At 67.4% G+C, this 55,679-nt stretch carries 51 protein-coding genes and 1 pseudogene; 23 read left to right on the top strand and 29 right to left on the bottom strand.

Going from position 1 to position 55,679, the window contains the following annotated elements:
- Window positions 1-46: 46 nt before the first annotated feature.
- Window positions 47-967: a LysR family transcriptional regulator gene (locus GQ56_RS0123415; RefSeq protein ID WP_031400955.1), complete on the top strand. Its 921-nt coding sequence runs from the start codon at window positions 47-49 to the stop codon at window positions 965-967.
- Window positions 968-1,111: 144 nt separating this feature from the next.
- Here the strand turns inward: GQ56_RS0123415 and GQ56_RS0123410 are convergent, their stop codons facing one another.
- Window positions 1,112-3,280, bottom strand: a complete 2,169-nt coding sequence (locus GQ56_RS0123410) for a M1 family metallopeptidase (protein ID WP_031400954.1) — start codon at window positions 3,278-3,280, stop codon at window positions 1,112-1,114.
- 645 nt (window positions 3,281-3,925) lie between these two features.
- On the opposite strand from GQ56_RS0123410, the gene GQ56_RS0123405 reads away from it, so the two are divergent.
- The 3 genes from GQ56_RS0123405 (at window position 3,926) to GQ56_RS0123395 (ending at window position 6,652) form a co-directional block, all read left to right on the top strand.
- Window positions 3,926-4,420, top strand: coding sequence for an LEA type 2 family protein (locus GQ56_RS0123405; RefSeq protein ID WP_031400953.1), 495 nt, complete (start codon window positions 3,926-3,928; stop codon window positions 4,418-4,420).
- Between the two features lie 118 nt (window positions 4,421-4,538).
- Entirely contained in the window at window positions 4,539-5,672 is a 1,134-nt protein-coding gene (locus GQ56_RS0123400; RefSeq protein ID WP_031400952.1) for a methyltransferase, read from the top strand.
- An 89-nt stretch (window positions 5,673-5,761) separates the two neighbouring features.
- Entirely contained in the window at window positions 5,762-6,652 is an 891-nt protein-coding gene (locus GQ56_RS0123395; RefSeq protein ID WP_031400951.1) for a class I SAM-dependent methyltransferase, read from the top strand.
- A gap of 52 nt (window positions 6,653-6,704) precedes the next feature.
- On the opposite strand, the gene GQ56_RS0123390 is transcribed toward GQ56_RS0123395, so the two are convergent.
- Both GQ56_RS0123390 and GQ56_RS0123385 read right to left on the bottom strand, forming a co-directional pair.
- Window positions 6,705-7,277 carry a DUF1415 domain-containing protein gene (locus tag GQ56_RS0123390; RefSeq protein WP_031400950.1) on the bottom strand — a complete coding sequence of 191 codons (573 nt, stop codon included), beginning with the start codon at window positions 7,275-7,277 and terminating at the stop codon, window positions 6,705-6,707.
- Between the two features lie 75 nt (window positions 7,278-7,352).
- The gene (locus GQ56_RS0123385; RefSeq protein WP_031400949.1) at window positions 7,353-7,973 is read right to left on the bottom strand and encodes a TetR/AcrR family transcriptional regulator; all 621 of its coding nucleotides are present in this window, start codon (window positions 7,971-7,973) and stop codon (window positions 7,353-7,355) included.
- Window positions 7,974-8,195: 222 nt separating this feature from the next.
- On the opposite strand from GQ56_RS0123385, the gene GQ56_RS0123380 reads away from it, so the two are divergent.
- The 3 genes from GQ56_RS0123380 to GQ56_RS0123370 all read left to right on the top strand — a co-directional run bounded on the left by GQ56_RS0123380 (window position 8,196) and on the right by GQ56_RS0123370 (window position 11,682).
- On the top strand, window positions 8,196-9,479 hold the full coding sequence (locus GQ56_RS0123380; RefSeq protein ID WP_031400948.1) for an MFS transporter: 1,284 nt from the start codon (window positions 8,196-8,198) through the stop codon (window positions 9,477-9,479).
- A gap of 158 nt (window positions 9,480-9,637) precedes the next feature.
- Window positions 9,638-10,243 carry a nitroreductase family protein gene (locus GQ56_RS0123375; protein WP_031400947.1) on the top strand — a complete coding sequence of 202 codons (606 nt, stop codon included), beginning with the start codon at window positions 9,638-9,640 and terminating at the stop codon, window positions 10,241-10,243.
- 188 nt (window positions 10,244-10,431) lie between these two features.
- Entirely contained in the window at window positions 10,432-11,682 is a 1,251-nt protein-coding gene (locus GQ56_RS0123370) for an Hsp70 family protein (RefSeq protein ID WP_031400946.1), read from the top strand.
- 100 nt (window positions 11,683-11,782) lie between these two features.
- Here the strand turns inward: GQ56_RS0123370 and GQ56_RS0123365 are convergent, their stop codons facing one another.
- The gene (locus GQ56_RS0123365) at window positions 11,783-11,986 is read right to left on the bottom strand and encodes a cold-shock protein (protein WP_006477070.1); all 204 of its coding nucleotides are present in this window, start codon (window positions 11,984-11,986) and stop codon (window positions 11,783-11,785) included.
- A 420-nt stretch (window positions 11,987-12,406) separates the two neighbouring features.
- Here GQ56_RS0123365 and GQ56_RS0123360 point away from each other — a divergent pair, with 420 nt between their 5' ends.
- Entirely contained in the window at window positions 12,407-14,005 is a 1,599-nt protein-coding gene (locus tag GQ56_RS0123360; RefSeq protein ID WP_031400945.1) for an APC family permease, read from the top strand.
- A gap of 119 nt (window positions 14,006-14,124) precedes the next feature.
- Here the strand turns inward: GQ56_RS0123360 and GQ56_RS0123355 are convergent, their stop codons facing one another.
- The 7 genes from GQ56_RS0123355 to GQ56_RS0123325 all read right to left on the bottom strand — a co-directional run bounded on the left by GQ56_RS0123355 (window position 14,125) and on the right by GQ56_RS0123325 (window position 20,211).
- A complete protein-coding gene (locus GQ56_RS0123355) occupies window positions 14,125-14,916 on the bottom strand; it encodes a DODA-type extradiol aromatic ring-opening family dioxygenase (RefSeq protein ID WP_031400944.1) in 792 nt (263 codons plus the stop codon).
- A gap of 207 nt (window positions 14,917-15,123) precedes the next feature.
- Window positions 15,124-15,720 carry a UbiX family flavin prenyltransferase gene (locus GQ56_RS0123350; protein ID WP_031400943.1) on the bottom strand — a complete coding sequence of 199 codons (597 nt, stop codon included), beginning with the start codon at window positions 15,718-15,720 and terminating at the stop codon, window positions 15,124-15,126.
- A gap of 10 nt (window positions 15,721-15,730) precedes the next feature.
- The gene (gene grxD, locus GQ56_RS0123345) at window positions 15,731-16,042 is read right to left on the bottom strand and encodes a Grx4 family monothiol glutaredoxin (protein WP_006753626.1); all 312 of its coding nucleotides are present in this window, start codon (window positions 16,040-16,042) and stop codon (window positions 15,731-15,733) included.
- Between the two features lie 67 nt (window positions 16,043-16,109).
- Window positions 16,110-16,952, bottom strand: a complete 843-nt coding sequence (gene prmC / locus GQ56_RS0123340) for a peptide chain release factor N(5)-glutamine methyltransferase (protein ID WP_031400942.1) — start codon at window positions 16,950-16,952, stop codon at window positions 16,110-16,112.
- Window positions 16,953-16,959: 7 nt separating this feature from the next.
- Complete coding sequence (prfA, locus tag GQ56_RS0123335; RefSeq protein ID WP_031400941.1) at window positions 16,960-18,042, bottom strand: peptide chain release factor 1; 1,083 nt, start codon at window positions 18,040-18,042, stop codon at window positions 16,960-16,962.
- Window positions 18,043-18,124: 82 nt separating this feature from the next.
- On the bottom strand, window positions 18,125-19,423 hold the full coding sequence (gene hemA, locus GQ56_RS0123330) for a glutamyl-tRNA reductase (protein WP_031400940.1): 1,299 nt from the start codon (window positions 19,421-19,423) through the stop codon (window positions 18,125-18,127).
- A gap of 26 nt (window positions 19,424-19,449) precedes the next feature.
- A complete protein-coding gene (locus GQ56_RS0123325) occupies window positions 19,450-20,211 on the bottom strand; it encodes a response regulator transcription factor (RefSeq protein ID WP_031400939.1) in 762 nt (253 codons plus the stop codon).
- Between the two features lie 171 nt (window positions 20,212-20,382).
- Between GQ56_RS0123325 and GQ56_RS0123320 the strand changes: the two genes are divergently transcribed.
- From GQ56_RS0123320 to GQ56_RS0123305, 4 genes are read left to right on the top strand one after another with little or no spacing between them, the layout of a single operon-like run.
- On the top strand, window positions 20,383-20,637 hold the full coding sequence (locus GQ56_RS0123320; RefSeq protein ID WP_031400938.1) for a hypothetical protein: 255 nt from the start codon (window positions 20,383-20,385) through the stop codon (window positions 20,635-20,637).
- 18 nt (window positions 20,638-20,655) lie between these two features.
- Window positions 20,656-22,470, top strand: coding sequence for an aminopeptidase P family protein (locus tag GQ56_RS0123315; RefSeq protein ID WP_031400937.1), 1,815 nt, complete (start codon window positions 20,656-20,658; stop codon window positions 22,468-22,470).
- Window positions 22,471-22,525: 55 nt separating this feature from the next.
- A complete protein-coding gene (locus GQ56_RS0123310) occupies window positions 22,526-23,077 on the top strand; it encodes a cysteine hydrolase family protein (RefSeq protein ID WP_031400936.1) in 552 nt (183 codons plus the stop codon).
- Entirely contained in the window at window positions 23,074-23,697 is a 624-nt protein-coding gene (locus GQ56_RS0123305; protein WP_031400935.1) for an HAD family hydrolase, read from the top strand. Before GQ56_RS0123310 ends, GQ56_RS0123305 begins: the two co-directional genes overlap by 4 nt.
- A gap of 128 nt (window positions 23,698-23,825) precedes the next feature.
- On the opposite strand, the gene ettA is transcribed toward GQ56_RS0123305, so the two are convergent.
- The 3 genes from ettA to gcvA all read right to left on the bottom strand — a co-directional run bounded on the left by ettA (window position 23,826) and on the right by gcvA (window position 26,992).
- Window positions 23,826-25,493, bottom strand: coding sequence for an energy-dependent translational throttle protein EttA (ettA, locus tag GQ56_RS0123300; protein ID WP_031400934.1), 1,668 nt, complete (start codon window positions 25,491-25,493; stop codon window positions 23,826-23,828).
- Between the two features lie 187 nt (window positions 25,494-25,680).
- Window positions 25,681-25,989, bottom strand: a complete 309-nt coding sequence (locus GQ56_RS0123295; RefSeq protein ID WP_031400933.1) for a DUF3761 domain-containing protein — start codon at window positions 25,987-25,989, stop codon at window positions 25,681-25,683.
- Window positions 25,990-26,074: 85 nt separating this feature from the next.
- A complete protein-coding gene (gene gcvA, locus GQ56_RS0123290) occupies window positions 26,075-26,992 on the bottom strand; it encodes a transcriptional regulator GcvA (RefSeq protein WP_031400932.1) in 918 nt (305 codons plus the stop codon).
- 194 nt (window positions 26,993-27,186) lie between these two features.
- Here gcvA and GQ56_RS0123285 point away from each other — a divergent pair, with 194 nt between their 5' ends.
- From GQ56_RS0123285 to gabP, 3 genes are all read left to right on the top strand, one after another.
- The gene (locus tag GQ56_RS0123285) at window positions 27,187-28,503 is read left to right on the top strand and encodes an MFS transporter (protein WP_031400931.1); all 1,317 of its coding nucleotides are present in this window, start codon (window positions 27,187-27,189) and stop codon (window positions 28,501-28,503) included.
- Window positions 28,504-28,585: 82 nt separating this feature from the next.
- On the top strand, window positions 28,586-28,930 hold the full coding sequence (locus tag GQ56_RS0123280) for an MmcQ/YjbR family DNA-binding protein (RefSeq protein ID WP_031400930.1): 345 nt from the start codon (window positions 28,586-28,588) through the stop codon (window positions 28,928-28,930).
- 415 nt (window positions 28,931-29,345) lie between these two features.
- Window positions 29,346-30,737, top strand: coding sequence for a GABA permease (gene gabP / locus GQ56_RS0123275; protein WP_031400929.1), 1,392 nt, complete (start codon window positions 29,346-29,348; stop codon window positions 30,735-30,737).
- Between the two features lie 147 nt (window positions 30,738-30,884).
- On the opposite strand, the gene GQ56_RS0123270 is transcribed toward gabP, so the two are convergent.
- Window positions 30,885-32,117, bottom strand: a complete 1,233-nt coding sequence (locus GQ56_RS0123270) for an MFS transporter (RefSeq protein ID WP_043301607.1) — start codon at window positions 32,115-32,117, stop codon at window positions 30,885-30,887.
- 119 nt (window positions 32,118-32,236) lie between these two features.
- Here GQ56_RS0123270 and GQ56_RS0123265 point away from each other — a divergent pair, with 119 nt between their 5' ends.
- A complete protein-coding gene (locus GQ56_RS0123265) occupies window positions 32,237-33,130 on the top strand; it encodes a LysR family transcriptional regulator (RefSeq protein ID WP_031400927.1) in 894 nt (297 codons plus the stop codon).
- A gap of 302 nt (window positions 33,131-33,432) precedes the next feature.
- Here the strand turns inward: GQ56_RS0123265 and ychF are convergent, their stop codons facing one another.
- Window positions 33,433-34,527, bottom strand: a complete 1,095-nt coding sequence (gene ychF / locus GQ56_RS0123260) for a redox-regulated ATPase YchF (RefSeq protein ID WP_031400926.1) — start codon at window positions 34,525-34,527, stop codon at window positions 33,433-33,435.
- A 246-nt stretch (window positions 34,528-34,773) separates the two neighbouring features.
- Here ychF and GQ56_RS0123255 point away from each other — a divergent pair, with 246 nt between their 5' ends.
- The 4 genes from GQ56_RS0123255 (at window position 34,774) to GQ56_RS0123240 (ending at window position 39,418) form a co-directional block, all read left to right on the top strand.
- On the top strand, window positions 34,774-35,952 hold the full coding sequence (locus GQ56_RS0123255) for a UbiH/UbiF family hydroxylase (protein ID WP_031400925.1): 1,179 nt from the start codon (window positions 34,774-34,776) through the stop codon (window positions 35,950-35,952).
- 90 nt (window positions 35,953-36,042) lie between these two features.
- Entirely contained in the window at window positions 36,043-36,771 is a 729-nt protein-coding gene (locus GQ56_RS0123250) for a DsbC family protein (protein WP_031400924.1), read from the top strand.
- Window positions 36,772-36,874: 103 nt separating this feature from the next.
- A complete protein-coding gene (locus GQ56_RS0123245; protein WP_031400923.1) occupies window positions 36,875-38,674 on the top strand; it encodes a M61 family metallopeptidase in 1,800 nt (599 codons plus the stop codon).
- A 147-nt stretch (window positions 38,675-38,821) separates the two neighbouring features.
- Window positions 38,822-39,418, top strand: a complete 597-nt coding sequence (locus GQ56_RS0123240; protein WP_031400922.1) for an FMN-dependent NADH-azoreductase — start codon at window positions 38,822-38,824, stop codon at window positions 39,416-39,418.
- 113 nt (window positions 39,419-39,531) lie between these two features.
- On the opposite strand, the gene GQ56_RS0123235 is transcribed toward GQ56_RS0123240, so the two are convergent.
- From GQ56_RS0123235 to rpe, 8 genes are all read right to left on the bottom strand, one after another.
- A complete protein-coding gene (locus tag GQ56_RS0123235; protein ID WP_031400921.1) occupies window positions 39,532-40,431 on the bottom strand; it encodes a uracil-DNA glycosylase in 900 nt (299 codons plus the stop codon).
- Between the two features lie 17 nt (window positions 40,432-40,448).
- Entirely contained in the window at window positions 40,449-41,075 is a 627-nt protein-coding gene (locus GQ56_RS0123230; RefSeq protein WP_031400920.1) for a CYTH domain-containing protein, read from the bottom strand.
- Window positions 41,075-41,860 (bottom strand): indole-3-glycerol phosphate synthase TrpC, encoded by a 786-nt coding sequence (trpC, locus tag GQ56_RS0123225; RefSeq protein ID WP_031400919.1) that lies wholly within the window; start codon window positions 41,858-41,860, stop codon window positions 41,075-41,077. The genes GQ56_RS0123230 and trpC overlap by 1 nt, the downstream gene beginning before the upstream one ends.
- A gap of 36 nt (window positions 41,861-41,896) precedes the next feature.
- The gene (trpD, locus tag GQ56_RS0123220) at window positions 41,897-42,928 is read right to left on the bottom strand and encodes an anthranilate phosphoribosyltransferase (protein ID WP_031400918.1); all 1,032 of its coding nucleotides are present in this window, start codon (window positions 42,926-42,928) and stop codon (window positions 41,897-41,899) included.
- Between the two features lie 13 nt (window positions 42,929-42,941).
- Window positions 42,942-43,532: an aminodeoxychorismate/anthranilate synthase component II gene (locus GQ56_RS0123215; protein WP_031400917.1), complete on the bottom strand. Its 591-nt coding sequence runs from the start codon at window positions 43,530-43,532 to the stop codon at window positions 42,942-42,944.
- Window positions 43,533-43,545: 13 nt separating this feature from the next.
- Window positions 43,546-45,039: an anthranilate synthase component I gene (gene trpE / locus GQ56_RS0123210; protein ID WP_031400916.1), complete on the bottom strand. Its 1,494-nt coding sequence runs from the start codon at window positions 45,037-45,039 to the stop codon at window positions 43,546-43,548.
- Between the two features lie 357 nt (window positions 45,040-45,396).
- A complete protein-coding gene (locus tag GQ56_RS0123205; protein ID WP_031400915.1) occupies window positions 45,397-46,161 on the bottom strand; it encodes a phosphoglycolate phosphatase in 765 nt (254 codons plus the stop codon).
- A gap of 4 nt (window positions 46,162-46,165) precedes the next feature.
- Window positions 46,166-46,852, bottom strand: a complete 687-nt coding sequence (gene rpe, locus GQ56_RS0123200) for a ribulose-phosphate 3-epimerase (protein ID WP_031400914.1) — start codon at window positions 46,850-46,852, stop codon at window positions 46,166-46,168.
- 177 nt (window positions 46,853-47,029) lie between these two features.
- On the opposite strand from rpe, the gene apaG reads away from it, so the two are divergent.
- Entirely contained in the window at window positions 47,030-47,404 is a 375-nt protein-coding gene (gene apaG, locus GQ56_RS0123195) for a Co2+/Mg2+ efflux protein ApaG (RefSeq protein ID WP_031400913.1), read from the top strand.
- Between the two features lie 78 nt (window positions 47,405-47,482).
- Entirely contained in the window at window positions 47,483-48,715 is a 1,233-nt protein-coding gene (mltA, locus tag GQ56_RS0123185; RefSeq protein WP_043301613.1) for a murein transglycosylase A, read from the top strand.
- A 245-nt stretch (window positions 48,716-48,960) separates the two neighbouring features.
- Here the strand turns inward: mltA and paaK are convergent, their stop codons facing one another.
- From paaK to paaN, 5 genes and pseudogenes are all read right to left on the bottom strand, one after another.
- Window positions 48,961-50,259, bottom strand: coding sequence for a phenylacetate--CoA ligase PaaK (paaK, locus tag GQ56_RS0123180; RefSeq protein WP_031400910.1), 1,299 nt, complete (start codon window positions 50,257-50,259; stop codon window positions 48,961-48,963).
- Window positions 50,260-50,296: 37 nt separating this feature from the next.
- Entirely contained in the window at window positions 50,297-50,749 is a 453-nt protein-coding gene (gene paaI / locus GQ56_RS0123175) for a hydroxyphenylacetyl-CoA thioesterase PaaI (protein WP_031400909.1), read from the bottom strand.
- Window position 50,750: 1 nt separating this feature from the next.
- Entirely contained in the window at window positions 50,751-51,542 is a 792-nt protein-coding gene (paaG, locus tag GQ56_RS0123170; RefSeq protein ID WP_031400908.1) for a 2-(1,2-epoxy-1,2-dihydrophenyl)acetyl-CoA isomerase PaaG, read from the bottom strand.
- A 45-nt stretch (window positions 51,543-51,587) separates the two neighbouring features.
- Window positions 51,588-52,789, bottom strand: a pseudogene (gene pcaF / locus GQ56_RS39495) (3-oxoadipyl-CoA thiolase).
- Between the two features lie 87 nt (window positions 52,790-52,876).
- The gene (gene paaN / locus GQ56_RS0123160) at window positions 52,877-54,583 is read right to left on the bottom strand and encodes a phenylacetic acid degradation protein PaaN (protein WP_031400907.1); all 1,707 of its coding nucleotides are present in this window, start codon (window positions 54,581-54,583) and stop codon (window positions 52,877-52,879) included.
- Between the two features lie 129 nt (window positions 54,584-54,712).
- Here paaN and GQ56_RS0123155 point away from each other — a divergent pair, with 129 nt between their 5' ends.
- A complete protein-coding gene (locus tag GQ56_RS0123155; protein ID WP_031400906.1) occupies window positions 54,713-55,489 on the top strand; it encodes an enoyl-CoA hydratase in 777 nt (258 codons plus the stop codon).
- The last annotated feature ends 190 nt before the right edge of the window (window positions 55,490-55,679 follow it).

The raw sequence follows: 55,679 nt of genomic DNA, 5'->3' as shown, positions 1-55,679 counted from the left end.
GATGATTGTTTTGCGAATAACGCACAGCCAAATCCGAGAGCCCGGCATGGACGACTTCCTTTCCCCGCATCTGGCGCTGTTCGTCGACGTGGTCGACCAGCAGAGCTTTTCGGCGGCCGCGCGCCGGCTGGGCGTCGCCGCGTCGTCGGTCACGCGACGCATCGACCGGCTCGAGACGCAGCTCGGCATCCGCCTTCTGCATCGCACCACGCATGCGCTGCGGCCGACCGAGGCCGGGCAGTTGCTGTACGGGCGGGCAACGCGGATGCTGGCCGAGCTGCGCGGCCTGCAGGAAGACCTGCACAGCCAGCACGACGAGCCGAGCGGGTTGCTGCGCGTCGACTGTCCGGCGCCGTTCGGCCGGCGGCACCTGATGGCCGCGCTCGCCGCGTTCATGCAGCGTCATCCGGCCCTGCAGGTCGATCTGCTGCTGACTGACAGCATGGTGGACCTGCAGGGCGCACGCCTCGGCGCCGACGTCGATCTCGCGGTGCGGATCGGTCCGCTCGAGGACACGCGCTTCGTCGCGACCGTGCTGGCGCCGCAGCGGCGCGTGCTGTGCGCGAGCGCGGCCTACCTCGCGCGGCGCGGCGAGCCCGAATCGCCCGACGCGCTCGCCGGACACGATTGCCTGGCCTGGCACGGCGCGCCGCCGCCGGGTGCGTGGCGCTTCGGCGAGCGCCGCCATGTGCCCGTGCAGCCGCGGTTTCGCAGCAATCATTCGGAGGCGTTGCTCGAAGCCGCGATCGGCGGGCTCGGTCTCGCGCACCTGCCGACCTGGCTCGCGGGCGACGCGTTGCGCGACGGACGGTTGCGCTCGGTGCTGCCGCAGTACGCGGCAGCGCCCGAGCCGGCGACGATTCACGTGTTGCGCCAGCAGGCGCGCGGCAGTGCACGCGCGTCGCGGCTCGTCGCGTTCCTGGCGACGTGGTTCGAGCAGCCGGCGTGGGATGCCGCGTGGGCGTGATGGTGGCGGTGGCAGGCGGCGGTGGCAGGCGGCGGGGCGCGCCGCCAGTAAAAAAGGCCTCGCTCGCGAGGCCCTTCAAAGGTCGGAGAAGCCGGTGCGCCGGCCGGCAGCCGCGGGCTGCACGGCGCCGGCCGGGGCGCGCCGTTACTGCGTCACTACCTTGCGCGGCTTGAAGATGCCCTGGTATTGCAGTGCCGGGCGTTCCTTCGTCGTCTGCGCGATGCCGTCGAAGGTCGGCGTCTGCCGCAGCTTCAGCGCGGCCGGCGAAGCGACCGAACCGATCGACGTCGAACGCGAAGCCGGCGCGAGGTTGTTCGCGACGAGCAGGGCGGCCTCGCTCTGCAGGTTCGACAGCAGCACCGGGTCGGTCGAGCGGTTCACCTGCGTGAGCAAGCCGCTCCAGGCCGCGTCGCTGTAGTTCACGACGTAGTAGTCGAGCCCGCTCGGGTCCGCCACCACGCCCGTGCAGCCGTCGATCCGCGTTTGCGTCTGCGTATCCTTCAGCGCGAGCGTCGTGCGTTTCGCGAGACCTTGCCCGTACGCGAGCGTGATCGGCACCGTCCACTGCAGGCCCGGATACGCGTTCTTGTTCGGGAACGGCTGCTGCTTCAGCGTGACGATCGTCTGGTTCTTCGTCAGGTCGCACTGCGTGTCGAGCGAGATCAGCGGCACGCCGGTCTGGCGCACGTAGCTGTCGCCGATCGGGCCGATCGCCTGGCCGCTTTCCTTCGACAGCGCATCCCACAGGCGCTTCGGCGTGCCGTTGCCGAACGAGTAGTCGACCAGGTATTGCTGCAGGCCACGGCGCAGCGTCTGTTCGCCGAGATAGTTCTCGAGCGTCTTCAGCACGTGGCCGCCCTTGTCGTACGTGAACGCGCTGGCGCTCAGCACGAAGTCGTTCGACGCCCAGCCGTTGAAGTTCGGCGCGACCGGGAAGGCGTTCGGGCCGATATCGCGATTGATCACGCGGTACTTGTTCTTGACCTGGTCGAGCCAGCTGAACTCGTTCGGGAAGAACTGGATCGTCGTCTTGGTCTCGAAGAACGTCGCGAACGACTCGTTGAGCCACACGTTGTCCCACCAGTCGGTCGTGACGAGATCGCCGAACCACTGGTGCGCGACTTCGTGCGTCAGCACCTCGTTGCCGTAGTGCGACATCGGCTGGCCCGGCTGCGGCAGGATGTCGTCGGCGAACTCGAGGATCGACCCCCAGTTCTCCATCCCGCCGAAGTTCAGGTCCTTCTGCGCCTTGAACGCGTCGTTCGCGGCCACCGTGTCGAACTTCGTGAGCGGCAGCGGGATGCCCGTGTAGCGGTAGTAGAAGTCGAGGGCCTGCTTGGTGCGATCCATTGCCGGCTTCGCCCAGTCGCTCATGCCCGGCGGCGTGAACACGCGCAGGTGCAGGCCGCCCTTGCCGCCTGCCAGCGGGCTCGTGAAGTCGTCCTCGTAGGTGTCGAACAGGCCGCCGCCGAAGAACAGCAGGTACGACGGCATCGGCGGGGGCTTCTCGAACTGCACGAGCTTGTAGCCGCCGCCGATGCCGGTCGACGGCTTCTCGGCCGCGTTCGATACCACGCGCCAGTTTTGCGGCACTTCGGCCGTCACTTCATAGGTCGGGCGGAACGCCGGCTCGTCCCAGCCGGGGAACCACTGGCGCGACAGGTTGGTTTCGCCCTGCGTGAGGATCGCGCCGCTCGTCTTGCCGTCGGTGCCCTTCAGGTCGACGCGGAAGATGCCTTCGGCGGCCGAGCAGCCCGGATACGGATCGTTGCCGCAACTGCCGCCCGTCTTCGCGACCGGATCGTCGTACGACTTGAAGTTGATGATGCCCGACCACTCCATGTGCAGCGAATAGTTGCCCGGCGAGATCGAGCCGCTCACGGGGCGCAGCTGGTAATAGTCGCCCTTGTCCTGCGGCGTCGCGATCAGCTGGATGTTGCCCGGCTGCAGCGTGATGCGGCCGTTGGTGAACTTGATCCGGTGGCCGGCGATCACGATGTTGTTGACCGGCTTCAGTACCTTGATCTCGACGTCGGCGCGGCCGTCGAACGCGTTCAGCGCGTCGTTCGGGCGGAACCACAGCCGGTAGTTCACGGGTACCACGGTGTCCGGCAGCTCGACAGGCGATACGCTCTTGTCGACGTTGGAGGCGCTCGGCGGCGTGGTGACGGCGGGCGCCGAGCCTGGTTGCGGCGCGCCGGCCGAGCTGAGCGCGGACGCCGAGCCCACGCCGCCGTCGTCGCCGCCGCAGCCGGCGAGCGCGAGTGCGGCGACGAGCGGCAGATAACGCATCTTGCGAATGTTGATCGACATGACTGAAACCTCGATTGTTGAAAGAATCGTTCAGTGCTGCGAAAACGCCGGCAAAAGCAATCCCCTCGCCGTTAATCGACGGCGATGAAAATGCCAATGACGGATTATTCGAAAAGACGGCGGCCGACTACGTGAAGGTAATCATGGTTTACTGCCCCCTCTGAATTTCCGGATATCGGTTGACTTGCCGGTTCAAAATGGCCGGCGCGTGTTGTACTGAATTGATTTCGCGCGCGCGACACGGGGCGGCACGCCCGGCGGGGGCGCGCAATCCCTTTGAAACGACGACCTATGGAGCCGGCCGGGCCAGGCGCAGGGCGGCAGGAAGGCGTGTCGCCGTTCCGTAAAATCGCCGTCATGCAACATCAAGCTTTGTCGGCTTGCTCGAAGGATGCGTAAATATACTTGATGGGTTTGGGTAAAGGAAACGAAAAATTAAGAAAGTGCATCTATTGAATTCGTTGCGCTTCATTGAATGATGCAAAGCGTTAATCGCCATTCCATCTGGTTTGTGATTTCGTAGTTTTAATCTATTAACGATCTCGAATGGCCGGGAAAACTACGAAACTCGGTGTACGGGGTGCGCTCGGTACAATGCGGCGAGGACCCGTTCACCGTTTATCGATTGCCAGAGGAGGCCTGCCGATGCCACGCGCCCTGTTTCGTTCCGCACCGCTGCGTGCGGTACTGCTGCTGTGTGTCGCCGCGCTCCTGCTCGGCGGGTGTGCCGGGCTGACACGCGATCCCGTGCGCGTGTCGGTGGCCGGGCTCGACCCGCTGGTCGGGCAGGGCCTCGAGATGCGCTTCAGCCTGAAGCTGCGTGTGCAGAACCCGAACGACGCGCCGATCGAATACGACGGCATCTCGGTCGCGCTCGACCTGAACGGCACGCCGTTCGCGAGCGGCGTCAGCGATCGCTCGGGCACGGTGCCGCGCTTCGGCGAGGCCGTGCTCGAGGTGCCGGTTTCCGTGTCGGCCTTTGCCGCCGCGCGGCAGGTGTGGAACCTGCCCGGCGCGGCCGCGAACGGCGAGCTGCCGTACGCGCTACGCGGCCGGCTCGCGGGCGGCGCGCTCGGCACCGTGCACTTCCGCGACGCGGGTACGCTGCGCCTGCCCGCGATGCCGGGGTGGGGCGGCTGAGCGCCACACCCGCGGCGCGGCGGGCCCCCGCGCTTTGCCGCGCGGGCAAAGCGCGGTAAGGTGTGAGCCGCGCGGCGCGATGGCGCCGCCCGTTGAAGCCAACCGTAACCGAGTTCGCGTGACCGATTTCCCCGTTTTCCACTGGACCGGCGCCGAGGGCGCCGATCATGCCGTGCGCTGGCGTTCCGAAGCCGGTGTGCCACCGCCGAAGCGCGCGGTGCCCGCCGACGATCGCCTCACCGCCGACGCGGCCTACCGCCTCGCGTGCGAGGGCACCGCGCTCGTCTGGCAGGGCGACTTCCAGAATGCGCGCCAGCTCGTGCAGGCGATGGCGCGCCGCGTCGAGCGCAAGCCGAAGAAGGCGAAAGCCGCGGCCGGCGCCGACGCGTTCAACCTGCACCGTCTCGCGCAGTCGCAGCGCGCCCGCACGCTCGGGATGCTGCTGATCCCGCTCGACGCCGATTACACGATCCCGCTGCGCCGCGCGCCCGACGTGCGCGCGGCGTGCGAGGAGGTGTACGGGCCCGGCGGCGAGCCGTCGGTCGTGTCGCTGCGCGAACTGCTCGGCCTCGTCGGCGCGCACGAATGGCGCAAGAAGGGCGTGCCGATCCCGGCGCTCGGTGGCGCGCCGATCCATCCGCACTATGGCGTGTTCTCGCCGGTGCGCGGCGAATATGTCGATCTCGTCGCCCGCGCGCCGCTGCCCGCGACGTCGCTCGCGTTCGATATCGGCACCGGCACCGGCGTGCTGGCGGCCGTGCTCGCGTCGCGCGGCGTCGAGCGCATCGTCGCGACCGACCAGGACGCGCGCGCACTGGCCTGCGCGCGAGAGAACGTCGAACGGCTCGGCCACGCGGCTCGCGTCGAGATCGTCGAGGCCGACCTGTTTCCGGCCGGCCGCGCGCCGCTCGTGGTCTGCAACCCGCCCTGGGTGCCGGCCCGGCCGAGCGCGCCGATCGAATATGCGGTCTACGATCCCGACAGCCGCATGCTGCGCGGTTTCCTCGCGGGGCTCGCCGCGCACCTCGAGCCGGGCGGCGAGGGCTGGCTGATCCTGTCCGATTTCGCCGAGCATCTCGGCCTGCGGCCGCGCGACACGCTGCTGCAATGGATCGACGAAGCGGGCCTCGTCGTGCTCGGCCGCGACGACATCCGTCCTGCACACCCGAAGTCGGCCGACGCCGACGATCCGCTGCACGCGGCGCGCCGCGCCGAACTGACGTCGCTCTGGCGGCTCGGCGCGCGAGCCTGACCGCGTATTTTCGGTAAACTGTCGCCATTCCTCACGAATTCCCGCCGCCCGGCCGTGGTCGACCGACCGTGGCCCGGCGCCGCATCACGATGTCGAACAAGACCCACGAAATCCGCCCCGAGCAGTCCGTCGAGCTGCTGAAGGAACTGCACATCCTTACCCGCGACGGCAAGCTGAACCAGGACAGCCGCCGCAAGCTGAAGCAGGTCTATCACCTGTTCCAGTTCATCGAGCCGCTGCTCGCCGGCGTGCAGGCCGACCGGGGCAGCGTGACGCTCGTCGATCACGGCGCCGGCAAGTCGTATCTCGGCTTCATCCTGTACGACCTGTTCTTCAAGCAGCAGCCGGGGCACGGTACGCCGGCGTTCACGTCGCACGTGTACGGCATCGAGACGCGCGAGGAACTCGTCACGCGTTCGGCCGCGCTCGCCGCGCGGCTGGGGTTCGGCGGCATGTCGTTCCTGAACCTGTCGGTCGCCGATTCGATCACGTCGCCGGCGCTGCCTCAAACGGTCGACGTCGTCACCGCGCTGCACGCGTGCGACACGGCCACCGACGACGCGATCCGCTTCGCGCTCGCGAAGCGCGCGCAGCACATCGTGCTGGTGCCGTGCTGCCAGGCGGAAGTCGCGGGCGTGCTGCGCAGGAACAAGGGCAAGTCGCTCGCGAGCGCGTTGACCGAAGTGTGGCGGCATCCGCTGCATACGCGCGAATTCGGCAGCCAGATCACCAACGTGCTGCGCTGCCTGCAGCTCGAGGCGCACGGCTACCAGGTCAGCGTGACCGAGCTGGTGGGCTGGGAGCATTCGATGAAGAACGAGCTGATCGTCGCGCAGTACAAGAACCTGCCGCGCCGGCGGCCCGGCGAGCGACTCAACGAGATCCTCGGCATGTTCGGGCTTGCCGAACTGAACGAGCGCTTCTTCGTGCCGCAAGCCGCGACCGAGGGCGGTGACGCCGTCGAGCCGGCCGCCGGCTGACGTGCGGGCGCGCCGCGCCGCACCGCGCCGTGTTGCGCCGCCGTGCGGAGTGTCAGACGTCGTCGCCCGGCCTGCGCATCCATTCGCGCCAGCCGTCGTGGCCGAGACGGCGCAGCGTTTCCTGATTCCTTTCGTAGATCGCGGATGCGTCCGGGAACGCGTCGACCGCGCGCGCGATGCTGTCCTCGCGCAGCAGGTGCAGGATCGGATACGGCGCGCGGTTCGTGTAGTTCTCGATATCGTCGGGTTCGCTGCCTTCGAACCGGTAGTGCGGATGGAAGCTCGCGATCTGCAGCACGCCGTCGAGCCGCAGTTGCCGCACCAGCCGGTCGGCAAAGAACAGCGCGTCGTTGTAGTCGACGAAATCGGCGAACGCGTGCGGGAAGATCAGCAGCGTCGTGTCGACCTGCTGCGGGTCCGCCGCCTCGAGCGCGCGCAGCTCGGTTTCGAGTTCGGCGAGCGCGTCTTCCAGGGTCGTCGCTTCGCTGATCGCGTAGCGCACCTGGTCCTTCACATACACGCTTTTCGCGAACGGGCACAGATTGAGCCCGATCACCGCGCGCGCGAGCCAGTGCCGCGTGGCGGCGAGAATGTCGTCGTGCGATTCGGGGCGGGAGTCGGTCATCGGGGAAACCCGTCGGGCGGGAGAGCGGCGAGGGCCGCATTGTAGCGGGCGCGCCGGGTCAGGGCGTGCGCGCCGTCAAGCGCACGCGGCTTCGATCAGCTGCGTGACGAGCGCGGGCGCGGTGCCGATCGGCGTGGCGCCGTGCCGATAGGTCTGGCTGGCCGCGTAGATGCCTTCGATCACCAGCGCGAGCGAGTCGGCGAGCGCCTGCGGCTGCCGCGCGCCGGCGTCTTCGCCCAGCGCGACGAGCCGCTTCATCAACTGTTCCTTGTTTTGCGCGACGCGCTCGCGCGCCGGGTGCGACGCATCCGGGAATTCGGCGGCGACGTTGACGAACGGGCAGCCGCGATAGTCCTTCTGCGTCGCACGTTCGGCCAGGTCGACGAAATACTGGATCAACTGCGCCTTCGGCTGGCCCGGATGCTTGGCGACGCTCGTGTCGAAGCGCTCGAAGAAGCACGCGTCCATGCGCTCCAGATACGCGAGGATCAGCTCGTCCTTCGACGAGAACTGCCGATACAGGCTCATCTTGTTGACGCCCGCGCGCTCCACGACCGCCTCGACGCCGACCGTGCGCACGCCCTCCCGGTAAAACAGCTCCTCGGCGGCGCGCAGCAGGTGCTCCTGCGCGGTGGCGCCGTCGATCGGCCGGCGCGTGCGGCGCGCCTGCGGCTTGGCGATCTCGATGCCCGACATGATGCCCCTCGGCTGCGTGATGGAATGGCTTGACATGTTACCGACTGGTCACTACGATCGCAACACAGTTGTGACCGACCGGTAACAATGCCGGCGGATCGACAGACGAATGCCACGCATCGGCCCGGGTCAGCCGATGCAGCGTGCGGCGGAGGTGGCCTGGCTGGGTGTAGGGCGGAGCGGGTGCGACAGCGCCGGCGCCGCCGACTGGAGAACGCGAAGATGAACTGGGCGGTGACACGAATCGGCGGGCGCTTCCACTACGGATGGCTCGCGGCGGCGGTGGTATTCCTGATCCTGCTGGCGGCAGCCGGCACGCGCGCGACGCCGAGCGTGCTGATGGTGCCGCTCGAACGCGAGCTCGGCTGGAGCCGCGCGGCGATTTCACTGGCGATCTCGGTGAACATCGCGCTGTACGGGCTGACGGGCCCGTTCGCGGCCGCCGCGATGCAGCGCTTCGGGTTGCGCCCGACGATCCTGGTCGCGCTCGTGACGATGAGCGCGGGTGTCGCGCTGTCGTCGATGATGACGCAGAGCTGGCAGATGGTGGCGATCTGGGGCCTGATGGTCGGCTGCTCGACGGGCGTCGTCGCGCTGACGCTGTCCGCGACTTTCGTCACGCGCTGGTTCCATGCGCGGCGCGGCCTCGTGATGGGGATCCTGACCGCGAGCACGGCCACCGGCCAGCTCGTCTTCCTGCCGATGCTCGCGGCGATCGCGCAGCGCCACGGCTGGCGGCCGGTCGTGCTGGTGGTCGCGGTGGCGGCCGCGATCGTGATCCCGCTCGTCGCGTTCCTGCTGCCCGAGCGTCCGGCCGACGTCCGGTTGCGCCCGTACGGCGAGCCGGCCGATGCACCGCCCGCGCCTGCCGCGACGAAGGAGAACCCGCTCGCGGTCGCGTTCCGCACGCTGCTGACGGCGAGCCGTTCGCGCGATTTCTGGTTGCTGTTCTTCAGTTTCTTCATCTGCGGCGCGAGCACCAACGGCTACGTCGGCACGCACCTGATCGCGATGTGCAGCGATTACGGGATGAGCGAAGTGCAGGGCGCGTCGCTGCTCGCGGCGATGGGCGTGTTCGACCTGTTCGGCACGACGCTGTCGGGCTGGCTGTCCGACCGCTACGACAACCGCGTGCTGCTGTTCTGGTACTACGGGTTGCGCGGGCTGTCGCTGATCTACCTGCCGCACGCGTTCGGGATCGATTTCTTCGGGCTGCCGCTGTTCGCGATGTTCTACGGGCTCGACTGGATCGCGACCGTGCCGCCGACCGTGCGGCTCGCGACCGACGTGTTCGGCAAGGCCGCGGCGCCGGTCGTGTTCGGCTGGATCGTGGCCGGCCACCAGCTCGGCGCGGCGTTCGCGGCGCTCGGCGCAGGGTTGTTGCGCGCGAGCCTCGGCACCTACACGATCGCGTCGATGATCTCGGGCGGGCTGTGCATCGTCGGCGCGCTGATCGTGCTGCGGATCAACCGCGGCCCGTCGCGCGCGGCGGCGCAGCCGGCCTGAACGCGGCGCGTCGCAGCCCGTGACGTGCGCGAGCAGGCCCTAATGCAGCCGGGGAGATTTGCATAGCGCGGGACGATCGGGCGTGCATCCGCTCAAGCGAGTATGCTTGCGGTTCGCCGGGCGTTCGCGCCCCTTCATCGATGTCAGCGAGGAACCGCATGTCCGTCAAACCTGCACCCACCACTGTTTCGATTCACGACCTGATCGCGGGCCGCTGGAGCCCGCGCGCGTATTCGGACGAGCCCGTCAGCACCGGCGATCTGCATGCGGTGCTCGAGGCCGCGCGCTGGGCGCCGTCGGCCTACAACGCGCAGCCGTGGCGCTTCATCGTATTCGACCGCACCCAGGACGACGACGCATTCAAGCGCGCGTTTGCAACGCTGGTGCCGTTCAACCAGGGCTGGAATGCGCCGGCGCCCGTGCTGATCGCGGTGACCGCGCACACGCTCACGGCGAAGGGCGAACCGGCGCCGACCGCGCTGTACGACGCGGGCGCCGCTGCGATGTCGCTGGTGCTGCAGGCGCACGCGCTGGGCCTTGCCGCTCACCAGATGAGCGGTTTCGATGCGAAGGCGTTCCGCGACGCGTTCGAGATTCCGGCCGACGTCGCGATTCCGGCCCTCATTTCGCTCGGCCACTATGGCAACGTCGACAAGCTGGATCCGGTGCTGCGCGATCGCGAGAAAGCGCCGCGCACGCGTCATGCGATCGGCGAGGTCGTGTACGCCGGCGCGTGGAAGAAGGGTTTCGACACGGCAGCCTGACCTGCCGGGCGGGCGGGTTGCGTCGCGCATTCCGCCCGCGCTTGCCCCCGGCGCGCCAGGCTGCGCGCCGGCGCCACCGCGATCCGCGGCCCGGCACCGATGGCCGGCCCCGGTTGTGATCCCGCGGGCTTCATGTTAAAAAGCCCGTCCTTTCCGTTTTCGCGCCGGCCCTGCTGCGGCAAATTCCCATGACTTACTGCGCGATCGATTTCGGCACGTCCAATTCCGCCGTGGCGCTGCCCGACGGCGACGGCATGCGCCTCGCGCCCGTCGAGGGCGACCACCTGACGCTGCCCACCGCGATCTTCTTCAACAACGACGAAGAGACGGTCGAATACGGCCGAGCGGCGCTGGCTTCCTACATCGACGGTTTCGATGGCCGGTTGATGCGCTCGATGAAGAGCATCCTCGGCTCGCCGCTCGCGGAAACGACGACCGATCTCGGCGACGGCAGCGCGATCGCGTACACCGACATCATCGCGCGCTTCCTGACGCACCTGAAGCGCAAGGCCGAGGCCCGCGCGGGCGCGCCGATCGGCCGTGCGGTGCTCGGCCGGCCGGTGTTCTTCGTCGACGACGATCCGCGCGCCGACCGCCTCGCGCAGGATCAGCTCGAAGCGGCCGCGCGGTCGGTCGGTTTCGCGGACGTGCAATTCCAGTACGAACCGATCGCCGCCGCGTTCGACTACGAATCGCGCCAGCAGGCCGAGCGTCTCGTGCTCGTCGCCGACATCGGCGGCGGTACGTCCGACTTCTCGCTGGTGCGCGTCGGGCCCGAGCGGATGGCGCGGCTCGAGCGCAAGGACGACGTGCTGGCCCACCACGGCGTGCACGTCGCCGGCACCGATTACGACCGGCGCGTCGAGCTGGCGGCGATCCTGCCCGCCTTCGGCTACCGCGCGCTCGACCCCGAAGGGCGCGAGCTGCCGAACCGGATCTATTTCGATCTTGCGACCTGGCACCTGATCAACACGGTCTACACGCCGAAGCGGCTCGGCGAGCTGAAGCTGATGAAGCACCTGTACCAGGACGGCCGCCAGTACGACCGGCTCACCAGCGTGGTCGAGCTGCGGCTCGGGCATGCGCTGATGGCGCGCGCGGAAGAAGCGAAGATCGGCGTCGCGGCGGGCGGGGAAACGATGATCGACCTGAACGACGTCGAAGAGGATCTGCAGATCGCGTTCGACGCCGATCGCCTGGTCGACGCGAGTCGCGACGACACCGCGCGCATCGTCGACGCCGCGCGCGAGACGGTGCGGCTCGCGGGCGTCGCGCCGCGCGACGTCGGCGCACTGTATTTCACCGGCGGCTCGACGGGGCTCGCGTTCCTGTCGGGGGCGCTGGCCGGTGCGTTCCCGGATGCGCAACCTGTGTTCGGCGACCGCCTCGCGAGTGTCGCGACGGGGCTCGGCATTCACGCGCAGCGGTTGTTCGGTTGAACGAAGGGCGGCCGATCGGCTGCCATGACGGGCGTCCGGCGCCGAAAAACAAAAAGCCCCGCCGAAGCGGGGCTTTTTTACACGAATTATCGCGCCAAGCTTAGACCGGACGGATGTTCGCAGCTTGCAGACCCTTCGGGCCCGTCTTCACTTCGAATTCAACCTTCTGGTTTTCTTGCAGCGTCTTGAAGCCTTCGACGCGGATTTCCGAGAAGTGCGCGAACAGATCGTCGCCGCCGCCTTCCGGGGTGATGAAGCCGAAGCCCTTTGCGTCATTGAACCACTTGACGGTACCGGTTGCCATGTTACTTGTTCCTAAAAAGATAAAACGGGGCCGAAGCCCATGGGGTGCGGAAAATCAAGGAAGGGGTAATAGGACCAACCGGAGTACCGTTGATGGGCGAACTACGAAAGAACCAATTCACTCGCCGCTTGAAATCCTGCGAAGTCCTTTATACGGCTTATCGGGCGTATGGTCAACCGTATTTCCGTGCTCTCAGGGTTATTGCGTATATCAGGTTTACAAAGCTTGCAAACGAAGCGAATTTTTTGTAGGGGCCGAACAATTTTGGCGCCACGTTTCAGGTGCAACCGTTAAACTACGCGCCGCGCGGACGGGTTGCCCTGATCGGGTGGCCCATCCCCCCAAAATTGCATGCGCGATGCAGTCCGAGCCGATCCCGGATCGCAGGCCGACCATGCTTTTTGAGACACAGGAGAGGATGTGAAGAGTTCTATTCAACGGAACATCGGTCCGTTTGCATTGATGCTGACGGGGCTGGGTTCGATTATCGGCTCGGGCTGGCTGTTCGGCGCCTGGAAGGCCGCGAAGATTGCCGGTCCGGCGGCGATCTGCGCATGGATCATCGGCGCCGTCGTGATTCTCGCGATTGCCCTGACTTACGCGGAACTGGGGGCGATGTTCCCGGAGTCGGGCGGCATGGTGCGCTACGCGCGTTACTCGCACGGTTCGCTGGTCGGCTTCATCAGCGCCTGGGCAAACTGGATCGCGATCGTATCCGTGATTCCGATCGAGGCCGAAGCGTCGATCCAGTACATGAGCACGTGGCCCTATCCATGGGCGCATGCGCTGTTCGTGAACGGCGAGCTGACGACGCCCGGCCTGCTGCTGTCCGCCGTGCTGGTCGTCATCTACTTCTTGCTGAACTACTGGGGCGTGAAGGCATTCGCACGGGCGAACACGACGATCACGATCTTCAAGTTCCTGATTCCCGGCCTGACGATCCTCGGCCTGATGCTGACGAGCTACCATCCGGAAAACCTCGGCACGACGTCGAACGCAACCTTTGCGCCGTACGGCTGGTCGGCAGTGCTGACCGCGGTTGCGACGAGCGGCATCGTGTTCGCGTTCAACGGCTTCCAGAGCCCGGTGAACCTCGCGGGTGAGGCGCGCAATCCGTCGCGCAGCGTTCCGTTCGCGGTGATCACGTCGATCCTGATCGCGCTCGTGATCTACGTGCTGCTGCAGATGGCGTATATCGGCTCGGTGAATCCGGCCGACGTCGCACAGGGCTGGTCGCACTTCAACTTCAAGTCGCCGTTCGCCGAACTGGCGATCGCGCTGAACCTGAACTGGCTCGCGATCCTGCTGTACGTCGACGCGTTCGTCAGCCCGAGCGGCACCGGCACGACCTACATGGCGACGACCACCCGCATGATCTACGCGATGGAGCGCAACAACACGATGCCGAAGATGTTCGGCAACGTGCACCCGCTCTACGGCGTGCCGCGTCAGGCGATGTGGTTCAACCTGCTGGTCTCGTTCGTCTTCCTGTTCTTCTTCCGCGGCTGGAGTTCGCTCGCGGCGGTGATCTCGGTCGCGACGGTGATCTCGTACCTGACGGGCCCGATCAGCCTGATGGCGCTGCGTCGCGCCGCGACCGACATCGAGCGTCCGCTGTCGATTCCGCTGATGAAGCTGATCGCTCCGTTCGCGTTCGTCTGCGCGTCGCTGATCCTGTACTGGGCGAAGTGGCCGCTGACGGGCGAGATCATCCTGCTGATGATCGTCGCGCTGCCGGTGTACTTCTACTTCCAGGCCAAGTCGGGCTGGACGGGCTGGGGCGCCGACCTGAAGGCCGCCTGGTGGCTGGTCGCGTATCTCCCGACGATGGCCGTGCTGTCGCTGATCGGCAGCAAGGAGTTCGGCGGTCACGGCGTGCTGCCGTACGGCTGGGACATGCTGGTCGTCGCGGGGATCGCGCTGGTGTTCTACTTCTGGGGCGTGAATACCGGCTACCGGACCAAGTATCTCGACGAGCGTGAATCGCACGACGAGATCCTCGAAGGGATCGGCGCCTGACGCGTGACCTGTCGCCGGATTCGGCGGTGGCAGCAAGCAGTGAAAAAAGCCCGCCCGAGCATCGCTCGGGCGGGCTTTTTGCTGGCTTCTCGCCGGCGCCGGCGGTTGTCGCGCGACGCTCAGGCGGCCGCGCTTGCGAACACGTAGTTCGTCATCGCGAGCACGCGCTGGTAGGTGCCGAGCGACTGGATGCCGAGCTGGTAGTCGTCGTCCGCCGCGCCGAGCGCCGCGAACACCGGCAGCAGGTGCTCGTCGGTCGGATGCATCAGCGCCGCGTGCGGCGCCTGTCGGCGGTAGTCGAGCAGCGCGTCGACGTCGCGCGCGGCCAGCTTCGCCTCGAACCAGTCGGTGAAGGCCGCGACGCGCGGGTCCGCATCCTCCGGCGCCGCGCCGAAATCGGCGGCGCGCAGGTTGTGCGTGATCTGGCCCGAGCCGATCACCATCACGCCGTCGTCGCGCAACGGGCGCAGCGCACGGCCGAGCGCGAAGTGATGGGCTGCGTCGGCGCGCGGCTGGATCGACAACTGCGCGACGGGCACGTCGGCTTCCGGGAACATCAGCAGCATCGGCACCCACGCACCGTGGTCGAGGCCGTGCTCGGTCGTGGCGGTCGCGATGCCGGCCGCGTTCAGCAATCCGGCCGCGCGCTCGGCGACGTCGGGCGCGCCGGGCGCCGGATAGCGAATGTCGTACAGCGCCTGCGGAAAGCCGTAGAAATCGTGGATCGTTTCCGGATGCGCGGCGATGCTGGCGACGGGCCGCTGCGTGCCCCAGTGGGCGGACAGCATCAGCACCGCGCGCGGGCGTGGCAGTTCGGCGCCGAGATGGGTGAAAGCGCCGGACGGCAGCGACGGGTCGATCGGCAGCGTCGGCGCGCCGTGGGACAGGTAGAGCGAAGGCAAGCGGTTCATGGTCGTGGCCTGCGAAAGGGATTTGCCTGTGACTATAGGCGTGCACCGTTCATTGATAAATTGGCGTTATGGAATTTGATTGACGCCTGTTTATTGATAATGAAGGCGGCGCTGCGCATCCCGCTGAAAATGGGGGGCGTATGATCGAAATCGAGTGGATCTGCGCGAAATCGGCGACGATGCGCGAAGAAGGGGGCGGCGTGGCGCTTATTGCGCGTGCCGGATACCGGCCCACGGCGTCGTGAGCGGCGCGCTGAGCGTGAACAGGTCGAGTACGCGCGTGACGGTCTGGTCGACGAGTTCCTCGATCGTCTTCGGCATCGCATAGAACGCGGGCAGCGGCGGGAAGACGATGCCGCCCATCTCGGTGACGGCCGTCATGTTGCGCAGATGCGCAAGGTTGAACGGCGTTTCGCGCACCATCAGCACGAGGCGGCGGCGTTCCTTCAGCGTGACGTCGGCCGCGCGCGTGATCAGGTTGTCGGACAGCCCGTGTGCGACGCTGGCGAGCGTCTTCATCGAGCAGGGCGCGATCACCATCCCGTCGGTCGCGAACGACCCGGATGCGATCGTCGCGCCGACGTCGCGCACCGAATGCACGACGTCCGCACGGCTTTCGACCTCGGCCTTCGGCAGCTTCAGCTCATGCTGGATGTTGAGCCAGCCGGCGTTCGAGATCAGCAGGTGCGTCTCGACGCCGCCCGCGGCGCGCAGCAGATCGAGCAGCCGTACGCCGTAGATCGCGCCGGTGGCGCCGGTGATCGCGACGATCAGCCGGCGTGGCGGCGCGCTGGGAAATGCCATTGGAGCTGCGTTACGCCGCGGCGAACAGTTGCTGCAGTTCGCCCGACTGGTACATCTCCATCATGATGTCCGAGCCGCCGACGAATTCGCCCTTCACGTAGAGCTGCGGGATGGTCGGCCAGTTCGAGAATTCCTTGATGCCCTGGCGAATCTCGTCGTCTTCGAGCACGTTGACCGTCTTGAACTGGTCGACGCCGCAGGCTTTCAGCACCTGCACGGCGCGGCCCGAGAAGCCGCACATCGGGAATTGCGCGTTGCCCTTCATGAAGAGCACGACCTGGTTTTCGTCGACGATTTGCTTGATACGTTGTTGGGTGTCCATGACTGACCTTGCGTTAGCGGGGCGTTAGATCGAAATGATAGCGGATTTCAACCGGGCGGGCCGGGCGTCAGCCCGGCAGGCGGCCGCCGGTGGTGCGTTCGATCGCGGCCAGGTCGGCCAGCGATTCGATCGCGACGAAGCCGTGCGATGCGAGCTCCGCGCGCACGGCTTCGGCCTGGTCGTAGCCATGCTCGATCCAGAGCGTGCCGCCCGGTTTCAGCCGGGCGCCGGCGCCGGCGACGATCGTGCGGATCGCGCTGAGGCCGTCGGCATCGTCGGTGAGCGCGCCGCGCGGCTCGAAACGCAGGTCGCCCTGCGCGAGGTGCGGATCGTGCTGCGCGATGTACGGCGGGTTGCTGACGATCGCGTCGAATGCGAGCGCCGGATCGAGCGCCGCGTACCAGTCGCTCTGCAGCCAGTGCAGCGGGCCGCCGGGGCGCTGCGCGTCGAGCAGCTTGTCCGCGTTGCGCTGCGCGATCGCGAGTGCGGCCGGCGAACGGTCGAGCGCCCACACGCGGGCATCGGGCCGCTCGGCGGCGATCGATACGGCGATCGCGCCGCTGCCGGTGCCGAGATCGAGCACGGCCGGATGCGGCAGTCCGTCGATCGCGTCGAGTGCGGCTTCGACGAGCAGTTCGGTTTCGGGGCGGGGGATCAACACGTCGGGCGTCACGTCGAACGGCCGGCCGAAGAATTCGCGCATCCCGACGAGCTGCGCGACGGGCTCGCCGGCCAGGCGGCGCGCTTCGAGCGCGCGATAGCGTTCGACCGCGGCGGCGTCGAGCGGCGCATCGCCGCGCGTGATCAGCTGGGTGCGGGTCCAGCCGAGGGCGTGCGCGAGCAGCACGCGCGCATCCACCGCGTCGAGCGGCGACGCGCGCAGCAGTGCGTCGGCGGTCAGGTCGGTCATCGCGGCCTCAGTCGGCGTCGCCGAGCGACGCGAGCAGTTCGGCCTGGTGCTCGCTGACGAGCACGCCGATCAGTTCGTCGAGGTCGCCGTCCATGATCGCCTCGAGCCGGTACAGCGTCAGGTTGATCCGGTGGTCGGTCATCCGGCCCTGCGGGAAGTTGTACGTGCGGATCCGTTCCGAGCGGTCGCCGGAGCCGATCAGGCTCTTGCGCGTCGCGGCTTCCTTCGCGTGCTGTTCGTGATACTGCTTGTCCTTGATGCGCGCGGCGAGCACCTTCAGCGCCCGATCCTTGTTCTTGTGCTGCGAACGGTCGTCCTGGCATTCGACGACGATCCCGGTCGGGATGTGCGTGACGCGTACCGCCGAATCGGTCTTGTTGATGTGCTGGCCGCCCGCGCCGGACGCGCGGAACGTGTCGATCCGCAGGTCGGCCGGATTGATCTCGACCTCGCCGATCTCGTCGGCTTCCGGCATCACCGCGACCGTGCATGCGGACGTATGAATGCGCCCCTGCGTCTCGGTCGCCGGCACACGCTGCACGCGATGGCCGCCCGATTCGAACTTCAGGCGCGAATACGCACCCTGGCCCGCGATTCGTACGATCACTTCCTTGTAGCCGCCGAGATCCGACGCGCTCTCCGACATCATTTCGACCTGCCAGCGCTGGCGTTCCGCGAAGCGCAGGTACATGCGCAGCAGGTCGCCCGCGAAGAGCGCCGATTCGTCCCCGCCGGTGCCCGCGCGGATTTCGAGGAAGATGTTGCGGTCGTCGTTCGGGTCCTTCGGCAGCAGCATCTTCTGCAGCTCGGTCTCGAGGCGGGCCATGCTCTCGCGGGCGCTGCGGATTTCGTCTTCCGCGAAGTCGCGCATCGTCAGGTCGCCGAGCAGTTCCTGCGCGGCCGTCTCGTCGCTGCGGGACTGGCACCACAGTGCGTACTGTTCGACCACCGGGCCGAGTTCCGCGTGCTCACGCGTCAGCTTGCGATACTGGTCGAGGTCGGCCGTGACGTTCTCGCGGCTCAACAGGTCGTTCAGTTCGGCCAGCCGTGTGGACAGCTGGTCGAGCTTGCGTTGCATGCTCGTCTTCATGGTGTGGAGCGGCGCTCCCGGGCAAGGGGTATTCGGAAAGGATAGGCCGGCGCGCGGCCGGCGGCAGGGCGACCGGCCGGCGCTAGTGGCCGGACTGGTCGTTGGAGCGCGGTGCGTGCTGGTAGAAGCCGCGCATCAGGTCGATCAGCGAATCGCGATCGGCGCCGTTCACGCGGTTGAGCGCGCTCGTCGGGCCGTGGATCAGCTTGTTGGTCAGTGCCTGCGACAGCGCTTCGAGCACGGCTGCCGGATCCTCGCCGCGCGCGAGCAGCTTGTGCGCCTTGTCGACCTCGGCCCGGCGCAGCGCATCGGCCTGCGTATGCATGTGACGGATCACCGGCACGACGCTGCGCGTGTCGAGCCATTGCATGAAGTTCTGCACGCGCGTCTCGATGATCGCCTCGGCCTGCGCGACCGCGGCCTGGCGCGATGCGTTGCCTTCGCGCACGATCGCGCCGAGATCGTCGACGGTGTAGAGGAACACGTCCTTCAGCTTGCCGACTTCGGGCTCGATGTCGCGCGGCACCGCGAGGTCGACCATGAAGATCGGCCGGTGGCGGCGCGCCTTCACCGCGCGCTCGACCGCGCCGAGGCCGATGATCGGCAGCGTCGACGCCGTGCACGACACGATGATGTCGAATTCGTGCATGCGCGTGGGCAGATCCGCGAGCGGCATCGCGCGGCCGTTGAAGCGCTCGGCGAGCCGCTGGCCGCGTTCGGCGGTGCGGTTCGCCACGACGAGCTCGCGCGGGCCTTGCGCGGCGAAGTGCGTCGCGCACAGCTCGATCATCTCGCCGGCGCCGATGAACAGCACGCGCTGGTCGGCCACTTTTTCGAAGATACGCTGGGCGAGGCGAACCGCGGCGGCGGCCATCGACACCGATTGCGTACCGATTTCGGTCGTACCGCGCACTTCCTTCGCGACCGCGAACGTGCGCTGGAACAACTGGTTCAGGTAGGTGCCGAGCGCGCCGGCTTCCGTCGCGGTGCGGACGGCATCCTTCATCTGGCCCAGAATCTGCGTTTCACCGAGCACCATCGAATCGAGGCCGGAGGCGACGCGAAATGCGTGCCGGACCGCTTCCGACTGCGGCAGCGCATAGACGTGCGGCGCGAGCTCGTCGACCGGAATCCGGTGATACTCCGACAGCCAGCGGACCGCGCCTTCGCGCGCCGCGCGATCGTCAGTCGCGCAATACAGTTCGGTGCGGTTGCAGGTGGAGAGGATCGCCGCTTCGGGCGTATTGGGCGCCTGGGGGCCGAGAAACACGTTCTTGAACGTAACGAGAGCCGGCTTGATTTGCTCGAGCGGAAACGCCACGCGTTCGCGCAGGGCGACAGGCGCAGTGTGGTGATTGATTCCGATCGTGAGGAGTTGCATATCGAGGGCTATCGTTTAGCCCCATATTATAGCGTTTCAGCGATTTCCTCACTCGCCGCATACCGGGCATCAGCGTCGCGAGGCCGGGAATTTGGGGGCTCGATCGGCACGCGATCGAGCTGATAGCCGTAGCCGTAGAGCGGCAGCAGCCGGTAGCCGCGCCGTGGAAGCAACTGCAGCTTGCTGCGCAGCCGGGACGCGTGGGTATCGAGCGTGCGCGACTTCATGTCGCGGCGGCGCGCCCACACCGTTTCGAGGATATGGGCGCGCGACACCGGCCGCGACAGGTTCGCGAACAGCAATTGCGCGAAGCGGAACTCCTTCGGCGTGAGCGAGACGATGGCGTCGCCGAAGCGCACGAGGCCATGCGTGGCATCGAACGCGTATTCGCCATACATTTCGCGCGAGCGGGCCGGCGGCCGGCGCACGCCGGCGCGCCGGCTCAGCGCGTTGACGCGGGCGAGCAACTCGGGCCCGCTCACGGGGCGCACGAGGCAATCGTCCGCACCCGCGTGCAGGCACGAGACGATTTCGCTTTCCCGCGGCAATTGCATCACGGCGATGGCCGGCAGCCCGGGCAGGATCGTTTGGGCGCGCGGAATGACTTCCTCGGCCGGCTGGTCGCCGGCCCAGTTGCCGGTGATCAGCATGTCGCAGGTATCGGTGGCGAGCCATTCGAAGAACGCCGTGCTGGACGCAAACGCGTGGCACACATGGCCGCCCGCGAAGAGCAGGCGGTTCAGGAGTGCGGCATGACGCGCCTCCGGATCGATCAGAGCGATTCGCATGAGAATTTCTTCAATACGGGAGCCGGTGCGCGCTTGCCATAACGTCGAGTCGGCCCCTACACTCGAACGTTCGCGGCACCCGGCTGGTCTCGGGTTCGATGGATGAATCGATGCTAGCCGCTGGCAACGTTCACGCCTATGGGACGAATCTGAATTTATAGAGGGCGTCGAATGAACTGGTTTGGAATCCTTGTCCTGGGAGCGGCCGTCGGGCTGCTCGGCCGGTGGCTGCATCCGATGCGGCGCACGGGCAGGCCGGCGTGGTGGGTCGCGGTGCTCGTCGGCATCGCAGGCGCGGCCGCCGCCCGCGTGGCCGGCAATCTCTCGGGACTGTTTTACGATGGCGAGACGCTCGAATGGCCGGTCTGCACCGGCGTCGCGTTGGTCGCCGTAGCCGTGACGGTCGCGCTGTCGGCCCGTCGCTGAATGCCCTCAGGTGAAATCATGAATGCCCGTCTCCCCGAAGTCTCGTCGGTGCCCGCCCGCCTTGCGCTGCTGCGCGGCGCCATGGCCCGCGAGGGTCTGGCCGCCTACCTCGTGCCGTCCGCCGATCCCCATTTGTCCGAGTACCTGCCCGAGCGCTGGCAGGCCCGCCGCTGGCTGTCCGGCTTCACGGGTTCGGTCGGCACGCTGGTCGTGACCGCGGATTTCGCGGGGCTGTGGGTCGACAGCCGCTACTGGGTGCAGGCCGACGCCGAGCTGGCCGGCACGGGCGTGCAACTGATGAAGATGACGGGCGGGCAGCAGAGCGCACCGCATGTCGACTGGCTCGCGCAGAACGTGGCGGCGGGCGCGACGGTCGGCGTCGACGGCGCCGTGCTCGGCGTCGCGGCCGCACGCGGGCTGACGGCCGCGCTGCGCGCGCGCGGCATCGCGCTGCGCACCGATCTCGACCTGCTCGACGCGATCTGGCCCGAACGGCCCGGGTTGCCGGCCGACGCCGTGTTCGAGCACGCGGGGCCGCAGGCCGACACGTCGCGCGCGAGCAAGCTGGCCGAGGTGCGCCGCGCGATGCACGCGCAGGGCGCGCAATGGCATTTCGTATCGACGCTGGACGACCTCGCATGGCTGTTCAACCTGCGCGGCGCCGACGTCAACTTCAACCCCGTATTCGTTGCGCACGCAATGATCGGCGCCGATCGCGCGACGCTGTTCATCGCCGACGGCAAGGTGTCGCCGGCGCTGGCCGCGTCGCTCGCGCAGGACGGTGTCGACGTCCGTGCGTACGACGCCGCGCGCGCGTCGCTCGCGGCGCTGCCCGACGGCGCGACGCTGCTGGTCGACCCGCGCCGCGTGACGTTCGGCACGCTCGAAGCCGTGCCGGCCGGCGTGAAGCTTGTCGAGGCCGTGAATCCGTCGACGTTCGCGAAGTCGCGCAAGACGTCCGCCGAGATCGAGCATGTGCGCGTGACGATGGAGCACGATGGCGCCGCGCTCGCGGAATTCTTCGCGTGGTTCGAGCAGGCCGTGAACCGCGAGACGATCACCGAGCTGACGATCGAGGCGCGCCTCACGGCCGCGCGCGCACGTCGCCCCGGCTACGTGTCGCCGAGCTTCGCGACGATCGCCGGCTTCAACGCGAACGGCGCGATGCCGCACTACCACGCGACGCCCGCGTCGCACGCGACAATCGCCGGCGACGGCCTGCTGCTGATCGATTCGGGGGGCCAATACGTCGGCGGTACGACCGACATCACGCGCGTCGTGCCGGTCGGCACCGTCAGCGATCTGCAGCGGCGCGATTTCACGATCGTGCTGAAAGCCATGATGGCGCTGTCGCGCGCACGCTTTCCGCGCGGCATCCGCTCGCCGATGCTCGATGCGATCGCGCGCGCGCCGATGTGGGCAGCCGGGCTCGACTACGGCCACGGCACGGGGCATGGCGTCGGCTACTTCCTGAACGTGCACGAAGGCCCGCAGGTGATCTCGCATTACGCGCCGGCCGAGCCGTACACGGCGATGGAAGAGGGCATGATCACGTCGATCGAGCCGGGCGTGTACCGCCCCGGCCAGTGGGGCGTGCGGATCGAGAACCTGGTCGTGAACCGCGCGGCCGGGCAGACCGAGTTCGGCGATTTCCTCGCGTTCGAGACGCTGACGCTGTGCCCGATCGACACCCGCTGCGTGCTGATCGAAATGTTGCACGACGACGAGCGCGCGTGGCTGAACACCTATCATGCGACGGTGCGCGAGCGCGTCGGCCGGCATCTGGACGGCGACGCCAAAGCGTGGCTCGACGCGCGCACGCAGCCGATCTGAAGCAGCACCTGGAAGCGGCCGGGCGCCGGCCGGACAACAACAGCGAGGGCAACCGATGGCGGACACAGCAGTGATCGTGATCGACATGCAGCGCGGGCTGGTGGAGCGGGCGCAGCCCGCTTACCGCCTCGACGCGGTCGTGTCGGGTATCAACCGGCTGACGGCGGCGGCGCGCGCGGCGAGCGCGCCCGTGTGCTTCGTGCAGCACGACGGCGATGCGGACGACAACATCGTACCCGGCACGCCGGGCTGGGAACTGCAGGCGGGGCTCGTCGTCGGGAACGACGACTGGCGCGTGCGCAAGCAGGTGAGCGACTCGTTTCACGACACGCCGCTCGCGGCGCAGCTCGACCGCCACGGCATCCGTTCGGTGTTGATCTGCGGCTATGCGACCGAGTTCTGCGTCGATTCGGCCGCACGCCGCGCGGCGCTGCTCGGCTACCGGACGACCGTCGTGTCCGACCTGCACACGACGAACGAGCGCACCCACCTGTCGGCCGCGCAGATCGTCGCGCACCACCATTTCATCTGGCAGAACAACTCGCTGTCGGGCAACCCGGTGACGCCGCGCGCGCTCGCGGAAGTCCTTGCGACGGAGTTCGCATGACGATCAAGGCCGTGGTGTTCGATTTCGGCGGCGTGCTGATCGACTGGAGTCCCGAGTACCTTTACCGGGAATTGATCCCCGACGACACCGAACGTCGCTGGTTTCTCACGCACGTCTGCGCGATGGACTGGGTGATTCGCCAGGACGGCGGGCAGACGATCGAGGAAGGCACGGCCGAACTCGTCGCGAAGTATCCCGGGCACGAGGCGTTGATTCGCGCGTTCTATGCCCGCTGGCAGGAGATGATCGGCGGGGTGCTCGACGAAGGCGCGGCGCTGGTCGATCGGCTCGATGCGCAAGGGATGCCGCTGTTCGGGCTGACGAACTGGTCCGCGCAAACCTTTCCGTATGCATGGGACAACTTCCCGGTGCTGCGGCGGTTCAGGGACATCGTCGTGTCGGGGCGCGTGAAGCTCGTGAAGCCCGATCCGGCGATCTACCGCGAGATGCACGCGCGGATCGATCCGCACTTGCCGGGCATTGCGCCTCACGAACTCGTGTTCATCGACGACAACGCGAAGAACGCCGCGGCCGCGACGGCGCTCGGCTGGCACGGCATTCATCACACGAGCGCGGCGGCGACCGAGGCGCGGCTGCGCGAACTGGGCGCGCTCGCCTAGGCGTGCAGGCGGCGCCTGAATGAAAAAAGCGGGCCGAGGCCCGCTTTTTTGTCGTGCCGCTTCCTGACCGAAGCGGCATGTCCCGGCGTCCGGCCCCGCGTGGCGGCGGCGCCGGGTGCCTGCGCCGCTCAGCGGCTGATCGGCTTGTAGCGCAGCCGCTTCGGCTTCGCGGCTTCTTCGCCGAGGCGCGCGCGCTTGTCGGCTTCGTACTCCTGGTAGTTGCCGTCGAAGAACGTGACCTGCGAATCGCCTTCGAACGCGAGGATGTGCGTCGCGATCCGGTCGAGGAACCAGCGATCGTGCGAAATCACCATCACCGAGCCCGCGAATTCGAGCAGCGCGTCTTCCAGCGCGCGCAGCGTTTCGACGTCGAGGTCGTTCGACGGTTCGTCGAGCAGCAGCACGTTGCCGCCGGAGATCAGCGTTTTCGCGAGGTGCAGGCGGCCGCGTTCACCGCCCGACAGGTTGCCGACGATCTTCTGCTGGTCGCCGCCCTTGAAGTTGAAGCGGCCGATGTACGCGCGCGACGGCGTTTCGTACTTGCCCACCGTCAGCACGTCGGCGCCACCCGAGATCTCCTCGAACACTGTCTTCGCGCCGTCGAGCGCATCGCGGCTCTGGTCGACGTATGCGAGCTTCACGGTCGGCCCCATCACGACTTCGCCCGAATCCGGCTGCTCCTTGCCCGTCAGCATGCGGAACAGCGTCGACTTGCCGGCGCCGTTCGGGCCGATGATGCCGACGATCGCGCCGGCCGGAATCTTCAGGTTCAGGTTGTCGATCAGCAGGCGATCGCCGAATGCCTTGCTGACGTTCTTGAACTCGATCACTTCATTGCCGAGGCGGTCGCCGACCGGAATGAAGATTTCCTGCGTCTCGTTGCGCTTCTGGTATTCCTGGCTGTTCAGCTCCTCGAAGCGGGCGATACGCGCCTTCGACTTCGCCTGGCGGCCCTTCGGGTTCTGGCGCACCCACTCCAGTTCCTTCTTGATCGCCTTCTGGCGTGCCGATTCCGACGCCTCTTCCTGCTTCAGGCGCTCTTCCTTCTGGTCGAGCCAGCTGCTGTAGTTGCCCTTCCACGGAATGCCGTGGCCGCGGTCGAGTTCGAGAATCCATTCGGCCGCGTTGTCGAGGAAGTAGCGATCGTGGGTGACCGCGACGACGGTGCCCGGGAAGCGCACCAGGAACTGCTCGAGCCAGTCGACCGATTCGGCGTCGAGGTGGTTGGTCGGTTCGTCGAGCAGCAGCATGTCGGGCTTTTCGAGCAGCAGCTTGCACAGCGCGACGCGGCGCTTTTCACCGCCCGACAGATGCTCGATCTTCGCGTCCCACGACGGCAGGCGCAGTGCGTCGGCGGCCACTTCGAGCTGCTGCTCGGGGCTGCCGCCGTCGCTCGACGCGAGGATTGCCTCGTATTTCGCCTGCTCGGCCGCGAGCGCGTCGAAGTCGGCGTCCGGTTCCGCGTACGCCGCGTAGATTTCCTCGAGCTTCTTGTTGGCCTGGAACAGATCGCCGAGACCTTCCTCGACGGCTTCGCGCACCGTCTTCGTCGGGTCGAGCTGCGGCTCCTGCGGCAGGTAGCCGATGTTCAGGTTCGGCATCGGCGTCGCTTCGCCTTCGATGTCCTTGTCGACGCCCGCCATGATGCGGATCAGCGTCGACTTGCCCGAGCCGTTCAGGCCGAGCACGCCGATCTTCGCGCCGGGAAAGAACGACAGCGAGATGTCCTTCAGGATCTGGCGCTTGGGCGGCACGATCTTGCCGACCCGGTTCATCGTGAAAACGTATTGGGCCATTTGGGTGTGAAAGTCAGAAGTGGTTGAGACCGCCGCGCAGCGCGCGGGCGTGGCGGCGTCGGGTGATTCGGTACGGAGCGTGCCGTGCGCGGCGCGGCGGCGCCGCCGCATGCCGGCGGCGCGAGCGGCTATTGTACTTCGCCGCCGCCTGCCGCTGGCGCGCGGCGGGCATTCGGGCGCGCCGCGTTCACAGCCATGCGGCGACGCCGCCGTGCCCCGAGCACGTGCCGCGCCGGTGGCGGCTGAAGCTGTACGTGCCGTCGCGACAGCGCGCGCTCGCGCCGTCGGGCACACGGCCCGATTTCGAATGCGCGGGCGCATGCACGGGGTCGCCGTCGCGGTTGCGATACGTATCGTGTCGATCCAGGTCGGTTTCGCTGCCGTAGCCGGACGGCGCACGGTAGGCATGCGCGGGAGGCGACAGCGCGGCGCAGGCGACGACGAGCGCGGCGGACAGGGTCGCGATGCGCGTCGCACGGCGGAGCAGGGCGGGCATGGTCTTGCTCGGTCCTCGGTCTGTTGTTGTCGGTGCCGGGCCGCATGTTAGCCGATCGGCCGGTGGCGTGCGCCGCGCGGCGACGTTACGCCGCGCCGGACATCGACGCCGCGCCGTCGGCCTGCGCGGCGTCGAGGATCCAGCGGCGGAACGCGGCGACCTTCGGCCGTTCCGCGTGATGCGGCGGATAGACGAGGTAGTACGCGAAATCGTCGAGCCACGCGACGTCGGCGAGCTGCACCAGCCGACCGCTCGCCAGTTCGCCGCGCACCATCGCGGCCGGCAGCAGTCCGGCGCCCTGGCCGGCGGCGATCGCCTGCAGCAACAGGCCCGAGTCGTCGAACGCGGGCCCGCGCGGCGGGCCGAAATCGTCGATCCGCTGCGCGCCGAACCAGATGTGCCAGCCCTTGCGCTCGGCGTCGTGCAACTGCGGCCAGCCGACCAGATCGGCGGGCGTCGCCGGCATGCCGAGCCGCGCGACGAGTGCGGGCGACGCGAGCGCGACGATCTCCACCGTCAGCAGCCGTTCGCTGCACAGCCCGATGTAGCGGCCGAGGCCGTGACGGATCGCGACATCGACGCCGTCGCGCGAGAAATCCGCAAGCGCGTGACTCGTGACGACCTGCAGGTCGACGTCCGGGCACGCCTGCCGGAACAGCGCGAGGCGCGGTACGAGCCACCCGGATGCAAAGAACGGCGTGACGCTCACCGTCAGCACGCCGCTGTCAGCTGCGCCCGACACGCGCTGCGACGCATCGGCGATCTGCCGGAACGCGTTGCGCACCGGCGGCAGGTAGTCGCGGCCGGCGGCCGTGAGCAGGATGCCGCGGTTCACGCGGGCGAACAGCTGCACGCCGAGATGCGTCTCGAGCGTGCGGATCATCTGGCTCACCGCGCCGGGCGTGACCGACAGCTCCTCGGCGGCGGCCTTCACCGACAGGTGGCGGGCGGCCGCTTCGAAGGCGCGCAACGCGTTGAGCGGCGGCAGGCGGGAACGATTCATTCAGTTTTTCTAAAGCGAAAGTCCGACGAAATATCGTTTGAGACGATGCGTATGCGCGAGTACCGTTGACGAATCGTATCGCAGGCTTCGCGGCTGCGTCGGGCGGCCGAGATGCGATCAACATAGTTCAACTATATCCATGAGGCAATCCGGACGCCGCCCGGCGGCCGGTGGGACCTGAGAGGAGCACCGTCATGAACCGCCCGGGCGCATCGCGCCTCTTTTACGGTTGGTACGTGGTTGCGGCCGCGTTCGCCGTCACGTTCGTCGGATTCGGCAGCGCATACACGTTCAGCGCGTTCGTCGAGTCGCTGCAGCGGGATTTCTCCGCGTCGCGCGGGCAGATCTCGCTCGTGTTTTCGCTCGCCGGCTTCCTGTATTTCGGCTTCGGGATCGTCAGCGGGCCGCTTGCCGATCGTTTCGGCTCGCGGCGCCTTGCCGTGGCCGGCATGCTGCTGACGGCGGCCGGGCTCGCGGCCGCCGGCGCCGCGCACACGCTGCTGCAGGTCTATGTCGCGTACGGTCTTGGCGTCGGTCTCGGCGTCGGCTGCGCGTACGTGCCGGCCGTCGGCGCCGTGCAGCGCTGGTTCGTGCGCCGGCGCGGCTTCGCGTCGGGGCTCGCGGTCGCCGGGATCGGCGTCGGCACGCTGGTGATGCCGCCGCTCGCGTCCGCGCTGATCGCGCATGTCGGCTGGCGCGGCGCCTATTTCACGCTGGCCGTGATCGCGGTCGCGATCGGCGCGGGCATGTCGCTGCTGATCGAGAACGATCCGCGCGGGCGCGGGCTGTTGCCGGACGGAGCGTCGGCGCACGCGCCCGGCGACGGCCGCGCGGCGAGTGCCGCCGGGCGCGACGGAGAGGCTTCGCCGTCCGGTGCGGCGGCGCGCGCGTCGGTTGCCGGGTCGGTGCCGGCTGGCGCGACGGTGCGCGAAGCGGTCGCGTCGCGTCCGTTCGCGAGCCTCTATGCCGCATGCCTGATGTGCTCGTTCGGCGTGTTCGTCCCGTTCGTGCATCTCGTGCCGTACGCGCTCGATCATGGCGTCGCGTCGTCGTCGGCCGTGCTGCTGCTCGGCGCGATCGGCGTCGGCAGCACGGCCGGACGCTTCTTCCTCGGCGGCCTTGCCGACCGCTTCGGCCGCCGCACGTCGCTGCTCGCGATGTTCGCGGGCATGGCCGTTGCGCTCCTCGGATGGGCGGGCGCCGGCACCGTCACGACGCTTGCCGCGTTCGCGCTCGTGTTCGGCGTGTTCTACGGCGGGTGGGTCGCCGTGCTGCCGGCGGTCGTGATGGACTACTTCGGCGGTCGCAACGTGAGCGGGATCATCGGCGTGCTTTATACGAGCGTCGCGTTCGGCACGCTGATCGGGCCGACCGCGGCCGGCTTCATCTACGATGCGGGCGGCGGCTATCTCGTGCCGATCCTGGCCAGTGCCGCCGCGAATGCGATCGCATTCGCGATCGTCGCGACGACGGGACGCGCGTCGACGGCCGCACGCACGGCGCGCGGATAGGCGTGAGTCGCCCGGCGCGCGTTGCGACGGATTCCGGCCCGCGGCCGGATCGTGACTGGCCGGCGGTCGGTCGGGAGGCGCCATGACGTTCGACGAAGTCCGGCAGATCGCACTGGCGTGGCGCGGCGTCGAGGAGGGCACGTCGTACGGCACGCCCGCACTCAAGGTGAGGGGCAAGATGCTCGCGCGGCTGCGGGAAGACGGCGACACGCTCGTCGTGAAGGGTGTCGGCCCCGACGAGCGCGCGTGGCTGATCGAATCGGAACCCGACGTGTATTACGTGACGGATCACTACGTCGGCTGGCCGATCGTGCTGGTGCGGCTGTCGGCCGCCCGTCCGGACGCCGTGAAAAACCTGCTGCTGCGAGAATGGCTGGCCGTCGTCCCTGCCAGGTGGCGCGACGAGATGGCGCGCGGCGCGAACTGACGCGCCGCTCGCGGCTCGCCATCCGGTGTCGCCGGATGCGCGACGCGCGGTTCCCGGATTGGCGAGAACGGGTGCAAGTGTTGCATCGATCGATGTCGATGCAACAAGTGGTTCCATCGAAATTCTTCAATTGGTTCTTAGTGAAGAACCGTTTGATGCTTACACTCCTTCGCTTCGAAGGCGACTGACGAAAGCCGACGGAAAGGGCGCACGCGATGCGCCGGTGCAGCGCGCACCGCATCGCAGCCGCAGCTTCGCAGACTGCATGGCGCCCCCTTCCGGAACGGCCCCCGATCCGGCGCCGCGCCTGCCTCCCGTGCAGGCGCCGCATCCGGCCCGGTTCAAGAACCACAATTCCCGCGCCGCCTTCACGCGATACCCGGCCATACCGGAACCGTTTTTTGGAGAGAGACAGATGAGTGGAAGCAACACAGGCCTCGGTACGGGCCTGAAGCAGCGTCACGTGACGATGATGTCGATTGCCGGCGTGATCGGCGCGGGCCTGTTCGTCGGCTCCGGCCACGCAATCGCGGAAGCCGGCCCGGCATCGATCCTCGCGTATGCGATCGCGGGCGTGCTGGTCGTGCTGGTGATGCGCATGCTCGGCGAGATGGCCGTCGCGCATCCGGACAGCGGTTCGTTCTCCACCTATGCCGATCGCGCGATCGGCCATTGGGCCGGTTTCTCGATCGGCTGGCTGTACTGGTGGTTCTGGGTGCTCGTGATCCCGATCGAGGCGACCGCCGCCGCGACCATCCTCAATGCGTGGTTTCCCGGCGTCGCGACGTGGGCCTTCGCGCTCGGCATCACGCTCGTGCTGACGGTGACCAACCTCTTCTCGGTCAAGAACTACGGCGAATTCGAATTCTGGTTCGCGCTGATCAAGGTCGTCGCGATCGTCGTGTTCCTGTGCATCGGCGGCGCGGCGATCGTCGGCATCGTTCCTGCCCCCGCCGTGTCGGGCGTATCGAATCTGTTCGTGCATGACGGCTTCATGCCGCACGGCGCCGGCGCGGTGCTCGCGGCGATGCTGACGACGATGTTCTCGTTTCTCGGCACCGAAATCGTGACGATCGCGGCCGCCGAATCGGACAATCCGCAACGCCAGATCGTGCGTGCGACCAATTCGGTGATCTGGCGCATCACGCTGTTCTATCTCGGCTCGATCCTCGTCGTCGCGGCCATCGTGCCGTGGAACGACCCGCTGCTGCCGAAGCACGGCTCGTATCAGCGCGCGATGGAGCTGATCGGCGTTCCGAACGCGAAGGCGATCATCGACGTGATCGTGCTGGTATCGGTCGCGAGTTGCCTGAATTCGGCGCTGTACACCGCGTCGCGGATGCTGTTCTCGCTGTCCAGGCGCCAGGACGCGCCCGCGTTCCTGCGTCGCACCGATTCGACCGGCACGCCGCGCGCGGCCGTGCTCGCCTCGACCGCGTTCGGCTTCCTGACCGTGATCGCGAACTACCTGATGCCGGAGCAGGTGTTCGGCTTCCTGCTCGCGACGTCGGGCGCGATCGCACTGCTCGTGTATCTCGTGATCGCGATCTCGCAACTGCGGATGCGCAAGACGCTCGAAGCGGGCGGCGCGGACCTGACGCTGCGGATGTGGCTGTTCCCGTGGCTCACGTGGGCCGTGATCCTGTTCATCTGCGGCACGCTGACCGTGATGCTCGTGAGCGAGGATCACCGGATGGAAGTGGGGGCGACGGCCGTGTTGGCGCTGATCGTGCTGCTGGCGTCGTGGCTGAACAAGCGTGGTCGCGATGCGCAGGCGAGTGAAGGGCGGCGCGTGTCGGCAACGTGATGGCCTGATGCTGCGACGGCGGGCCCGGGCGTCTGCCGTCGGCCGGCGGGGAGCGCCCTGCCAGGATGGATCGCCCGAGCGGCTTCGGGCACTGCATCCGGGAGGGTGGCCGGCAGCGCGTGAGGTTCCGGCACGGGCCGGAATCGTCTACCGTTGTTCCCGTGAGGCGCCGCGAACGTTTCGGGATGTGCGATCGAGCGTGTTCCAGCCCAACAGCACCAGAGCAAGGCTCGTCGCTGCCATGAGTGCGCCTGCGACGGGCACCGACGCGTAGCCGAGACCGTGACCGACGACCGCGCCGCCGAGGCCCGCGCCAAACGCGTTACCGAGATTGAATGCGCCGGCGTTGATCGACGAGGCCAGGCCGGGCGCTTCGGCCGCCATCTGCATCACCCGCGTCTGCATCGGCGGCACGATCGCGAAGCTCGCGATGCCGAACAGCAGGAACCCGGCGATCGCGCCGGCATGGCTCGTCAGCAGCAGCGGCATCGTCGCCAGGATCAGCGTGAGCGCCAGGAGGATGATGCGTGTGGCGCCGACGAGCGTGCGGTCCGCCATGCGTCCGCCGATGACGTTGCCTGCGGTGAAGCCGACGCCGACCACCACGAGCGTGAGCACGACGAAGTCCGGGGACGCCGCCGTCTGGTGTTCCAGCACCGGCGCCATATACGTATAGAGCGTAAACATCGCGGCCGAACCGATCGCCGACGTGGCGATCGTGACGAGCACGGGCGGTTGGGTCAGCACATGCAGCTCTTGCCGTACGTTCGGCGTCTTGCCGGTCTCACCCTCGGGCAACGCCAGCCGCAGCGCCGCCATCGCGAAGACGCCCAGCCCGGCCATGCCGGCGAATGCCGAGCGCCAGTCGACGGCTTGCGCTATCCAGGCGGCCACGGGCACGCCGCCGATGTTGGCGACGGTGAGTCCCGTGAACATCGCCGCAACGGCCCGCGCCTTTCGCCCGTCCGGCGCCACGCTCGCCGCGACGATCGACCCGAGCCCGATAAAGGCGCCGTGATTGAAACTCGTCACGACGCGTGCGACCAGCAACGTCGCGTAGTTCGGCGATAGCGCGGACAGCAGGTTGCCGAGCGTGAACAGTCCCATTGCCAGGATCAAGGCGCTGCGCATGCGCAGGCGGACCAGCGCCAGCGTCATGAGCGGTGCGCTGATCGTGACGCCGATCGCATAGGCGCTCACGATTTGCCCGGCTTCAGGAATCGAGACGCCCACCCCCCGTGCGATATCCGGCAGAAACCCCATCGGCCCGAACTCGGTGGAGCCTATGGCGAACGTGCCGATGGCGAGCGCGAGCAGCGGCCAGTTGACGAGCGAGGCGAGCTTCTCGTGTACCTGCGAATTCACGGTGGTCGAGTCCATCGGTTGGGTCATCCTCGTCGACCGGAGGGCCGATCGGGTTGCCTGCATGCGAGGCGGGACGCCAGTGTGAAATTGTTCCCCTGCGTGGACAAGGCGCTGAAAACGAATATATTGTTCCCATGTGCGAACGTTCCCAGATTACCGATCTCAACCAGTTGCGCGTGTTCGCGGAGGTCGCCCGGACTTCCAGCATCACGGCCGCCGCGCGCCGGCTGGACAAGCCGAAGTCGACGGTCAGCCGCGACGTCGCCAGGCTGGAGCAAAGCCTCGGAACCGTGCTGCTGTCGCGCAACGGACGGCGCCTGGTGCTTACCGAGGCGGGCGAGCTTTTCGCGGAACACGCGGGCCGCATACTGGCGGGAGTCGAGGAGGCGACGGACGCCGTCGCGGCAACGGTTCCCGTTGCGCGCGGCGTCGTCACGGTACAGGCGACCTACTGGCTGGGCCATGCATTGCTCGTGCCGCACCTGGCGTCGTTCATGGACCGCTTCCCGCAGATGAACGTCGATCTCGAGCTGAAGGACTTCGCCAATCTTTCGACCCATGACTGGGATGTCCAGCTCACGGCGGGGGCGCTGGCCGATTCGAGCCACGTGGCGCGACGCATCACCGCGATAACGCTGCGCCTTTACGCCAGCGCCGGGTACGTGTCTCGCCGAGGCGTGCCGACGAAGCTAGGCGATCTCGAGCGGCACGTGATCGTCGACAAGCACTGGACCAACGGAACCTCGCCCTGGCCCGGCGGAGCGGGCACTCGACCGGCGGCCATCAAGCCCAGGCTGGTGGTGAACGACATGATCGCGATCGCCGAAGCGATCCGCGAGGGCGCGGGCATTGGCTGGATGCCGTCGTTTCTTGCCGAACGAACGCCGCAAGCGGAAGCGCTTGTGCCTGTGCTGCCCGATCTGAAGCCGGCCTCGATGCCGGTATTCGCGGTCTTTCCGCGCCGCCGCTCCGCAAGCCCGAAGGTACGGGCGTTCGTCGATTTTCTGGTTGAAGCCTTCGCGGAATGAGGCCTGGACCCGTGCCCGAGCGCGCCGCTATCGCCGGGCGAGCGGCCGCGCTGTGGTCGTGCGGACGGTACGGGCATCCCGACGGCTTTCGCATGGGCCAGCCATCGCCCGGCGGCATCCGGGCGGGTGCCGGACTCATTGGCCCGGAGCGGGGCGCGACGATTCCTCGTTTTGCCCACCCGCGCGGTTCGTGGCCCGGGTCGCTCAGGTCGGCGGATGCGGCTGCACAATAAAAAAAGCCCGCGGAACGCGGGCTTGGCAAGCATCCGGAGGGATCGTGGCGATCCCGGGCGGGATGGCGCTCAGACGTTGAACAGGAAGTTCATCACGTCGCCGTCATGCACGACATATTCCTTGCCTTCCGCGCGCATCTTGCCGGCTTCCTTCGCACCTTGCTCGCCCTTGTACGTGACGTAGTCGTCGAACGCGATCGTCTGCGCGCGGATGAAGCCGCGCTCGAAGTCGGTGTGGATCACGCCGGCCGCTTGCGGTGCCGTGTCGCCGATATGGATCGTCCACGCGCGCACTTCCTTCACGCCCGCGGTGAAATAGGTTTGCAGGCCGAGCAGCTTGAAGCCCGCGCGGATCACGCGGTCGAGGCCCGGCTCCGCCATGCCCATGTCGGCGAGGAACGCTTCCTTGTCGGCATCGTCCAGATCGGCGATTTCCGCCTCGATCGCCGCGCACACGGCGACCACCGGCGCGTTCTCGCTTTCCGCGTACTTGCGGACCGCGTCGAGGTGCGGGTTGTTCTCGAAACCGTCGTCCTTCACGTTGGCCACGTACATGGCCGGCTTCGCGGTGATCAGGCAGAACGGCTTGAGCAGCGCCTCTTCGTCGTCCGACAGCGCGAGGCCGCGCACGGCCTTGCCCTGGTCGAGCTGCGCGCGCACCTTGTCGAGCACCGCGACGAGCTTCGCCGCTTCCTTGTCGTTGCCCGACTTCGCAGCCTTCGAATAGCGCGTGAGCGCCTTCTCGACGGTGCCGAGGTCGGCGAGCGCGAGTTCGGTGTTGATCACTTCGATGTCGTCGATCGGGCTGACCTTGCCGGCGACGTGAATGACGTTCTCGTCCTCGAAGCAGCGCACGACGTGCGTGATCGCATCGGTTTCGCGGATGTTCGCGAGGAACTGGTTGCCGAGGCCTTCACCCTTGCTCGCGCCCGCGACGAGGCCCGCGATGTCGACGAATTCGACGACGGCCGGCACGACGCGCTCCGGCTTGACGATCTCGGAGAGCGCCTTCAGGCGCGTATCGGGCACTTCGACGATGCCGACGTTCGGCTCGATCGTGCAGAACGGGTAGTTCTCGGCGGCGATGCCGGCCTTGGTCAGCGCATTGAACAGGGTGGACTTGCCGACGTTGGGCAAGCCGACGATGCCGCATTTGAGACTCATGGAATCCTTCGGACGGGTAAGGCGGCGCGGCCGGACAGGGCACGGCGGCGCGGGAAAAAAGGGCGGCCGGCGCGTGGAGCGCGGCGAGCCGACGGTCAAAGACGCTATTGTACCGTGCCGACGCCCCTGATTCCGGGCTGGCGCAGAACGGCCGATGCGGCGGGCCGTCGCGCCGCGCCGGCCGGATGCGAATCTGCTGATTTCCCGCAAAGTCCGGCCGCGTAAGGGTTTGGCCCCGCGGCTATAATGCCCGCCATGACTGCCCACCACACCTTCGACGTCGCCGTGGTCGGCGGCGGGCTCGTCGGCAAGACCGCCGCGCTCGCGCTGACCCAGTCCGGCTACAAGACAGCCTTGCTCGCCCAGCCGGCCACGCCGCGCCCCGCGGATCTCGCGTTCGATACGCGCGTCTACGCGCTGTCCTCCAGCTCGCAGGCGTTGCTCGAACGGCTGCGGGTCTGGCAGGCGCTCGACCACGGCCGGCTCGCGCCGGTCTACGACATGCGCGTGTACGGCGATGCGCACGCCGAACTGCATTTCTCCGCCTACCAGGCTTCGGTGCCGCAACTTGCGTGGATCGTCGAATCGTCGCTGGTCGAGGCGTCGCTCGACATTGCGCTGCGGTTCCAGCCGAACCTCACGTGGTTCGATGCGCGTGCGCAGGGTTTCGACGTGCGCGACGATGCGGCCGTGCTGACGCTGTCGTCCGGGCAGGTGCTCGAGGCCGACCTCGTCGTCGGTGCCGACGGCGCGCATTCGTGGGTACGTTCCCAAATCGGGGCCAGGGTCGAACGGCGCGATTACCGGCAGACGGGCGTCGTCGCGAACTTCAAGGCCTCGCTGCCGCACCGCGAGACGGCCTGGCAGTGGTTCCACGAAGGCGAGATCGTCGCGCTGCTGCCGCTGCCGGACGGCCACGTGTCGCTCGTCTGGTCCGCGCACACCGCGCATGCGGATGAATTGCTCGCACTCGATCCGGCGCAGCTCGCGGCCGAGGTCGAGCGCGTATCGCATGGCCAGGTCGGCTCGCTCGAATGCGTGACGCCGGCTGCCGGCTTCCCGCTGGCGCTGCAGACGGTCGACAAGCTGATCGCGCCGCGCGTTGCGCTCGTCGGCGACGCCGCGCACCTGATCCACCCGCTCGCGGGGCAGGGGATGAACCTCGGGTTGCGCGACGTCGCGGCGCTCGCCGACGCGATCGCGGGCAAGGAGAGCTTCCGCAACCTCGGCGATACGGTGCTGCTGCGCCGCTACGAGCGTTCGCGCCGCGAGGACATCCGCGCGCTGATGGTCGCGACCGACGGGCTGCAGCGGCTGTTCGCGGTGCCGGGCCCGCTCGCGAAGGCAGTGCGCAATGCGGGCATGGCGTTCGTCGGCGCGCAGCCGCTCGTGAAGCGCTGGCTCGTGTCGGCCGCGCTCGGCTGATCGAACCTTCGGCGGCTTCACCGGTCGGACACGGTTCCGTTACGGCGTACACTGTGCCGTGCACACCGATTGAGCTGAAGGAAGATTTCGATGAAAAAAACGATCCGCATCGCGTCGCTGGCGCTGGCCGTCACGATGGCGACGCTCGGCTGTACCGCGCAGGCAGACCAGACCACCGACAAGCTGAAAGCCACGCTCCAGGCCCGTCTCGGCAATGACGCGCCGATCAAGAGCGTGTCGAAATCGCCGGTCGCGGGCCTTTACGAGGTGAACCTCGGCACGCAGATCATCTATAGCGACGCAGCGGGCGACTACGTGCTGCTCGGCGATCTCGTCGAAACCAAGACGCACAAGAACCTGACCGACGCACGCCTGTCCGAAATCAACAAGATCGACTTCGCGAGCCTGCCGTTCGCGAATGCGATCAAGGTCGTGAAGGGCAACGGGGCCCGCAAGATCGCGGTGTTCTCCGATCCGAACTGCCCGTACTGCAAGCGGCTCGAGACGACGCTGCAGTCGGTCGACAACGTGACCGTCTACACGTTCCTGTACCCGGTGCTGTCGCCGGATTCGACCGCGAAGTCGAAGGCGATCTGGTGCGCGACCGACCGCGCGAAGACGTGGCAGAGCTGGATGCTCGACCACCGCGCACCGTCCGGCGCGGGCTCGTGCGATACCACCGCGCTCGACAAGAACCTCGCGCTCGGCCGCGGGATGAACGTCACGGGCACGCCGACGATCTTCCTGCCGGACGGCCGTCGCCTGCCGGGCGCCGTGTCGGCGGACCAGCTCAACCAGGCGCTCGCCTCGAGCAAGTAACCGACCGATCCGCCGGGCCGCACGGCCCGGCCAGCGAGGGGCGCCCGCACGATCTGCCGGCGCCTCTCTTCGTTTCCGCCGCCGTATTCGACCGATTGCCACGATGACCCAGCCGATCCGCTATTCGATTGTCCCGAAAGATCTTGCCGCCCACCTGTTCGAAGTGTCGGTCACGGTTGCCGATCCCGATCCCGAAGGCCAGCGCTTTTCGCTGCCGGCATGGATCCCGGGCAGCTACCTCGTACGCGAGTTCGCGCGCAACATCGTGACGCTCGGCGCATACAACGACGCGGGCCGCAAGGTGCGGATCGCGAAGACCGACAAGCACACATGGCAGGCCGCGCCCGTGAACGGCGCGCTGACGCTGCGCTACGACGTCTACGCGTGGGACCTGTCGGTGCGTTCCGCCTATCTCGACGAATCGGGCGGTTTCTTCAACGCGACGGCCGTGTTCCTGAGCGTCGCCGGCCGCGAGGATGCGCCGTGCGAGGTCGATATCGCCAAACCGGCCGGCGCGGCGTTCCGCGCGTGGCGCGTCGCCACCGCGCTGCCCGAGGCGCGCGGCACGAAGCGCTACGGGTTCGGCGCGTATCGCGCGTCGAACTACGACGAGCTGTCCGACCATCCGGTGACGATCGGCGAATTCGCGCTCGCGACGTTCGACGCGCATGGCGTGCCGCACGACATCGTGATCGCGGGACGCGTGACGCAGCTCGACATGGAGCGCCTGCGCACCGACCTGAAGCGCGTGTGCGAAGCGCAGATCGCGCTGTTCGAGCCGAAATCGAAGCAGGCGCCGATGGACCGCTACGTGTTCATGACGCTTGCGGTGAGCGACGGCTACGGCGGCCTCGAGCATCGCGCGTCGACCGCGCTGATCTGCAATCGTACCGACCTGCCGGCGAAGGGGCGGCCCGAGACGACGGAAGGCTATCGCACCTATCTCGGCCTCTGCAGCCACGAGTACTTCCATACGTGGAACGTGAAGCGCATCAAGCCGGCGGCGTTCGTGCCGTACGACCTGTCGCGCGAGAACTATACGTCGCTGCTGTGGCTGTTCGAAGGTTTCACGTCGTATTACGACGACCTGATGCTGGTGCGCAGCGGGCTGATGTCGCAGGACGAATATTTCGCGGCGCTCGGCCGCACGATCGGCGGCGTCCTGCGCGGCACGGGCCGGCTCAGGCAAAGCGTCGCGGAAAGCTCGTTCGACGCGTGGATCAAGTACTACCGCCAGGACGAGAACGCAACCAACGCGATCGTCAGCTACTACACGAAGGGTTCGCTCGTCGCGCTCGCGTTCGATCTCGCGATCCGCGCGCAGACGCGCAACCGGAAGTCGCTCGACGACGTGATGCGCCTGCTGTGGCAACGCTACGGTCGCGACTTCTACCGCGGCAAGCAGGCGGGCGTCGAGGAAAACGAAGTCGAGGCGCTGATCGAGGAGGCGACCGGCGTCGCGCTCGGCCGCCTGTTCGCCGACGCCGTGCACGGCACGCGCGACCTGCCGCTCGGCGAACTGCTCGCACCGTTCGGCGTGACGCTCACGCCCGAAGTCGCGAACGGCGCGGCGGCGAAACCGACGATCGGCGCGCGCCTGCGCGGCGGCGCGGACTGCACGTTCGCGGCCGTCTACGAAGGCGGTGCCGCGCATCGCGCGGGGCTGTCGGCCGGCGACACGCTGATCGCGGTCGACGGGCTGCGCGTCACGGGCACCAACCTCGATGCGCTGCTCGCGCGCTACCGGCCGGGCGACAAGGTCGAGGTTCACGCGTTCCGCCGCGACGAGCTGCGTACCGCAAAACTGAAGCTCGACGGCCCCGAGGTCGCGCGCTACCGGCTGACGGCGGCCGCGAAGCCGGCCGCGGTATCCAATGCACGGGAAGCCTGGCTGAAGGGGTGAGCGCAGGCTGGCGGGTATCGGGGCGCGATCGGGGATCGTTCTGCTGTTGCAACAATCCGTCGCCCTGAGCCCGCTTTTTCGTGCCGATGCGGCCACGCACAATGGCGTCACTCGCGCTACCGAAGCGCAACCCTACTGGAGCCTGACATGACGACCATTCTGCAAATCAATTCCGCGGCACGTTCGCAAGGTGCGCAATCCACGCTGCTGTCCAACGAACTGACGGCAAAGCTGCAACAATCGAACCCCGGCGCGAAGGTCGTGGTTCGCGACTTGCTGGCCGATGCACTGCCGCACCTCGACGAATCGGTGCTCGGCGCGTTCTTCACGCCGGCCGACAAGCGCACCGCCGAGCAGAATGCGATCGTCGCGAAGAGCGACGCACTGATCGCCGAACTGCAAGCCGCCGACATCGTCGTGATCGGCGCACCGATGTACAACTTCGGCATCTCGTCGCAACTGAAGACGTACTTCGACTGGATCGCCCGTGCAGGCGTCACGTTCCGCTATACCGAAAACGGCCCTGAAGGCCTGATCAAGGGCAAGAAGGTTCACGTGGTGACGGCCCGTGGCGGCAAGTACCTGGGTACGCCGAACGACAGCCAGACGCCGTACCTGCGCTCGTTCCTTGGTTTCATCGGCTTGACCGATGTGAACTTCATCCACGCCGAAGGCCTGAACCTCGGGCCGGATGCACAGAGCGCCGCGCTCGCCAGCGCACGCGAAGCGATCGCTGCAGCGTAAGGTCGATGCGGGTGCGCCGCACCCGCGGCATCGTCCGGTAAAAAAACGCCGCGTCCCGAAAGGGGCGCGGCGTTTTTGCATGCCGGCTGGCGAAAGAATCGGCGGCGCGGCCGTCAGGCGAGCGTTTCTGCCACTTCCGGCAGGCGCCAGTCGATCGGTTCCCGGTCTGCCTCGACCAGATAATCGTTCGCGAGCGCGAAATGGCGGCAACCGAGAAAGCCGCGGTGTGCGGACAGCGGCGACGGATGCGGCGCCTCGAGCACGCAATGCGCGCTTGCGTCGAACAGGGCGCGTTTGGCCTGCGCGTGCGCGCCCCACAGCATGAAGACGAGCCCGCGATGGCGGCCTGCGAGTTCGCGGATCAGCGTATCCGTGCACTGCTCCCAGCCACGCTTCGCATGGCTCGCCGCCGCGCCGCGCTCGACCGTCAGCACGGTGTTGAGCAGCAGCACGCCCTGGCGCGCCCACGTGTCGAGGCAGCCGTGGCGCGGCGTGTCGTGACCGAAGTTCGCGGCGATTTCCTTGAAGATGTTGCGCAGCGACGGCGGCGTGCGCACGGCTGGCGGTACCGAGAACGCGAGCCCGTGTGCCTGCGGCGTGCCGCGATCGTCGCCGTGATACGGATCCTGGCCGAGGATCACGACCTTCACGTCGTCCGGGTTCGTCAGGCGCAGCGCGCGGAACACGTCGGTCGGGTAGACCGTCTTGCCGGCCGCGCGCTCGTCGTCGACGAAGCGGCACAGCGGCGCGTAGGCGTCGCTGTCGGTGAAGGGTTTCAGCACCGTGCGCCAGACGGCCGGCAGCGCATCGAATTGCGCGGTGAGGTGCGGAACGTCGGCGACGACGGGCCGCGGTGCCGCGGCGGCCGGCGCAGCCGTTTTCTTGACGGGTTTGCGCCCGGCGGGAGGCGGCTCGGCGGCCGTCGGCGGGATATCGACCTGTGTCGTTTCCGGCACGGGGTCATCGAACAGCGACGCCTGTTGCGGCGCGCGGGAAGTCTTGCGGGTTGCCATGCGTGCGTGATGCGTGTTTATTGCGCGCGCAGCCGGTAGCCGCGCTGCGCCTTGCTGATATTTTCGGGAACGAGGCCCGGCAGCGCCTGCTGCAGTTCGCCGGCGAGCGTCGCGAGCGCCGTTTCCGGGCCGTCGATCAGTTCGAGTTCGACTTCGCTGATCGGTTCACGGCGCGTTTCATGTTCCGTCCGGACGACGATCTCGCCGACGTCCACCGCGGCTTCGACGATCGCGCCGCCGATTGCGATGCGCCACAGCGTACGCGAAAAATCCGTACGAAACAGCGCGTGCAGGGCGCCGGCCGCGTCATGCAGCGCGGCAGCGGCTTCCGGCACGTCGCAGGCCGCGACGAGCGCATCGATCTCGAGCGCGTCGCCGGCGACCGGCAGTTCCCATTCGTGGCGGCGATGCAGGCCGCCTTCCGCGCTGCCGACCGTCTTGAACGTCTGCAGCCAGCCGTGCGGCGTGCGGCGCACGCGCACCGCGCTCTTCGAGCGGGCCAGCGCGAGATCGGGCGTGTCGTAATAGACGTTCGCGAGCGTCACGTCGTGGCCGGGTTCGCCGGTCAGCGTCTCGAAGAAGCGGCGCGCGGCCTCGGCCTGGCCGGCCGGCAGCGCGAGCTTGATTTCCTTTTCGATCGCCATCAGAAGAACATCCGCGCGAGTTCTTCGCCCGGCTGGTCGGCGCGCATGAACGCCTCGCCGACGAGGAACGTGTTCACGTTCGCCGCGCGCATCGTGTCGACGTCGGTGCGCGACAGGATCCCCGATTCGGTGACGACGATCCGGTCCGGCGGAATCATGTCGAGCATGTCGAGCGTGGCCTGGATCGACGTCTCGAACGTGCGCAGGTTGCGATTGTTGATGCCGAGCAGCGGCGTCTTGAGCGTCAGCGCCTGTTCCATCTCGTTGCGGTCGTGCACTTCGACCAGCACCGCGAGGCCGAGCGAGTGCGCATAGGCTTCGAGATCCTGCATCAGCGGCGTGTCGAGCGCGGCGGCGATCAGCAGGATCGCGTCGGCGCCCATCGCGCGCGCCTCGAGGATCTGGTACGCGTCGACGATGAAGTCCTTGCGCAGCACGGGCAGCGTGCAGGCCGCGCGCGCTTCCTCGAGGTAGCGGACGCTGCCCTGGAAGAACTGCTCGTCGGTCAGTACCGACAGGCACGCGGCGCCGTGCGCCGCATACGAGCGTGCGATGTCGGCCGGCACGAAATGCTCGCGCAGCACGCCCTTCGACGGGCTGGCCTTCTTGATTTCGGCGATCACCGCGGCGTTGCCGGCCGCATGTTTCGCACGCAGCGCGCCGACGAAGTCGCGCAGGTCGCGTGCGGACGCTTCCAGTTTCAGTGCCTCGAGCGGCGTGCTGCGCATGGCCGCCGCGACTTCTTCGCGCTTGACGGCGATGATTCGGTCGAGAATGTCGCTCATGTGGGTTCCTGCTTGATTCGAAAATCGAAAAGGGAGTCAGCGTTTGAACTGCTGCGTGAAGCGCACGAGTTCGTCGACCTTCGCACGCGCCTGGCCGCTCGCGATCGCTTCGCGGGCGAGCTGGATGCCGTCCGCGATCGACTCGGCGACGTTCGCCGCGTAAAGGGCGGTGCCCGAGTTCAGCGTGACGATCTCGCGTGCGACGCTCGGCTGGTTGTCCAGCGCGCCGAGCAGCATCGTGCGCGATTCGTCGGCATTTTCCACCTTCAGCGTGCGGTTCGACACCATCTGCAGGCCGAAGTCTTCCGGATGGATTTCGTATTCGTGCACCTTGCCGTCGCGCAGTTCGCCGACCAGCGTCGCGGCGCCCAGCGACACCTCGTCCATCCCGTCCTTGCCGTACACGACGAGCACGTGCTGCGCGCCGAGACGCTGCATAACACGCACCTGGATGCCGACGAGGTCGGGGTGGAACACGCCCATCAGCTGGTTCGGCGCGCCGGCCGGATTGGTCAGCGGGCCGAGAATGTTGAAGATCGTGCGCACGCCGAGCTCGCGGCGCACGGCCGCGATGTTCTTCATTGCCGGATGATGGTTCGGCGCGAACATGAAGCCCATGCCCGTTTCGGCGATCGACGCGGCCACCTGGTCGGGCTGCAGGTCGATGTTCACGCCGAGCGCCTCGAGCACGTCGGCGCTGCCGGACTTGCTCGACACGCCGCGGTTGCCGTGCTTCGCGACCTTCGCGCCGGCCGCGGCCGTGACGAACATCGACGCGGTCGAGATGTTGAACGTGTGCGAGCCGTCGCCGCCGGTGCCGACGATGTCGACGAAGTTCGAGTTGTCCTGGACTTCGACGTGGTTCGCGAATTCGCGCATCACGGTTGCGGCGGCGGCGATTTCGCCGATCGTCTCCTTCTTCACGCGCAGCCCGGTGATGATCGCGGCCGCCATCACGGGCGACATGTCGCCGCGCATGATGAGCCGCATCAGGTGCAGCATCTCGTCGTGGAAGATCTCGCGGTGTTCGATCGTGCGCTGCAGCGCTTCCTGCGGGGTAATCGTCATCGTGATGCTCCCGTCAGGCGGCTTGCGCCGCCGCGGCGCGGGCCTGTTTCAGGAAATTCTCGAGCAGCGCGTGACCATGCTCGGACAGGATCGATTCCGGGTGGAACTGCACGCCTTCGATCGGCAGCGTCTTGTGACGCACGCCCATGATCTCGCCGTCGTCGGTCCGTGCGGACACCTCGAGGCAGTCGGGCAGCGATTCGCTTTCGATCGCGAGCGAGTGGTAGCGCGTGACGTCGAAATGCTTCGGCAGATCGGCGAACACGCCGCGGCAGTCGGTTTCGATCCTGCTCACCTTGCCGTGCATGATGGTTTTCGCACGCACGACGCGCCCGCCGAATGCCTCGCCGATCGCCTGGTGGCCGAGGCACACGCCGAGGATCGGCTTCTTGCCGGCGAATTCGCGCAGCACGTCGAGCGTGATGCCCGCGTGCTGCGGGTTGCTCGGGCCGGGCGACAGGCAGATCGAGTCGGGATTCAGGCGCGCGATCTCGTCGAGCGTGATCTCGTCGTTGCGGTAGGTGCGTACATCCTCGCCGAGTTCGCCGAAGTACTGGACCAGGTTGTAGGTAAACGAATCGTAGTTGTCGATCATGAGCAGCATGGTCAGTCTCCGGTCAGAAGTCGCTATCGAGGCCGTCCTGGACCTGTTCGGCCGCCCGCAGTACCGCGCGCGCCTTGTTTTCGGTCTCTTGCCATTCGGATTCGGGTACCGAATCCGCGACGACGCCGGCCGCCGCTTGCACATACAGGTTGCCGTTGTGGATCAGGCCCGTGCGGATCGCGATCGCGAGATCCATCTCGCCCGAGAACGACAGGTAGCCGACCGCGCCGCCGTACAGCCCGCGCTTGACCGGCTCGAGTTCGTCGATCAACTCCATCGCGCGCACTTTCGGCGCGCCGGACAGCGTGCCGGCCGGGAACGTCGCGCGCAGCACGTCGTAGTTCGTCATGCCGGGCTTCAGCTTGCCTTCGACCGAGCTGACGATGTGCTGCACGTGCGAGTACTTCTCGATGACCATCTTGTCGGTCACCTGGACCGAGCCGATTTCCGCGATGCGGCCCACGTCGTTGCGCGCGAGGTCGATCAGCATCACGTGCTCGGCGATTTCCTTCGGGTCGCTGAGCAGTTCGGTCGCGAGCTCCGCGTCGCGCTCGGGCGTATTGCCGCGCGGACGCGTGCCGGCGAGCGGGCGAATCGTGACGATCTGATCCTCGCCGCGCTTCTCCTGGCGTACGAGGATTTCCGGCGACGCGCCGACCACGTGGAAATCGCCGAAGTTGTAGTAATACATGTACGGCGACGGATTCAGCGAACGCAGGGCGCGATACAGCGACAGCGGGTTGTCGCGGTACGGCTTCGTCAGCCGCTGGCCGACCTGGATCTGCATCAGCTCGCCGGCCGCGATGTATTCCTTCGCCTGGCGCACGGCGGCCAGATAGTCGTCCTTCTTGAATTCGCGGAACGTCTCGGTGCGCACGCTCGCCGACGTGACGGGCGGCTGCACGGTCGTGCGCAGGCGCTGCTTCAGTTCGCGCAGGCGCTGTTTCGCCTTCGCGTAGGCCTCGGGCTGGCCCGGGTCCGAGTAGATGATCAGGTACAGCTTGCCGGCGAGGTTGTCGATGACCGCGACTTCCTCGGTCAGCAGCAGCTGGATGTCGGGCAGGCCGAGATCGTCGCGCGGCGCGGTGTGGGCAAGCTTCTTCTCGACGTAGCGCACCGCGTCGTAGCCGAAATAGCCGGCGAGGCCGCCGCAGAAGCGCGGCAGGCCCGGGCGCTGCGCCACCTTGAAGCGCGCCTGGAACGATTCGATGAACTGGAACGGGTCGCCGTCATGCGTTTCGACGACCTGGCCGTCCCGCACGACTTCCGAGACGCCGTTGCGGGTGCGTACCAGCGTGCGCGCCGGCAGGCCGATGAACGAGTAGCGGCCGAAGCGTTCGCCGCCGACCACCGATTCGAGCAGGAACGAGTTGGCGCCCGCGCGTTCGGGCTGGGCCAGCTTCAGGTAGAGCGACAGCGGCGTTTCGAGATCGGCGAGGGCTTCCGCAATCAGCGGGATGCGGTTGTAACCTTCGTTCGCGAGCGATTGGAATTCGAGTTCGGTCATGTTCCGGTCCTGTTCGGGACGAGCGGCGCGGGCGCCAGGGATCACTTGACGCTGCGCGGGGTGCCGTCGGCGAAAGGGCGGTCGATCGAGAAGTGCCTGTTGCCGGCCGGCACTCCGGGCGTGAACGTCGCGAGTCTGCGGCCGCTCCTGAACGCAAGCGTTCGGACACGGTGGAACCCGAGGTGGTGCGACGATCGGCGCGCGGATGCGCAGCGAGATAAAAAACGGCGCTGAAGACGTGCTTCAGCGTACCTCATCGAAGAGGTTAGCGCGACCAGCGACGCCAGGGCCAGGCTCCCCGGTCGATGCTGCTCAGACTCCGTTTTTTATTCAGAAACATGCGGATGGAAGAAATAATCAGATGGTTGGCCGGCCGGCGTTGTGCGCGGCGACCGCGCGGGCTGCGACCAGCAACGAATCGACTATACCATCCGAATTTATCGTTTGTATAGCTTTGCCGTGGTTGTAGCCGTACGGCACCGTCAGCGTCGCCATCCCCGCCGCGCGGCCGGCCAGCGCATCGTTTTCCGAGTCGCCGATCGCAACCGCCGAACCCGGTGCGACGCCGAGCGCGTCGCAGGCCGTCAGCATCGGCAGCGGATCGGGCTTCTTGCGCGCGACGCTGTCGCCGCCGAGCACGATGCCGAAGCTGCCGGCCAGCCCGTATTGTTCGAGCAGTTCGATCGCGAAGCGGTGCGGCTTGTTCGTCACGCATGCGAGCCGGATGCCGGATGCGCGCAGCGCGTCCAGGCCGGCGGCCACCTCCGGATAGAGGCGCGTGTGGCGGCCGTTGATCTTCGCGTATTCGGTCTGGTAGATCGCCAGCGCGTCGTCGAAGCGCGCGCGCGCTTCGTCCGCCGTGAAGCGCGGCTTCAGCACGCTCTGGATCAGGTGTTCGGAACCCTTGCCGACGTAGCCGATCACCTCGTCGCGCGATGTGGCCGGCGCGTCGAGCCGCGCGAGCATCCCGTTCAGGCCGGCCGTGAAATCGTCGGCCGTGTCGACCATCGTGCCGTCCAGGTCGATCAGCGCCGCGTCGATGCGTGGCGAGGTGAAGCGGATCGGGGGGGCGTCCGTTGCGGCCCCGGCCGGCGCGTGCCCGGCGAGCGACGATTCGGCCACGGCGTCAGCTCCGCTCGACGGTGGCGAGTGCGGCGCGCATCTCGTCGATCACCTTGCGGTAGTCGGGCTTGCCGAAGATCGCCGAACCCGCGACGAAGGTATCGGCGCCGGCCGCCGCGATTTCCGCGATGTTGTCGGCTTTCACGCCGCCGTCGACCTCGAGCAGGATCTCGCGGCCCGTGCGCTCGGTGTACGCGTCGATGCGCGCGCGTGCCTCGCGCAGCTTGTTCAGCGTTTCCGGAATGAACGACTGGCCGCCGAAGCCCGGGTTCACCGACATCAGCAGGATGAAATCGAGCCGGTCCATCACATGGTCGAGGTAGTTCAGCGGCGTGGCCGGATTGAACACGAGCCCGGCCTTGCAGCCGTGGTCGCGGATCAGCGACAGCGTGCGGTCGATGTGGTCGGAGCCTTCCGGGTGGAAGCTGATCAGGTTCGCACCGGCCTTCGCGAAATCGGGCACGATCCGGTCGACCGGGCGCACCATCAGGTGCACGTCGATCGGCACCTGCACGTGCGGGCGGATCGCCTCGCACACGAGCGGGCCGATGGTCAGGTTCGGCACGTAATGGTTGTCCATCACGTCGAAGTGGATCCAGTCGGCGCCGGCGGCGACCACGTTGCGGACTTCTTCGCCGAGCCGAGCGAAATCGGCCGACAGGATGCTGGGAGCGATGCGGAATTGGGTCATGGCAGGGGAGCGGGGACGTTGCGGCGCAAAACCGACATTCTACCGTCCGGCGACCCGGCGCGCGGCGGCGGGCCGTGCGGCGGCGGCCCGATTGCGCATAGAATGCCGAACCAATGCGGCGCGCCCGCGGCCCGGCCGCTCGAGTCGGCGCGTGTGCTTACCTACGGCGGAAACATCATGAGTCAGTATCAGTTCACCGTTTCAGTAAAAACCAGCTATCTGCCGGAACAATCCGACCCCGATCACCGTCAATACGCATTCGCGTACACGCTGACGATCCGGAACACCGGGCAGGTCGCGGCGCAACTGATCGCGCGTCACTGGATCATCACGGACAGCGAGAGCCATGTGCAGGAAGTGAAGGGGCTTGGCGTCGTCGGGCACCAGCCGCTGCTGCAGCCGGGCGAGCAGTTCGAATATACGAGCTGGGCCGTGATCGCGACACCGGTCGGCACGATGCGCGGCGCGTACTTCTGTGTGGCGGAGGACGGCGAACGTTTCGATGCGCCGGTCGACGAGTTTGCGCTGCACATGCCGCGCACGCTGCATTGAGCGTGCGTAGTGCGTCAGCGCGGCTGGCGGTCGTTGTTGCGGGCGTGCTTCTTTCTGCCCGACGACGTCCACACGACGATGAAGACCAGCAGGGCAAGCGCTACGAAGGCTTCGAGCGCAAAGATGAGCATCGGATATTGGTCGAGAAAATCTGACATGGCGGTTTCCATCAAGAACGGACATTGTATGTGGTTTGGGCCCCGGGTGGCCGGCTGGGTTGCGGCGGCCGCGACGGCGGCGCTGCTTGCCGCGTGCGGCAGTGCGCCGACGCGGACTTCGTCGCTGAAGCCGCCGACCGGCGCGGCGATCGTGCCGGGGCAGGTCGCCGCGAAGCGGCTCACGCCGGTTGCGTGGCAGCAGGTGCCGGGCTGGGAGGACGATTCGCTGATCGGCGCGACGGCCGCGCTGCGGCAGAACTGCGTGCGGCTCGCGCGCCAGCCGGCGTGGCAGCGCGCCTGTGCGGCCGCCGAGCGGCTCGACGAGCTCGACGTCGGCAGCGCGCGCGCATTCTTCGAGACGTATTTCACGCCGTTCCAGCTCGCGAATACCGACGGTACGCTCGACGGGCTCGTGACCGGCTATTACGAGCCGCTGCTGCACGGTTCGCGTGTACGCCGCGGCCCGTATCAATACGCGCTCTACCGCTGGCCGGCCGGGTATCGCGCGGGCGCGGCGCTGCCGGTACGCTCGCAACTCGAGCGCGCCGGCATCCTGAGCGGCAACGAACTCGTGTGGGTCGACGATCCGATCGAGGCGTTCTTCCTGCAGGTGCAGGGCTCGGGGCGCGTGCTGCTCGACGACGGTTCGGTCATGCGGGTCGGCTTCGGCGGCACCAACAACCAGCCGTACCGTTCGATCGGCAAGTGGCTGCTGGATCGCGGCGAGTTGACGCCCGCTCAGGCGACGATGCAGGGCATCAAGGCGTGGGCGAAGGCGAACCCGAATCGCGTCGACGCGCTGCTCGACACGAATCCGCGGTTCGTGTTCTTCCGCGACATGCCGACCAAGGAAGATGCACCGCACGGCGGCGCGGACGGCCCGATCGGTGCGCTTGGCGTGCCGCTGACGCCGGAGCGGTCGATTGCGGTCGATCCGGCGTCGATCCCGCTCGGTACACCCGTGTTTCTTCAGACGACGCGGCCGCTGACGAATACGCCGATGAACCGGCTCGTGTTCGCGCAGGATACGGGTTCCGCGATCAAGGGCGGCGTACGGGCCGACTATTTCTGGGGCCTCGGCGACGACGCGGGCGATCAGGCCGGCAGGATGAAGCAGGTCGGCCGGATGTGGCTGCTGTTCCCGAATTCGTGACGTGAGGCGGCGCGGGTGGCCGCCAATCGATCGGACGCGGAGTTCGCGGGCGCGACGGTGCGCGCGGAGCGCGTCGATCTGATCGCATCGGCGCCCGTGGGGTGTGGCTACTCGCGATACACCTGTCGCGTCGAACGGTGCGCCGACGGACGGCGCCGCGAAATACGAAACAGCCCGATCGGCGTTGGCCGGTCGGGCTGTTTCATTTGCCGCGACGGCTTCGGGGCCGCGCGCAGCGGTGGCCGTCAGCCCTTGCGCTTGTCGACGACCCGGCGTGCCTTGCCGACCGAACGCTCGATTCCGTTGACGGGCAGCACGTTGATGACGGCCGTCACGCCGATCAGCGACTTGATGTCGTGCGCGAGCGCCTGTTTCGCCGCCTGGATCGCCGCCGTGTCGGGCGCGGTTTCGGGGCAGGGCTCGACGTTGAGCGTCAGCACGTCGAGCGGGCCCTCCTTCGTCAGCACGATCTGATAGTGCGGTGCGAGCGCGCGCTGCTTGAGCAACTGTTCCTCGATTTGCGTCGGGAACACGTTGACGCCGCGCACGATCATCATGTCGTCCGAACGACCGGTGATCTTTTCCATCCGGCGCATCGTGCGGGCGGTGCCGGGCAACAGTCGCGTGAGGTCGCGGGTTCGGTAGCGGACGATCGGCAGTGCCTCTTTCGTGAGCGAAGTGAACACGAGTTCGCCAAGCTCACCGTCCGGGAGCACTTCACCCGTTTCAGGGTCGATGATCTCCGGATAGAAATGGTCTTCCCAGATGGTCGGACCGTCCTTGGTCTCGACGCATTCGGATGCGACGCCGGGGCCCATCACTTCGGAGAGTCCGTAGATGTCGACCGCGTCGATGCCCATCCGCTGCTCGATCGCGACACGCATGTCGTTGGTCCACGGCTCCGCGCCGAAAATGCCGATGCGCAGCGAACTCTGCACGGGATCGAGGCCCTGGCGCTCGATTTCGTCGGCGATCGACAGCATGTAGCTCGGCGTCACCATGATGATGTCGGGCCGGAAATCCTGGATCAGCTGTACCTGCTTCTCGGTCTGGCCGCCGCCGAACGGGATCACGGTCAGCCCTGCGCGTTCGGCGCCGTAGTGCGCGCCGAGCCCGCCCGTGAACAGGCCGTAGCCGTAGCTGACGTGCACCTTGTCGCCGCGGCGTGCGCCGGCCGCGCGGATCGAGCGCGCGACGAGATTCGCCCAGGTGTCGATGTCGCCGGCCGTATAGCCGACGACCGTCGGCTTGCCGGTCGTGCCCGATGACGCATGAATGCGCGAGATCCGGTCCTGCGGCACCGCGAACATCCCGAACGGATAACTGTCGCGCAGGTCGCTTTTCGTCGTGAACGGGAAACGCGACAGGTCGGCGAGCGTTTTCAGATCGTCCGGATGGACGCCCGCGTCGTCGAACTTGCGGCGATAGACGGGGGAGTGGTCATACGCGTGCCGGAGCGACCACTTGAGGCGTTCGAGCTGCAGCGCGGTCAGCTCGTCGCGTGAGGCGGTCTCGATCGGCTCGAGCGGAAGCGGGGTAGTCATGCTGTCTCCAGTGTTTGTTATGTGCGAGCCGTCGGCGTCAGCGGTCTTCCGGGATGACCGTGCCCTTGATCTGGGCGGATTTGCCGCGGAACATCGCGACGGTTTCGCCGGCCTGGTTCGTGACGCGGATGTCGTAGATGCCTTGGCGGCCGGCGCGCGCCTGCTCGATCGCCTCCGCCGTCAGCACGTCGTCGCCGTACACCGGGCGCAGGTATTCGATCGAGCAGCCGGCCGCGACCGTGTTCAGGTTGTACGAGTTGCACGCGAACGCGAACGTCGAATCGGCGAGCGTGAAGATGATCCCGCCGTGGCAGGTCTGATGCCCGTTCAGGAATTCCGGGCGCACGCGCATCTTGAGGCGCGCGTAACCGGCGCGGACCTCGGCGATTTCCATGCCGAACGCGCGGCTGCATGCGTCCGCGTCGTACATGGCCCGTGCGGCGGCGCGGGCGAGCGAGTCGGGGTCGAGCGTGGCGGCGGCATTCGTCATGTCAATGCCCCTCGAAGCGCGGCGCACGCTTCTCGATGAATGCCTTCACGCCTTCCGCATAGTCGTGCGACTGGCCGAGCTTGCGCTGCAGGTCGCGCTCCATGTCGAGCTGCTGGTCGAGCGTGTTCGTGACGCTGTCGCGCATCGATTGCTTGATCGATGCGATCGCGAGGGTAGGCTGCTGCGCGAGCTGGGTTGCGAGCTGGCGGACCGACGCGACGAGTGCGTCATCGTCGACTGCGCGCCAGATCAGGCCCCACTGTTCGGCCTGTTCAGCGCCGAGCTTGTCGCCGGTCAACGCGAGCCCCAACGCACGTGCCATGCCGATGCGTTGCGGCAGGAACCACGTGCCGCCCGAATCGGGGACGAGCCCGATCTTGACGAAGGCCTGGATGAAACTGCTCGAGCGGGCGGCGAACACGAGGTCGCATGCGAGCGCGAGATTCGCGCCCGCGCCGGCCGCGGTGCCGTTGACGGCGGCGAGCACCGGAATAGGCAGGCGCTGCAGGCGTCGGATCAGCGGATTGAAATGCTCGTCGATCAGCGTGCCGAGATCGGTGGACGCGCCGGGTGTGAAGTCGAGGTCGGCCAGATCCTGCCCCGCGCAGAAGCCGCGCCCCGCACCCGTCAGTATCAGCGCACGCGCGCCGGACGCTTCGACGTCATCGAGTGCGGATTGCAGTTCGCGATGCATCGCCCGTGTGAAGCTGTTCAGCTTGTCGGGGCGGTTGAGGGTGACCGTGGCCACGTGCGAGGCCTGATCGATATCCAGCTGAATCGCCTGATAGGACATGCGGTATCTCCTTCATGACTTCGTTATAGGCGTGCGGTGCGTCGGTTACACGCGTTCGATCGCGAGTGCGATGCCCTGGCCCACGCCGATGCACATCGTGCACAGCGCGAAGCGCCCGCCCGTCCGCTCGAGTTGGTGGAGCGCCGTGGTCACGAGCCGGGCGCCCGATGCGCCGAGCGGGTGGCCGAGCGCGATCGCGCCACCGTTCGGGTTCACGCGTGGATCGTCGTCGGCAATGCCGAGCATGCGCAGCACCGCGAGGCCCTGCGATGCGAACGCCTCGTTCAGCTCGATCACGTCGAACTGGTCGATGGTCATGCCGAGCTGGCGCAGCAGTTTTTGCGTGGCCGGCGCGGGGCCGATGCCCATTACGCGCGGCGCGACACCGGCCGTTGCCATGCCGACGACGCGCGCGCGGCGGCGCAGGCCATACTGGTCGGCCGCCTGTGCATTGGCGAGCAGCAGCGCGGCTGCGCCGTCGTTGACGCCCGACGCGTTGCCGGCCGTCACCGAGCCGTCCGGGCGTACCACGCCCTTGAGCTTGGCCAGCGCCTCGAGCGACGTTTCGCGCGGGTGTTCGTCATGCGAGACGACGATGGCGTCGCCTTTCTTCTGCGCGATCGTGACCGCGACGATTTCGTCGGCGAGCGTGCCGTCCTGCTGCGCGCGCGCGGCCTTCTGCTGGCTGCGCAGTGCGAACAGATCCTGGTCGGCGCGACTGATGCCGTAGTCGACCGCGACGTTCTCGGCCGTCTCCGGCATCGAGTCGACGCCGTACAGCTGTTTCATCAGCGGATTGATGAAGCGCCAGCCGATCGTCGTGTCGTGGATGTCGGCCTGGCGCGCGAACGCGCTCGCGGCCTTGCCCATCACGAACGGCGCGCGCGTCATGCTCTCGACGCCGCCCGCGATCATCAGGCGGCCTCGCCGGACTTGATCGCGCGCGCGGCCGTGCCGACCGCGTCCATCCCGGAGCCGCACAGCCGGTTCAGCGTCGTGCCGGGCACGTCGGTCGGCAGGCCCGCGAGCAGCGCCGACATGCGCGCGACGTTGCGGTTGTCCTCGCCGGCCTGGTTCGCGCAGCCGTAGATCACGTCGTCGATCGCCGTCCAGTCGACGTCGCGGTTGCGCTCGATCAGCGCCTTGAGCGGTACCGCGCCGAGGTCGTCGGCGCGGACGTCTTTCAGGGCGCCGCCGTAGCGGCCGATGGGGGTGCGAATCGCGTCGCAGATGTAGGCGTCTGTCATGGGCGTATCGATGAGCAACGAACCCGCCGGGTGGCGGATTCGTTCATGGTAGGGAACGTGGCGGCGTTTGCACGTCGGCCATTCGGGTTATGCCGGCTGGACAGCTTCCGCGGGCGCCGCCTTCGGGGCAACATGGACTCGGCTTTGCACCACGCGGAACCGGTTGGTGACGAACGCCGGGTCGGCCAGCGCCGCGTTGGCCGCCGGGTTCGCGCCCGTGCCGTGGAAATCGGAGAACGCGGCCGACTGGTTGACGAACACACCGCCAGTCAGGTTGATCGACAGTGCGACCCCGCCACGCACTGCCGCGTCGTGGGCGGCCTCGACGATCGTGTCGTCGGTGCTGTAGACGGAGAGCGTCAGCGCGCCGTGTTCCGCCGCGATTTCACCGGCGAGATCGAGCGACTGCGCGGTCGAGTCGGTCGCGATGACGAACGAGATCGGGCCGAACCATTCCTGCGTGAATTTCTCGCGATCGGCCACGTCGAGTTGCAGCACGAGCGGCGTGCGCACGCGGGCGTCGGGGAAGGCGGGGTGCTGGAGCGTCTGGCTGTCGGCGAGCACGTGGCCGAGCCGGCGCGCATCGTCGATGCGTGCCGTCACGCTCTCGTTCTGGATTGCGCCGATCAGTTCGACCGAGCGTGCCGGGTCGCCCGTGAGCTTTTGCACGGCAATCGCGATCGCCTGTGCGACTTCGTCGAAGCTCGCATGGCCGTCCGCGGTACGGATGCCGTCTCGCGGCACATAGATGTTTTGCGGAGCGGTGCACATCTGGCCGGAGTACAGCGCCAGCGAGAACGCGATGTTCTTGGCGGCAGCCTTCAGGTCGTCGGTCGAGTCGATCACGATCTGGTTGACGCCGGCCTTCTCGGTATACACCTGTGCCTGGTGGGCGTGACGTTCGAGCCACATGCCGTTCTGCGTGCTGCCCGTGAAGTCGATCAGCTTGATTTCGGGGCGCAGCGCCAGGTCCTGAACGAGGGCGCCGTCGTTGGGTTCGGTCGCGAGGAGGGTGACGACGTTCGGGTCGAAACCGGCTTCGCGCAGGACTTCACGAGCGATCCGGACGGTGATCGCGAGGGGCAGGATCGCGCCCGGATGCGGCTTGACGATCACGGTGTTGCCGGTCGCGAGGTCGGCGAACAGGCCCGGATAGCCGTTCCAGGTCGGGAACGTGCAGCAGCCGAGCACGAGCCCGGTGCCGCGCGGCACGATCGTATAGCGCTTGTGCATCGCGAGCGGCGGGTTCTTGCCTTGCGGCTTTTCCCAGTGCGCGTCGGCCGGGATGCGGCGCAGTTCGTCCCATGCATAGGCGACTGCCTCGAGTGCGCGATCCTGCGCGTGCGGGCCGCCGGCCTGGAACGCCATCATGAAGGCCTGCCCCGTGGTGTGCATCACGCTGTAGGCGATCTCGAAGCTTGCGCGGTTCAGGCGCGCGAGGATTTCAAGACTGACGCCGATCCAGGCGCTCGGGCCGGCGTCGCGCCACGTGCGTTGCGCGGCGGCCGCGGCGGCGATCAGGGCGTCGGGCGTCGACTTCGGATACCGGATATCCAGCGCGACGCCGTACGGCGACCGTTCCGCGCCGACCGTTTCGCCGGACGACGGCTGGTCGAGCGCGAACGTCGTGTCGAGGTGCGACTTGAACGCGGCCTCGCCGTCGGCGCTTGCGCTTTCCCCGTACACTTTGGGACTCGGCATTTCAGCAAACGGGCTCCAGTACCCGCGGCTCTCGATGGCGGCGAGTGCGTGCTTCAGCGTGTCTTCGTGCTTCGTGAACAGTGCATGGGTCATGGCGGCGGCCTGGTGGACGTTGAGAGGGGTTGGATCGATTAATTAACCGACCGGTTGGTCGGAGAATGGTAGCATCAAATTATTCGCATGTGCGAGGCGTTTCTCATTTCATTGATCGAGGAGAAATAGATGGCTTACGAGAACATCCTGGTGGAGACCCGGGGGCGTGTCGGGCTGGTGACGTTGAACCGTCCGAAGGCGCTGAACGCGTTGAACGATGCGCTGATGGATGAACTGGGCGAAGCGCTGAAGGCGTTCGATGCGGATGACGGCATCGGCGCGATTGTCGTGACGGGCAGCGAGAAGGCATTCGCGGCCGGCGCGGACATCGGCATGATGGCGACCTATTCCTATATGGATGTCTACCGTGGCGACTACATCACGCGCAACTGGGAGACGGTCCGCGAGATCCGCAAGCCGATCATTGCCGCGGTTTCGGGCTTTGCGCTGGGTGGCGGCTGCGAACTCGCGATGATGTGCGACATCATCTTCGCGGCGGACACGGCCAAGTTCGGCCAGCCGGAAATCAAGCTGGGCGTCATGCCGGGCGCGGGCGGCACGCAGCGCCTGCCACGCGCGGTGTCGAAGGCGAAGGCGATGGACATGTGCCTGACCGCCCGCTTCATGGACGCCTCCGAGGCGGAGCGCGCGGGCCTCGTGTCGCGTGTGCTGCCGGCCGATAAGCTGCTTGACGAGGCGATTGGCGCGGCGGCGACGATTGCCGAGTTCTCGCTGCCGGCGGTCATGATGGTCAAGGAGTCGGTGAACCGCGCATATGAAACGACGCTGGCCGAAGGTGTCCACTTCGAGCGCCGCCTGTTCCATTCGCTGTTTGCAACCGAAGACCAGAAGGAAGGGATGGCTGCGTTTGTCGAGAAGCGGAAGCCGGCGTTCAAGAATCGCTGATCGGGCGGCGCCGGCTGGAATTGCCGGCGGCGCGTCGATTCCGGTTGCCGGTGTGCCTGATCGGTCAGCCTGGCCCCGACCCGCCGTGCGCGGCAGCGCACGGCGGGTTATCAAAATATTTTCACAAAGGGGCTTGCGCGGTTCGGGTCGGATGCCTACAATCACGCCTCTTTCGCGCTAACGGAAACGC

It is taken from the genome of Burkholderia paludis (assembly GCF_000732615.1).
Lineage (GTDB): Bacteria > Pseudomonadota > Gammaproteobacteria > Burkholderiales > Burkholderiaceae > Burkholderia > Burkholderia paludis.
Note: the sequence above shows the minus strand (reverse complement) of the source record. Positions and strands in the feature narration are given on the sequence as shown.

Bases quoted from the DNA above. Each gene is read 5' to 3' on its own strand.
- GQ56_RS0123415 (WP_031400955.1), top strand. From the start codon at position 47: ATGGACGACTTCCTTTCCCCGCATCTGGCGCTGTTCGTCGACGTGGTC.
- GQ56_RS0123410 (WP_031400954.1), bottom strand. From the start codon at position 3,280: ATGTCGATCAACATTCGCAAGATGCGTTATCTGCCGCTCGTCGCCGCA.
- GQ56_RS0123405 (WP_031400953.1), top strand. From the start codon at position 3,926: ATGCCACGCGCCCTGTTTCGTTCCGCACCGCTGCGTGCGGTACTGCTG.
- GQ56_RS0123395 (WP_031400951.1), top strand. From the start codon at position 5,762: ATGTCGAACAAGACCCACGAAATCCGCCCCGAGCAGTCCGTCGAGCTG.
- GQ56_RS0123390 (WP_031400950.1), bottom strand. From the start codon at position 7,277: ATGACCGACTCCCGCCCCGAATCGCACGACGACATTCTCGCCGCCACG.
- GQ56_RS0123385 (WP_031400949.1), bottom strand. From the start codon at position 7,973: ATGTCGGGCATCGAGATCGCCAAGCCGCAGGCGCGCCGCACGCGCCGG.
- GQ56_RS0123380 (WP_031400948.1), top strand. From the start codon at position 8,196: ATGAACTGGGCGGTGACACGAATCGGCGGGCGCTTCCACTACGGATGG.
- GQ56_RS0123375 (WP_031400947.1), top strand. From the start codon at position 9,638: ATGTCCGTCAAACCTGCACCCACCACTGTTTCGATTCACGACCTGATC.
- GQ56_RS0123370 (WP_031400946.1), top strand. From the start codon at position 10,432: ATGACTTACTGCGCGATCGATTTCGGCACGTCCAATTCCGCCGTGGCG.
- GQ56_RS0123365 (WP_006477070.1), bottom strand. From the start codon at position 11,986: ATGGCAACCGGTACCGTCAAGTGGTTCAATGACGCAAAGGGCTTCGGC.
- GQ56_RS0123355 (WP_031400944.1), bottom strand. From the start codon at position 14,916: ATGAACCGCTTGCCTTCGCTCTACCTGTCCCACGGCGCGCCGACGCTG.
- GQ56_RS0123350 (WP_031400943.1), bottom strand. From the start codon at position 15,720: ATGGCATTTCCCAGCGCGCCGCCACGCCGGCTGATCGTCGCGATCACC.
- grxD (WP_006753626.1), bottom strand. From the start codon at position 16,042: ATGGACACCCAACAACGTATCAAGCAAATCGTCGACGAAAACCAGGTC.
- prmC (WP_031400942.1), bottom strand. From the start codon at position 16,952: ATGACCGACCTGACCGCCGACGCACTGCTGCGCGCGTCGCCGCTCGAC.
- prfA (WP_031400941.1), bottom strand. From the start codon at position 18,042: ATGAAGACGAGCATGCAACGCAAGCTCGACCAGCTGTCCACACGGCTG.
- hemA (WP_031400940.1), bottom strand. From the start codon at position 19,423: ATGCAACTCCTCACGATCGGAATCAATCACCACACTGCGCCTGTCGCC.
- GQ56_RS0123325 (WP_031400939.1), bottom strand. From the start codon at position 20,211: ATGCGAATCGCTCTGATCGATCCGGAGGCGCGTCATGCCGCACTCCTG.
- GQ56_RS0123320 (WP_031400938.1), top strand. From the start codon at position 20,383: ATGAACTGGTTTGGAATCCTTGTCCTGGGAGCGGCCGTCGGGCTGCTC.
- GQ56_RS0123315 (WP_031400937.1), top strand. From the start codon at position 20,656: ATGAATGCCCGTCTCCCCGAAGTCTCGTCGGTGCCCGCCCGCCTTGCG.
- GQ56_RS0123310 (WP_031400936.1), top strand. From the start codon at position 22,526: ATGGCGGACACAGCAGTGATCGTGATCGACATGCAGCGCGGGCTGGTG.
- GQ56_RS0123305 (WP_031400935.1), top strand. From the start codon at position 23,074: ATGACGATCAAGGCCGTGGTGTTCGATTTCGGCGGCGTGCTGATCGAC.
- ettA (WP_031400934.1), bottom strand. From the start codon at position 25,493: ATGGCCCAATACGTTTTCACGATGAACCGGGTCGGCAAGATCGTGCCG.
- GQ56_RS0123295 (WP_031400933.1), bottom strand. From the start codon at position 25,989: ATGCCCGCCCTGCTCCGCCGTGCGACGCGCATCGCGACCCTGTCCGCC.
- gcvA (WP_031400932.1), bottom strand. From the start codon at position 26,992: ATGAATCGTTCCCGCCTGCCGCCGCTCAACGCGTTGCGCGCCTTCGAA.
- GQ56_RS0123285 (WP_031400931.1), top strand. From the start codon at position 27,187: ATGAACCGCCCGGGCGCATCGCGCCTCTTTTACGGTTGGTACGTGGTT.
- GQ56_RS0123280 (WP_031400930.1), top strand. From the start codon at position 28,586: ATGACGTTCGACGAAGTCCGGCAGATCGCACTGGCGTGGCGCGGCGTC.
- gabP (WP_031400929.1), top strand. From the start codon at position 29,346: ATGAGTGGAAGCAACACAGGCCTCGGTACGGGCCTGAAGCAGCGTCAC.
- GQ56_RS0123270 (WP_043301607.1), bottom strand. From the start codon at position 32,117: ATGGACTCGACCACCGTGAATTCGCAGGTACACGAGAAGCTCGCCTCG.
- GQ56_RS0123265 (WP_031400927.1), top strand. From the start codon at position 32,237: ATGTGCGAACGTTCCCAGATTACCGATCTCAACCAGTTGCGCGTGTTC.
- ychF (WP_031400926.1), bottom strand. From the start codon at position 34,527: ATGAGTCTCAAATGCGGCATCGTCGGCTTGCCCAACGTCGGCAAGTCC.
- GQ56_RS0123255 (WP_031400925.1), top strand. From the start codon at position 34,774: ATGCCCGCCATGACTGCCCACCACACCTTCGACGTCGCCGTGGTCGGC.
- GQ56_RS0123250 (WP_031400924.1), top strand. From the start codon at position 36,043: ATGAAAAAAACGATCCGCATCGCGTCGCTGGCGCTGGCCGTCACGATG.
- GQ56_RS0123245 (WP_031400923.1), top strand. From the start codon at position 36,875: ATGACCCAGCCGATCCGCTATTCGATTGTCCCGAAAGATCTTGCCGCC.
- GQ56_RS0123240 (WP_031400922.1), top strand. From the start codon at position 38,822: ATGACGACCATTCTGCAAATCAATTCCGCGGCACGTTCGCAAGGTGCG.
- GQ56_RS0123235 (WP_031400921.1), bottom strand. From the start codon at position 40,431: ATGGCAACCCGCAAGACTTCCCGCGCGCCGCAACAGGCGTCGCTGTTC.
- GQ56_RS0123230 (WP_031400920.1), bottom strand. From the start codon at position 41,075: ATGGCGATCGAAAAGGAAATCAAGCTCGCGCTGCCGGCCGGCCAGGCC.
- trpC (WP_031400919.1), bottom strand. From the start codon at position 41,860: ATGAGCGACATTCTCGACCGAATCATCGCCGTCAAGCGCGAAGAAGTC.
- trpD (WP_031400918.1), bottom strand. From the start codon at position 42,928: ATGACGATTACCCCGCAGGAAGCGCTGCAGCGCACGATCGAACACCGC.
- GQ56_RS0123215 (WP_031400917.1), bottom strand. From the start codon at position 43,532: ATGCTGCTCATGATCGACAACTACGATTCGTTTACCTACAACCTGGTC.
- trpE (WP_031400916.1), bottom strand. From the start codon at position 45,039: ATGACCGAACTCGAATTCCAATCGCTCGCGAACGAAGGTTACAACCGC.
- rpe (WP_031400914.1), bottom strand. From the start codon at position 46,852: ATGACCCAATTCCGCATCGCTCCCAGCATCCTGTCGGCCGATTTCGCT.
- apaG (WP_031400913.1), top strand. From the start codon at position 47,030: ATGAGTCAGTATCAGTTCACCGTTTCAGTAAAAACCAGCTATCTGCCG.
- mltA (WP_043301613.1), top strand. From the start codon at position 47,483: ATGAAGACCAGCAGGGCAAGCGCTACGAAGGCTTCGAGCGCAAAGATG.
- paaK (WP_031400910.1), bottom strand. From the start codon at position 50,259: ATGACTACCCCGCTTCCGCTCGAGCCGATCGAGACCGCCTCACGCGAC.
- paaI (WP_031400909.1), bottom strand. From the start codon at position 50,749: ATGACGAATGCCGCCGCCACGCTCGACCCCGACTCGCTCGCCCGCGCC.
- paaG (WP_031400908.1), bottom strand. From the start codon at position 51,542: ATGTCCTATCAGGCGATTCAGCTGGATATCGATCAGGCCTCGCACGTG.
- paaN (WP_031400907.1), bottom strand. From the start codon at position 54,583: ATGACCCATGCACTGTTCACGAAGCACGAAGACACGCTGAAGCACGCA.
- GQ56_RS0123155 (WP_031400906.1), top strand. From the start codon at position 54,713: ATGGCTTACGAGAACATCCTGGTGGAGACCCGGGGGCGTGTCGGGCTG.